This is a genomic window from Phycisphaerales bacterium (assembly GCA_035627955.1).
GTDB lineage: Bacteria > Planctomycetota > Phycisphaerae > Phycisphaerales > UBA1924 > JAEYTB01.
The window spans coordinates 230,687-288,357 of the sequence record DASPKU010000015.1; the positions used below are offsets into that span (position 1 = coordinate 230,687).

General features: G+C 67.9%; 52 protein-coding genes, 1 tRNA gene and 1 other RNA gene (2 of these 54 running past the window's edge). 28 read left to right on the plus strand and 26 right to left on the minus strand.

What is annotated here, in order from left to right; all coding sequences use genetic code 11:
• From VD997_13700 to xerD, 6 genes are all read left to right on the plus strand, one after another.
• Positions 1-329 carry the 3' end of a flagellin gene (locus tag VD997_13700; GenBank protein HYE63046.1) on the plus strand. It extends 1,720 nt beyond the left edge of the window, so the window shows 329 of its 2,049 coding nt (coding positions 1,721-2,049); its start codon lies beyond the left edge, outside the window; it ends in the stop codon at positions 327-329.
• 76 nt (positions 330-405) lie between these two features.
• Complete coding sequence (locus VD997_13705; protein HYE63047.1) at positions 406-858, plus strand: flagellar assembly protein FliW; 453 nt, start codon at positions 406-408, stop codon at positions 856-858.
• Between the two features lie 162 nt (positions 859-1,020).
• Positions 1,021-1,365 carry a carbon storage regulator CsrA gene (gene csrA, locus VD997_13710; protein HYE63048.1) on the plus strand — a complete coding sequence of 115 codons (345 nt, stop codon included), beginning with the start codon at positions 1,021-1,023 and terminating at the stop codon, positions 1,363-1,365.
• Between the two features lie 105 nt (positions 1,366-1,470).
• Positions 1,471-3,030, plus strand: coding sequence for a flagellin (locus VD997_13715; GenBank protein ID HYE63049.1), 1,560 nt, complete (start codon positions 1,471-1,473; stop codon positions 3,028-3,030).
• 348 nt (positions 3,031-3,378) lie between these two features.
• The gene (locus VD997_13720; protein ID HYE63050.1) at positions 3,379-4,899 is read left to right on the plus strand and encodes a flagellin; all 1,521 of its coding nucleotides are present in this window, start codon (positions 3,379-3,381) and stop codon (positions 4,897-4,899) included.
• A 154-nt stretch (positions 4,900-5,053) separates the two neighbouring features.
• On the plus strand, positions 5,054-6,052 hold the full coding sequence (gene xerD / locus VD997_13725; protein HYE63051.1) for a site-specific tyrosine recombinase XerD: 999 nt from the start codon (positions 5,054-5,056) through the stop codon (positions 6,050-6,052).
• 2 nt (positions 6,053-6,054) lie between these two features.
• Here xerD and VD997_13730 read toward each other — a convergent pair whose 3' ends face one another.
• Entirely contained in the window at positions 6,055-6,678 is a 624-nt protein-coding gene (locus VD997_13730; GenBank protein HYE63052.1) for a hypothetical protein, read from the minus strand.
• Positions 6,679-6,867: 189 nt separating this feature from the next.
• Here VD997_13730 and VD997_13735 point away from each other — a divergent pair, with 189 nt between their 5' ends.
• Positions 6,868-7,998, plus strand: coding sequence for a citrate/2-methylcitrate synthase (locus tag VD997_13735; GenBank protein ID HYE63053.1), 1,131 nt, complete (start codon positions 6,868-6,870; stop codon positions 7,996-7,998).
• 133 nt (positions 7,999-8,131) lie between these two features.
• Here VD997_13735 and VD997_13740 read toward each other — a convergent pair whose 3' ends face one another.
• Positions 8,132-9,082 carry a M48 family metallopeptidase gene (locus VD997_13740; GenBank protein ID HYE63054.1) on the minus strand — a complete coding sequence of 317 codons (951 nt, stop codon included), beginning with the start codon at positions 9,080-9,082 and terminating at the stop codon, positions 8,132-8,134.
• Positions 9,083-9,155: 73 nt separating this feature from the next.
• On the opposite strand from VD997_13740, the gene ubiE reads away from it, so the two are divergent.
• The 3 genes from ubiE (at position 9,156) to VD997_13755 (ending at position 12,211) form a co-directional block, all read left to right on the plus strand.
• The gene (gene ubiE, locus VD997_13745) at positions 9,156-9,950 is read left to right on the plus strand and encodes a bifunctional demethylmenaquinone methyltransferase/2-methoxy-6-polyprenyl-1,4-benzoquinol methylase UbiE (protein HYE63055.1); all 795 of its coding nucleotides are present in this window, start codon (positions 9,156-9,158) and stop codon (positions 9,948-9,950) included.
• 212 nt (positions 9,951-10,162) lie between these two features.
• Positions 10,163-10,870 (plus strand): cobalamin-dependent protein, encoded by a 708-nt coding sequence (locus VD997_13750; protein ID HYE63056.1) that lies wholly within the window; start codon positions 10,163-10,165, stop codon positions 10,868-10,870.
• 183 nt (positions 10,871-11,053) lie between these two features.
• Positions 11,054-12,211 carry a DVUA0089 family protein gene (locus tag VD997_13755; protein ID HYE63057.1) on the plus strand — a complete coding sequence of 386 codons (1,158 nt, stop codon included), beginning with the start codon at positions 11,054-11,056 and terminating at the stop codon, positions 12,209-12,211.
• Positions 12,212-12,281: 70 nt separating this feature from the next.
• Here VD997_13755 and VD997_13760 read toward each other — a convergent pair.
• Positions 12,282-12,362, minus strand: a tRNA-Cys gene (locus VD997_13760).
• Positions 12,363-12,522: 160 nt separating this feature from the next.
• Here VD997_13760 and VD997_13765 point away from each other — a divergent pair.
• The gene (locus VD997_13765) at positions 12,523-13,500 is read left to right on the plus strand and encodes a hypothetical protein (GenBank protein ID HYE63058.1); all 978 of its coding nucleotides are present in this window, start codon (positions 12,523-12,525) and stop codon (positions 13,498-13,500) included.
• A 69-nt stretch (positions 13,501-13,569) separates the two neighbouring features.
• On the opposite strand, the gene VD997_13770 is transcribed toward VD997_13765, so the two are convergent.
• From VD997_13770 to VD997_13845, 16 genes are all read right to left on the minus strand, one after another.
• Positions 13,570-14,901 carry a complex I subunit 1 family protein gene (locus tag VD997_13770; protein HYE63059.1) on the minus strand — a complete coding sequence of 444 codons (1,332 nt, stop codon included), beginning with the start codon at positions 14,899-14,901 and terminating at the stop codon, positions 13,570-13,572.
• A gap of 160 nt (positions 14,902-15,061) precedes the next feature.
• The gene (locus VD997_13775) at positions 15,062-17,122 is read right to left on the minus strand and encodes a glycosyltransferase family 4 protein (GenBank protein HYE63060.1); all 2,061 of its coding nucleotides are present in this window, start codon (positions 17,120-17,122) and stop codon (positions 15,062-15,064) included.
• Between the two features lies 1 nt (position 17,123).
• Entirely contained in the window at positions 17,124-18,644 is a 1,521-nt protein-coding gene (locus VD997_13780) for a hypothetical protein (GenBank protein ID HYE63061.1), read from the minus strand.
• Between the two features lie 48 nt (positions 18,645-18,692).
• Positions 18,693-19,916: a hypothetical protein gene (locus VD997_13785; protein ID HYE63062.1), complete on the minus strand. Its 1,224-nt coding sequence runs from the start codon at positions 19,914-19,916 to the stop codon at positions 18,693-18,695.
• A gap of 9 nt (positions 19,917-19,925) precedes the next feature.
• On the minus strand, positions 19,926-21,071 hold the full coding sequence (locus VD997_13790; GenBank protein ID HYE63063.1) for a methyltransferase domain-containing protein: 1,146 nt from the start codon (positions 21,069-21,071) through the stop codon (positions 19,926-19,928).
• Positions 21,072-22,457 (minus strand): ABC transporter ATP-binding protein, encoded by a 1,386-nt coding sequence (locus VD997_13795; protein ID HYE63064.1) that lies wholly within the window; start codon positions 22,455-22,457, stop codon positions 21,072-21,074.
• Positions 22,447-23,328, minus strand: coding sequence for an ABC transporter permease (locus VD997_13800; protein ID HYE63065.1), 882 nt, complete (start codon positions 23,326-23,328; stop codon positions 22,447-22,449). Before VD997_13800 ends, VD997_13795 begins: the two co-directional genes overlap by 11 nt.
• 89 nt (positions 23,329-23,417) lie before the next feature.
• A complete protein-coding gene (locus VD997_13805; GenBank protein ID HYE63066.1) occupies positions 23,418-24,191 on the minus strand; it encodes an NRDE family protein in 774 nt (257 codons plus the stop codon).
• Between the two features lie 43 nt (positions 24,192-24,234).
• On the minus strand, positions 24,235-24,807 hold the full coding sequence (locus VD997_13810) for a hypothetical protein (GenBank protein ID HYE63067.1): 573 nt from the start codon (positions 24,805-24,807) through the stop codon (positions 24,235-24,237).
• A 523-nt stretch (positions 24,808-25,330) separates the two neighbouring features.
• On the minus strand, positions 25,331-25,582 hold the full coding sequence (locus VD997_13815; protein HYE63068.1) for an antitoxin family protein: 252 nt from the start codon (positions 25,580-25,582) through the stop codon (positions 25,331-25,333).
• A 35-nt stretch (positions 25,583-25,617) separates the two neighbouring features.
• Entirely contained in the window at positions 25,618-27,234 is a 1,617-nt protein-coding gene (locus tag VD997_13820; GenBank protein HYE63069.1) for a GH3 auxin-responsive promoter family protein, read from the minus strand.
• A 15-nt stretch (positions 27,235-27,249) separates the two neighbouring features.
• On the minus strand, positions 27,250-28,071 hold the full coding sequence (locus VD997_13825) for an alpha/beta hydrolase (GenBank protein HYE63070.1): 822 nt from the start codon (positions 28,069-28,071) through the stop codon (positions 27,250-27,252).
• A gap of 134 nt (positions 28,072-28,205) precedes the next feature.
• On the minus strand, positions 28,206-28,958 hold the full coding sequence (locus VD997_13830) for an ABC transporter ATP-binding protein (protein HYE63071.1): 753 nt from the start codon (positions 28,956-28,958) through the stop codon (positions 28,206-28,208).
• A gap of 20 nt (positions 28,959-28,978) precedes the next feature.
• Positions 28,979-30,514: an FtsX-like permease family protein gene (locus VD997_13835; protein HYE63072.1), complete on the minus strand. Its 1,536-nt coding sequence runs from the start codon at positions 30,512-30,514 to the stop codon at positions 28,979-28,981.
• Between the two features lie 75 nt (positions 30,515-30,589).
• Positions 30,590-31,645: a membrane dipeptidase gene (locus VD997_13840; protein ID HYE63073.1), complete on the minus strand. Its 1,056-nt coding sequence runs from the start codon at positions 31,643-31,645 to the stop codon at positions 30,590-30,592.
• Complete coding sequence (locus VD997_13845; GenBank protein HYE63074.1) at positions 31,642-32,685, minus strand: putative sulfate exporter family transporter; 1,044 nt, start codon at positions 32,683-32,685, stop codon at positions 31,642-31,644. The genes VD997_13840 and VD997_13845 overlap by 4 nt, the downstream gene beginning before the upstream one ends.
• Before the next feature lie 19 nt (positions 32,686-32,704).
• Here VD997_13845 and VD997_13850 point away from each other — a divergent pair, with 19 nt between their 5' ends.
• Positions 32,705-33,970 (plus strand): aminotransferase class V-fold PLP-dependent enzyme, encoded by a 1,266-nt coding sequence (locus VD997_13850; GenBank protein HYE63075.1) that lies wholly within the window; start codon positions 32,705-32,707, stop codon positions 33,968-33,970.
• Between the two features lie 81 nt (positions 33,971-34,051).
• Here the strand turns inward: VD997_13850 and VD997_13855 are convergent, their stop codons facing one another.
• On the minus strand, positions 34,052-35,203 hold the full coding sequence (locus tag VD997_13855; GenBank protein ID HYE63076.1) for a hypothetical protein: 1,152 nt from the start codon (positions 35,201-35,203) through the stop codon (positions 34,052-34,054).
• 113 nt (positions 35,204-35,316) lie between these two features.
• On the opposite strand from VD997_13855, the gene VD997_13860 reads away from it, so the two are divergent.
• Positions 35,317-35,895, plus strand: coding sequence for a cysteine dioxygenase family protein (locus VD997_13860; protein HYE63077.1), 579 nt, complete (start codon positions 35,317-35,319; stop codon positions 35,893-35,895).
• A 60-nt stretch (positions 35,896-35,955) separates the two neighbouring features.
• Here the strand turns inward: VD997_13860 and VD997_13865 are convergent, their stop codons facing one another.
• Positions 35,956-36,759 carry a hypothetical protein gene (locus tag VD997_13865; GenBank protein HYE63078.1) on the minus strand — a complete coding sequence of 268 codons (804 nt, stop codon included), beginning with the start codon at positions 36,757-36,759 and terminating at the stop codon, positions 35,956-35,958.
• 171 nt (positions 36,760-36,930) lie between these two features.
• Entirely contained in the window at positions 36,931-37,914 is a 984-nt protein-coding gene (locus VD997_13870) for a ChaN family lipoprotein (protein ID HYE63079.1), read from the minus strand.
• A gap of 357 nt (positions 37,915-38,271) precedes the next feature.
• On the opposite strand from VD997_13870, the gene VD997_13875 reads away from it, so the two are divergent.
• The 4 genes from VD997_13875 (at position 38,272) to VD997_13890 (ending at position 44,300) form a co-directional block, all read left to right on the plus strand.
• A complete protein-coding gene (locus VD997_13875; GenBank protein HYE63080.1) occupies positions 38,272-39,573 on the plus strand; it encodes an aminotransferase class V-fold PLP-dependent enzyme in 1,302 nt (433 codons plus the stop codon).
• Between the two features lie 632 nt (positions 39,574-40,205).
• Positions 40,206-42,107 carry a hypothetical protein gene (locus VD997_13880; protein ID HYE63081.1) on the plus strand — a complete coding sequence of 634 codons (1,902 nt, stop codon included), beginning with the start codon at positions 40,206-40,208 and terminating at the stop codon, positions 42,105-42,107.
• Entirely contained in the window at positions 42,107-42,610 is a 504-nt protein-coding gene (locus tag VD997_13885) for an NfeD family protein (protein ID HYE63082.1), read from the plus strand. The genes VD997_13880 and VD997_13885 overlap by 1 nt, the downstream gene beginning before the upstream one ends.
• A 160-nt stretch (positions 42,611-42,770) precedes the next feature.
• Positions 42,771-44,300 (plus strand): hypothetical protein, encoded by a 1,530-nt coding sequence (locus VD997_13890; GenBank protein ID HYE63083.1) that lies wholly within the window; start codon positions 42,771-42,773, stop codon positions 44,298-44,300.
• Positions 44,301-44,394: 94 nt separating this feature from the next.
• Here the strand turns inward: VD997_13890 and VD997_13895 are convergent, their stop codons facing one another.
• Positions 44,395-45,321 carry a DUF3800 domain-containing protein gene (locus VD997_13895; protein ID HYE63084.1) on the minus strand — a complete coding sequence of 309 codons (927 nt, stop codon included), beginning with the start codon at positions 45,319-45,321 and terminating at the stop codon, positions 44,395-44,397.
• Between the two features lie 33 nt (positions 45,322-45,354).
• On the opposite strand from VD997_13895, the gene VD997_13900 reads away from it, so the two are divergent.
• Complete coding sequence (locus tag VD997_13900) at positions 45,355-47,223, plus strand: AbgT family transporter (protein HYE63085.1); 1,869 nt, start codon at positions 45,355-45,357, stop codon at positions 47,221-47,223.
• A gap of 193 nt (positions 47,224-47,416) precedes the next feature.
• Entirely contained in the window at positions 47,417-47,620 is a 204-nt protein-coding gene (locus VD997_13905; GenBank protein HYE63086.1) for a hypothetical protein, read from the plus strand.
• A 98-nt stretch (positions 47,621-47,718) separates the two neighbouring features.
• Here VD997_13905 and ssrA read toward each other — a convergent pair.
• Positions 47,719-48,070, minus strand: a transfer-messenger RNA (tmRNA) gene (ssrA, locus tag VD997_13910).
• Positions 48,071-48,353: 283 nt separating this feature from the next.
• On the opposite strand from ssrA, the gene VD997_13915 reads away from it, so the two are divergent.
• The 6 genes from VD997_13915 to VD997_13940 all read left to right on the plus strand — a co-directional run bounded on the left by VD997_13915 (position 48,354) and on the right by VD997_13940 (position 54,481).
• On the plus strand, positions 48,354-49,718 hold the full coding sequence (locus tag VD997_13915) for a hypothetical protein (protein HYE63087.1): 1,365 nt from the start codon (positions 48,354-48,356) through the stop codon (positions 49,716-49,718).
• A 181-nt stretch (positions 49,719-49,899) separates the two neighbouring features.
• Entirely contained in the window at positions 49,900-50,472 is a 573-nt protein-coding gene (secG, locus tag VD997_13920) for a preprotein translocase subunit SecG (protein HYE63088.1), read from the plus strand.
• Between the two features lie 39 nt (positions 50,473-50,511).
• A complete protein-coding gene (locus VD997_13925; protein ID HYE63089.1) occupies positions 50,512-51,390 on the plus strand; it encodes a YicC/YloC family endoribonuclease in 879 nt (292 codons plus the stop codon).
• Positions 51,391-51,481: 91 nt separating this feature from the next.
• The gene (locus tag VD997_13930) at positions 51,482-52,651 is read left to right on the plus strand and encodes a PDZ domain-containing protein (GenBank protein HYE63090.1); all 1,170 of its coding nucleotides are present in this window, start codon (positions 51,482-51,484) and stop codon (positions 52,649-52,651) included.
• An 86-nt stretch (positions 52,652-52,737) separates the two neighbouring features.
• Positions 52,738-53,733 (plus strand): hypothetical protein, encoded by a 996-nt coding sequence (locus VD997_13935; GenBank protein HYE63091.1) that lies wholly within the window; start codon positions 52,738-52,740, stop codon positions 53,731-53,733.
• Positions 53,734-54,064: 331 nt separating this feature from the next.
• The gene (locus VD997_13940; GenBank protein HYE63092.1) at positions 54,065-54,481 is read left to right on the plus strand and encodes a hypothetical protein; all 417 of its coding nucleotides are present in this window, start codon (positions 54,065-54,067) and stop codon (positions 54,479-54,481) included.
• 12 nt (positions 54,482-54,493) lie between these two features.
• Here VD997_13940 and VD997_13945 read toward each other — a convergent pair whose 3' ends face one another.
• The gene (locus tag VD997_13945; protein HYE63093.1) at positions 54,494-55,048 is read right to left on the minus strand and encodes a four helix bundle suffix domain-containing protein; all 555 of its coding nucleotides are present in this window, start codon (positions 55,046-55,048) and stop codon (positions 54,494-54,496) included.
• Positions 55,049-55,143: 95 nt separating this feature from the next.
• Complete coding sequence (apaG, locus tag VD997_13950; protein ID HYE63094.1) at positions 55,144-55,587, minus strand: Co2+/Mg2+ efflux protein ApaG; 444 nt, start codon at positions 55,585-55,587, stop codon at positions 55,144-55,146.
• A gap of 138 nt (positions 55,588-55,725) precedes the next feature.
• Here apaG and VD997_13955 point away from each other — a divergent pair, with 138 nt between their 5' ends.
• From VD997_13955 to VD997_13965, 3 genes are all read left to right on the plus strand, one after another.
• Entirely contained in the window at positions 55,726-56,784 is a 1,059-nt protein-coding gene (locus VD997_13955; GenBank protein ID HYE63095.1) for a DUF2891 domain-containing protein, read from the plus strand.
• Positions 56,785-56,828: 44 nt separating this feature from the next.
• Complete coding sequence (locus VD997_13960; GenBank protein ID HYE63096.1) at positions 56,829-57,263, plus strand: group III truncated hemoglobin; 435 nt, start codon at positions 56,829-56,831, stop codon at positions 57,261-57,263.
• Positions 57,264-57,346: 83 nt separating this feature from the next.
• Positions 57,347-57,671, plus strand: partial view of a hypothetical protein gene (locus VD997_13965; protein HYE63097.1) — the 5' portion only. It continues 386 nt past the right edge of the window; the window shows 325 of its 711 coding nt (coding positions 1-325); the start codon lies at positions 57,347-57,349; its stop codon lies beyond the right edge, outside the window.

Here is a 57,671-nt window from a genome sequence, read left to right on the forward strand (position 1 = left end):
ACCTGTTCACGCGCCTGATCGACCTGCGTGATGCGCTGCGGGCCAACGACACTTCTGGCATCACCCTTGCTGGAGAGGGACTCGACGCCACCATCGCGTCCCTGGTCGAGACCCGGGGCACGGTGGGCGGCTACGCCCGACGAGTGGACGACGCGGAGATGCGCGAGGTGGAACGAGCCACGACGGACACCAAGGCCCGTAGCGACCTGCGGGACGTGGACTTCACCGAGGCGTCCTCGCGGTTTGCCCTCCTCCAGACGCAGCTGGAAGCGGGACTGAGGATCACGGCTTTGACGCAGTCGAGGAGCCTGCTGGACTTCCTTGGCTGATTCAGATGTGTTGATCGGAGATCGATACCTGTGCCGCCGGGGAGATCGGCGGAGAACCATGGACGGAGCTGACGCAATGGAAGTGCGTACGACACGATTCGGAGTGGTGAGCATCGCGGAGGACCGCGTGATCCACTTCCCCAAGGGCCTGCTGGGCTTCACCAACCAGACCCGCTTCTGCCTGCTGGAGCCGGGCGAGGACGCCTGCTTCTTCTGGCTGCAGTCCATCGACGAGCCGAGCCTGGCGTTCGTGATTACCGACCCCAGCCTGTTCGTCCCCGAGTACTCCGTCCCGATCCGCCCCGAGCAGATGACCGAGCTCAAGCTCAACAAGCTCGAGGACGCCCAGGTCTTCGTGATCGTCAACAAGGTGGACACCACCCTCACCGGCAACCTCCAGGGGCCGCTGGTGATCAACACCCTCACCCGCACCGGCGAGCAGATGGTCCTGGCGGAGCGCCGCTGGACCACCCGCCACCCGCTGGTGAAGGTGGCCACGCAGCAGGTCGCGGCCGCGCTGTCGGCCTGAGCCAGAACCACCCGCAGAGAGCAATGGGGAACCAAAGGTTCCAACCCCCGCACGAATCACCACCGGACAGCCGGCAGGCCGCGCCGCGCCCATCTGTATGGCGCGAGGAGAGAAGGCGGCCCACCCCCGGGCATGGAGGCCCGGGGAGTAAGGAGCGAACTGATGCTGGTGCTATCCCGGCAGCGCGACGAGACGATCATGATCGGGGACGAGATCGAGATCACCGTGGTGGACATCCGCGGCGACAAGGTCCGTCTGGGGATCACGGCTCCGACACGCATCGCCGTTCATCGCAAAGAGGTCTACGAAGCCATCAGGCAGGAGAACGAGCAGGCGGCACGGATCAGCGGCAGCGAGCTGAACGGGCTGTCGGGCGAGATCCTGCCGGGGCCCGCACGGTCCAAGGTCCGGGCGCGGACCAGCGGCCTGGCCAGCCAGGCGCCGCAGACGCCGTACATCAACGGCACCCGGGTTTCGCGGCCCGGCGAGCAGCGCAGGGCCCTGTAAGCAGTATCGATAACGCCCCGCAGCGGGGCTTTTCCTACGCGGGCCGACGCCCGCAGCGTCGGTCTGGTTTCTCGGAGCACTTAGCCTCAATCACGGAGGATTGCAATGGCTAGGATCAACACGAACGTCGCCAGCATGATCGCGCAGGCGAACCTCGGCCGCACTTCCAACGAGATGAACCTTCGTCTGGAGCGGCTGTCCACAGGCCTGAAGATCAACCGCGGCAAGGACGACCCGGCCGGCCTGATCATCTCCGAGCGCATCCGCTCGGACATCCAGGGCGTCAACCAGGGCATCAGCAACGCCCAGCGCGCCAGCAGCGTGATCTCCACGGCCGAGGCCTCCCTCACCGAGATCAACGACCTGCTCAACAGCATCCGCGGGCTCATCGTGCAGTCCTCCAACTCGGGGGCCACCTCCGACGCCGAGCGCGACGCGAACCAGCTGCAGATCGACTCGGCCATCGACTCCATCACGCGCATCAGCAACACCGCCAGCTTCGGCGGCCTCAAGCTGCTGGACGGCTCGCTGGACTACACCCTCTCGGGCGTCCGCTCCAGCGCGATCACCAACGCCCGCATCAACGGCGCGACCTTCAATGGCAGCAGCTCGGTGCAGGTCGACATCGACGTTGTCGCCTCGGCCCAGACCGGAGCCCTGTATTACAGCGGCGGGACCACGCCCCCGGGCGTGCTGCTCTCGGCAATGACCCTCGAGGTCAAGGGCCCCAAGGGCGTGCAGGTCTTCGAGTTCGCCAGCGGCCAGTCGCTGACGCAGGTGATGAACGCCATCAACCGCTCCACCGCCCTCACCGGCGTGCAGGTCGCGGCCATCAACAACGACGTGAACTCGGGGCTGGTCTTCCAGTCCACCACCTTCGGCTCCGACTCATTCGTCAGCGTCAAGCGGCAGAACCCGCCCAGCGAGTCCGCCGACAGCTTCGTCACCTACAAGTTCGCTAACAACGCACCGGTCCCGGGCGCGGCGCCCTTCGACTGGGCCACCTACGTCGGTGCCGGCACGCTCACTCGCTCGGGCGATGACAACGGCCAGGACGTGCAGGCCCTGGTCAACGGCAACCTCATCCGCGGGCGCGGCCTCGAGCTGGTCACCAATATCCCCTCGCTCGCGGCGAGCATCACGCTCGGCAGCGACTTCGCCACCCGGCCCGCGACGGCGACCTCCACCTTCCACATCACCGGCGGCGGCGCCCTCTTCCAGCTTGGCCCGAACGTCACCGCGTTGCAGCAGTCCAACGTGGGCATCCCCTCGGTGGCCGCGTCCCGCCTGGGCGGCGTCATTACCAGCAACGGCGTCGAGTTCCTCAACTCGCTCAAGGAAGGCCAGTACAACAGCGTGCGGCAGTCCTTCCAGCGCCGCGACTTCTCGGGCGCACAGGAAGTGCTCAACGCGGCAATCGACCAGATCACGTCGCTCCGCGGGCGGCTGGGCGCCTTCGAGCGCAACGTGCTGGACACCAACGTCACGTCGCTGCAATCGCAGTTCGAGAACCTCACCGCGAGCGTGTCGCAGATCCGCGACGCGGACTTCGCGATGGAGACGAGCCAGCTGACGAGGGCCCAGATCCTCTCCAGCGCGGGCACTTCGACCCTTCAGCTCGCCAATCAGCAGAGCCAGTCGGTGCTCCAGCTGCTCGGCCGCTAAGCCACCGCCCCCTCACAACCCGTACAGACCGCATCCAGAACCCCTTCAGGGCCCTCCTGAGGGGGCTTTTCTTGCGCGTTTCCGGTAATCCCGCGCGGGCTGCGCGGGATTTTGCGTTTTTTTGGACACACGCCGCTCAACCACCCCCCCGAAGTTCCCGATCCCAACGGTGTTCCTCACCCTGTTGGGTGCGGAATGCGTGGAAGCGGGACGGATCCCGAGTTCACGCGAGTCACGGGCCTGTCGGCGCCGGGCTCAGCGGTGGGACGCGTCAAGCCCACCGCCGACAGTCACCACCGCGGTCGTCCAGCCGCGGAGCTCGTACTCACTGCACGGAGGGTCCTCAGTATGTCTCGCATCAACACGAACGTTCAGTCTCTCGTCGCCCAGCGTGTTCTCTCGCAGAACAACATGGGCCTGTCCACCAGCCTCGAGCGCCTCAGCACGGGCCTCAAGGTCAACCGCGGCAAGGACGATCCGGCCGGCCTCATCGCCAGCCAGAACCTTGAGGCCGGTCAGAAGGGCCTCAACGCCGCCATCACCAACGCCCAGCGCACCGACCAGGTCGCCAACATCGCCGAGGGCGGCCTCCAGGAAGTCTCCGGTCTGCTGACCGAGCTCCAGGGCCTGCTCACCGCGTCGGCCAGCAAGGCCGGCCTCTCCGCCGAGGAGAAGGCCGCGAACCAGCTGCAGATCGACTCGATCCTTCAGACGATCGACCGCGTCTCCAGCGCCACCAACTTCCAGGGCATCAAGCTGCTCAACGGCAACTTCGACTTCAAGACCTCGGGCGTCGCCACCGGCGTGTCCGACTTCAAGGTCAACGGCGCGAAGTTCTCCGGCGCCAGCCTCCAGGTCGACGTGTCGGTGACCGCCTCCGCCCAGCAGGCCGGCCTGTTCCTCTCCGCCGGCGCCACCACCCTCAGCGTGGCCGCGACCAGCTCCTTCGTGATCGAGGTGTCGGGCAGCAAGGGCAGCCGCGAGCTGACCTTCTCCGACGGCACCTCGCTCGACACCATCAAGCAGACCATCAACAGCTTCAGCGACGTGACCGGCGTCCAGGCGACCACCTCGGGCACGGGCATCAAGCTCAACAGCTCCGACTTCGGCTCCAGCGAGTTCGTGTCGGTGAAGGTGCTGCACAACGGCGGCAACAGCGGCCAGACCGGCGTCTACAGCCTCGAGTCTGACGACTTCAACACCGCCGACACCTCGGGCGGCACCCTCTTCACCTCCTCGGCCGCCGCCAACGGCGTGACCGACAAGGGCCAGAACATCGCCGCGACCATCAACGGCATCAACGCCACCACCACGGGCAAGACCGCCCGCATCAACACCGACTTCCTCGACGTGCAGCTGACCCTCGACACCGACACCAGCCAGACCCTGGGCGTGGTGGGCGGCTCCAGCGGCGCCTTCACCATCACCGGCGGCGGCGCCGACTTCCAGCTCGCCGGCAACGTCGACATCGCCGGCAAGGTGTCCCTGGGCATCCAGGACGTCGCCGCCCGCAAGCTCGGCAACAGCACCATCGGCCACCTCGATTCGCTCTCCTCGGGCAAGGCCAACAACATCGTCGACGGCGATGTCGAGGACGCGCAGAAGATCGTCTCCGAGGCGATCAAGCAGGTTTCCGCTCTCCGCGGCCGCCTGGGCGCGTTCCAGAAGAACACCGTCGGCGCCACCATCCGCAGCCTCAACGTTCAGAGCGAGAACACGGCCGCGGCCCAGTCGGTGATCCGTGACGCGGACTTCGCCGCCGAGACCGCGTCCCTCACCCGCAGCCAGATCCTGGTGCAGGCCTCGACCAACATCCTGTCGATGGCCAACAGCCAGCCCCAGTCGGTCCTCTCCCTCCTCCGCGGCTAAACCCCGCGTAGGCGAGAACCCCTGAGTTTCCCCAAGCCCCGGCTCCTCGCGAGCCGGGGCTTTTCATTGACCCTCATTTGATGCCTTGGTGCCTCATGCCTTGATGCCTCTCTTCCAATCGACCCGTTCGACCCGATCTGCCGATGATGCGGCTGTGAGCGCACCCGCCCCACTGCCCCCCTCCGCCCGGCGCCGCAAGGGCGAGCCGCGCCCCGCCCTGCCTGACCACTTTGCGAAGCTCGTCGCCCACTTCATGGGGTTCCTCCGGGTGGAGTGCGGCCTCTCACAGAACACCCTCGACGCCTACGGGCGCGACCTCTACGACCTCCTGATGGACATGCACGAGAAGGGCGTCGGCGAGCTGCCCGCTATCTCCTCGCGCCACGTCTCCACCCACATCGCCGAGCTCAAAAGCAAGCGGCTGATGGAGGGCAGCTCGGTCATCCGCCACCTCGCGGCCATCAAGGTCTTCTTCCGCTGGGCCCTCTCCACCGGCCTCATCACAAAGGACCCCACCGAAGTCCTCGACCGCCCCACGCGCTGGAAGAAGCTGCCCGATGTGCTCTCGCCAAAGCAGGTCGCGGCATTGCTCGCCGCCCCCAAGCCGGAGTCACGCCCGAAGATGCCCGGCCAGGAGGATGTGCCCCTCTGGCTGCGCGACAAGGCGCTTCTGGAGCTGCTCTACGCCAGCGGCCTGCGCGCCTCCGAGGTCGCCGGCCTCACGCTCAACGAGCTGCACACCACCCTCGGCGTCGTCCGCGTCACCGGCAAAGGCAACAAGCAGCGGCTGGTGCCGATGGGCGCCCCCGCACGCGAGGCCGTGGAGCGCTACCTCGACGAGTGCCGCCCCAGGCTCGACCGCGCCGACGGGCGCGACAAGGGTCGCGTGCTGCTCTCACGCACCGGCCGTCCGCTCGAGCGCGTGGCCGTGTGGCAGATCGTCAAACGCTGCGCCCTTGAGGCCGGCCTCCGCGACGTGCACCCCCACACGCTCCGCCACAGCTTCGCCACCCACCTGCTCATCGGCGGCGCCGACCTCCGCGTCGTGCAGGAGATGCTCGGGCATGCGGATATTGCGACGACGCAGATCTACACCCACGTCGACCGCTCACGCCTCAAGCAGGTGCACGCGAAGCACCACCCCAGGGCGTGACCTCACTCTCTGTCCGCCCCCTGCACCGCTAGACAAAAATCCTCGATCATCTGCACGTCCTTCACCCCCGGCGCGTGCTCCACGCCCGCGCACGCCTCCACCGCCCACGGCCGCACCGCCAGGATCGCCTCCCCCACGTTCTGCGGCGTCAGCCCGCCGGTCAGGATGATCGGCTTGCGGATATTTTCGATGTGCGGCGTCAGCCGTGCCCAGTCGAACGCCCCCGGCCCGGGCGCCTGCACCATCACCGCGCAGACCTCCTCCACCTCATCCCACCGCGCCAGGTCCCGCGCGAACGTCGCCTCGTCATACCGAACCAGCTTGATGACGTCCGGCCCGCACGTCCGCACAAGCTGCACGTCCTCATCACCCGCGAACTTCGTGTAGATCGTCGGGCACGCCTCCTCCGCATCCACGAACTGGTCCACCGTCGGGTCGCAGAACTCCCCCACCGACGCCAGCAGCGGCGGCATCACGCTCATGATGTCGTACGCCGCGGCGGGGTCGATCGCCCGCGGGCTCATGGGCGTGAACACGAAGCCGATGGCGTCCGCCCCCGCGTCCGCGGCGATGAACGCCTGCTCCTCCTCGGTGATGCCGCAGACGGTGATGCGTGTGCGGGCCATGGCTCGCCTCCAAAGGCGGATCCTAGCCGCGCCCGGTAATTTGCACGGTTCACAGAGCCTTCACTGTCGCGGCGACGGGCGGGAAAGACACCCGGGGGAACCCACTCTATAGTCTGCCCCCCGGCGGCCCCCCATGGCGGGACCGACCCGCCGGTCCACACCGATCCAGCACCACAAGGGTGATACCAGATGGCAGCGTTTTCCAAGGGCCTCGAGGGCGTCGTTGCAGCCGAAACCCGGATGTCGTTCATCGATGGCGAGAAGGGCGTGCTCGAGTACGTCGGCATCCCCATCGGCGAGCTCGCCAGCAACTCCACCTTCGAGGAGACCGTCTTCCTCCTCTGGAACACCCGCCTCCCCAAGCGCGAGGAGCTGACCGCCTTCAACAGCGCGATCCGCGGTCGCTACGAGATGCCCGCCAAGATCGAGTCGCTTCTCACCGCCATGCCCATGGACGCCCAGCCCATGCACGTCATGCGCACGCTGGTCTCCGCCATGGGCCTGATCGACCCCGAGCCCAACGCCACCGACCTCGCCAAGGTCCGTGACAAGGCCCTCACCATGCTCGCGGTCACCCCCACCATCCTCGCGGCCTTCCACCGCCACCGCCAAGGCAAGCCGATCGTGCGGCCCGACAAGGGCCTGTCCATCGCCGAGAACTTCCTCTACATGCTTAACGGCGCCAAGCCCACGCCCGCGATGGCCAAGGCCCTGGACGTGTGCCTTGTCCTGCACACCGACCACGGCTTCAACAACTCGACCTTCGCCGCCCGCGTCGTCATCTCCACAATGAGCGACCTCTACTCGGCCCTCACCGCGGCCGTGGGCTCCCTCCGCGGCCCGCTGCACGGCGGCGCCAACGAAGAGGTCATGGTCATGCTCAACCAGATTCCCAACGTCGACGCGGCGGAGAAGTTCGTGCTCGACAAGCTCTCCAAGAAGGAGAAGATCCCGGGCTTCGGGCACCGCGTGTACAAGGCGTACGACCCGCGCGCCAGCCACCTCAAGGGCCTCGCCAAGCAGCTCGCGCAGGACACCGGCAACATGGACCTGTTCGACAAGTCCACCCGCATCGAGAAGACGATGGAGGGCGCCGTCGCCGCCAAGGGCATCTACCCCAACGTCGACTTCTACTCCGCCACCACGTACCACTGCATCGGCCTGCCCCTGGACCTCTTCACGCCCATGTTTGTCGTCGGGCGCGTCGGCGGCTGGTCGGCCCACGTCCTCGAGCAGCTCGCCGACAACCGCCTCTTCCGCCCCGCCGCGGCCTACGTCGGCCCGCACGACGTGCGCTACACGCCGATGGACAAGCGGTAAAGCGCTCTCGTGCCATCGAGATGTCCTCATCTCGATGCTCTCCTGCCACAACAACTGATTCACGAAAAAGGCCCTGCACGTCGCAGGGCCTTTTGCATGCCTCAACTCTTCACCCGCTTACCTCTTCGCCACTTCAGTCCTTCGCCTGCGCGTGCTCCGCATCCTCGCGGCAGTGCGCACACCACAGCACCGGATCACCCAGGTCCCCGAAGCTCGCCTTGCTCGCACCCGCGTCGCTCCGCCGCACGCCCTTCAGCTTCGACAGCATCCGCCGCTGGTACGCATCCGCGCCAAGCTCCAGCTTCGTCAGGCTGCTGCTGTAGTTGCTGCTCAGCTGCTCCTTGATGTTCGCCACACGCGTGTCCGGGTACGGGTGGGTGGAGAAGAACTCGACACCCCGGTTTCCCTCCATCGCCGCCGCCAGCACATCCATCACCCCCAGCAGCGCCTCGGGGTCGTACCCGGCCTTGGCCATGTACCGCATGCCCAGCGAGTCCGCCTCCAGCTCCTGCTTGCGGCTGAACCGCAGCAGCACGCTCTGCTGCCCCAGCTGGATCAGCGTGGGCGTCAGCTGCCCACCGATGCCCGCCTTGCTCTCCAGCAGCGAGCCCGCGAGCTCTCCGCCCACCGACGCCACCTGCTCGCGCACCACCTGATCGTTGATGTGCCGCGCGGTCACGTGCCCGATCTCGTGCCCCAGCACGCCTGCGAACTGCGCCTCGTTCTTCAGCTGCGCCGCCAGCCCCCGCGAGAAGAACACCTTGCCCCCCGGCAGCGCAAACGCGTTGATGATGTCCGAGTCCAGCATCGTGAACTCCCACGGCAGCTTCGGGTTGTCCCCCTCCGTGCCGCGGGCGAGCTTCTGGCCGATCTCGGTCGTGTACGCCTGCACCGACGCGTCGCCGTACTTCCCGCCGTACTGCTGCACCACCTGCGGCGTGGACTGCACGCCCAGCGCGATCTCCTGCTCGGGGCTGATGGCGTTGAACTGGCTGCGGCCGGTGGCCGGGTTGGTGCTGCACGACGCGAGGGGGAGCACGCTCAGAGCAACCAGAGCCGCCGCGGGGGTCTTCTTCAGTCGCATACGCAAGTCTCCATAAGGCGACACCCGCGTGGGCGGGGCCGAGAGAACCATACCACTCACCTACCATGACTTCATGAGTGCGGAGTTCAGGAACGGCTCAGGACAGCGGAACGGCGAGGCTGTGGCCTGGACCGACCCCGAACTCACCAACCCGCACCAGTCGGCCGAGAAGGCCGCCAAGGTCCGTGGGATGTTCGGTGCCATCGCCGGCAGCTACGACCTCAACAACCGCGTCCACTCCCTCTGGCAGGACCAGCGCTGGCGCCGCGCCGGCGTCCGCGCCGCCTCCGTCAAACCCGGCGACGAGGTGCTCGACGTCGCCTGCGGCACCGGCGACCTCACGCAGCTCTTCGCCCGCACCCACGCCAAGCGCGTCATCGGCCTGGACTTCACCCCCGCGATGCTCGAGGTCGCCCGCGAGAAACTACCCGGCGAACGCGCCGAAGTGGCCAGCAAGGTGCAGTACATGGAGGGCGACGCCATGGCGCTGCCCTTCGACAACGCCACCTTCGACGTCGTCTCTATCGGGTTCGGCATCCGCAACGTGAGCGAGCCGCCGAAGGCCATCGCCGAGTTTGCCCGCGTGCTCCGCCCCGGCGGGCGTCTCGTCATTCTGGAGTTCGCCCAGCCCCGCAATCCGCTCATGCGGTGGTTCAACGGCCTGTATTGCGCCCGCATCATGCCCCGCACCGCCACCGTCATCAGCGGCGACAAGACCGGGGCCTACAAGTACCTGCCCGCCTCCGTGGGCACCTTCTGGACGCCCCGCCAGATGCAGGAAGCCCTTGAGCACGCGGGCTTTAGGGACGTCACCGCCCGCCCCATGACGATGGGCATCTGCGTGTGTTACCGGGCCCTCAGGCCCTGATCGGCCCCTCTGCCCGACGCGCAGATAACGCCGAACGTTTCCGGACCTGAAATCGAACCTGCGCAAATGGGGGTCACTTTCCCGCGTGCAGCCGAGGCGCGGCCGATAGCAGGACCGCACCTGCGGCACGTTGGCCGCACCGGCAAGGATGCCGGGACTCACGCAAGGCGACCGGTGGAACCGGCTTCTCACGCATCCATCGGGAGTGACACATGAGCCAGGAAGTGCTTGTCGAGCGTCTGTTCGAAACCCTCATCGCCGGTGACCGTCAGGCCGCCCGGGCCCTCGTGCAGGAGACCATCAGCCAGGGCGTCTCCGCCGAGACCATCCTCGCCGACCTCTTCTGGCCGGCCCACGAAACCATCGAGAAGCTCCACAAGTCCGACCAGATGACCGCCGTCACCTACCAGATGGCCACCCGCCTCCTTCGGATGCTGGTTGACCAGCAGGCCGCCCGCCTCAAGGTGCCCACGATCCGCGAGCGGACCGTCTTCGCGGCCTGCGGCCCCAGCCAGGGGGAGGAGCTCGCCGGCCAGATGGCCGTGGACATGCTCGAGGCGAACGGCTTCGACGTGACCTTTACCGGCGGGGGCATCCCCGCCGACGAGATCATGGCCGAGGTGCAGGCCCGCCGCCCGGACATCCTGCTGCTGTTCGCCTCCGCGGCGAGCGACCTGCCCGGCATCCGCCGCATCATCAACAACCTCCGCGAGAACGGGGCGTGCGCCAACACCCGCATCCTGGTGGGCGGCGGCGTCTTCAACCGCGCCGACGGCCTCGCCGAGGAGATGGGCGCCGACCTCTGGGCCTACAGCCCCTCGGACGTGGTGGACCTGCTCATCAACGACCCCGTCGGGCGCGGCGAGGAGCTGCGCGAGGTTGCCTCCCCCGCCCGCAAGCGGAAGACCCGCGCCGCCTGAACGTCCGATACCTGTGCCGCGATCCAAGGCCCCACGGGGCCTTTTTCGTTGCGCACACACCGTTTTTGTTGAAACCGGCACGGGTCCGGAGTGCAATGTACGGAGAGCCGCGGGTGTTCTCCCGCGGATCTGTCTGTCCATGTAGAGGGGTGATTTCGCCCTGGAGAGGGTCGGAGGATGTCCATGCGTTTGAAGGTTGCAACGGCGTTCGTGTTGTGTGCGGCAGCGGTGGCCCAGGCCTCCCCCCGTGAGAGCCTGACTTTTACCAACGTGATCAGCGATGGCCTGGAGAATGCCGCCACCAACTCGGTGATCACCCAGACCCTGGTGGGCGGCTACACGGTCAGCAAGGTCCGCGTGGTTGGCACGCTCACCTCCGTCAACCTCGCCACTTACGAGAGCGAGGCGATCTTCAAGATCACCCCTCCCGGCGGCGAACCCGTGTACGTGCAGATGTCCGGCGCCGATGACGAGTTCACGACGATCAACTTCGACGCGACGCTGTACCTGCCCGCGCCGATCGCCAACTCCACGGGCGCGTGGGAGGTCCGGTTCTTCGAGACCTACGACGACGCCGGCCAGGACGCCCGCTGGGACAATCTGACCGTCACTCTCGACGACGAGCCCGTCGGCCACATCGAGCAAGGCGACTCCGGTGACCTGCCCGCGACCGCGCAGGTGCCCGCCGGCAGCGGCACGCTGTACACCATCTTCGGCAGCATCGGCCCCGGCATCGAAGACCTGTACAAGATCCAGATCTGCGACCCCGCCAACTTCGTGGTCACCACGGTCGGCGGCACGGGCCTGGACACCCGCCTGTTCATCTTCGACACCGCCGGCAACGGCGTGCTCTATAACGACGACTACGAGGCCAGCGCCACCGAGTACTACTACCAGTCCCGCATCCACAACACCGGCGTGCTCACCGCGGGCGAGTACTACGTGGGCGTCAGCGTGTTCCAGCGCATGGCCCGCAACAGCACCGGTCAGGACATGTGGCTCAACCTCCCGTACGAGGCCGTGCGGGCGCCCGACGGCCCCGGCGCCGCCAGCCCCCTCGCGGCCTGGGGCGGCACCGCCTTTGAGACCACCGGCGAGTACGTGCTCAGCCTGACCGGCGCCTGCTTCATCCCCACCGGCCCGGTGTGCGGCCCGCAGGACTTCAACGGCGACGGCGACAGCGGCACCGACCAGGACATCGAGGCCTTCTTCGCCTGCCTCGGCGGCTCCTGCTGCGACACCTGCTACGCCGGCGGCGCCGACTTCAATGGTGACGGCGACACCGGCACCGACCAGGACATCGAGTCCTTCTTCCGCGTGCTCGGCGGCAACCCCTGCTGAGTTGACCTGACAGCCAGCTCCAAAAACCACAGAACCCAGGGACCGCGGTCCCTGGGTTCTTTCTTTTCAAAGGCCGGGGTGGGATTCGAACCCACGAAGCTTGCGCAACGGATTTGCAATCCGTCCCATTTGACCACTCTGGCACCCGGCCGGGCGGCGGGCCCGACCGGCCCGCAGGGCGAAGAATAGGGGTGCAGGCGCTGGTTGGCGAGTTTCGCCGCCCGCCGAACCCGGGTACGGTGTGCGGGTGCGGGGTCTTGGTCGCTCATGCGACCCCTGAACGGAGTGGCTCGATGCGGGCAGGATGCGTGATGGCGGCGGCAGGACTCCTCGTCATTCTCTCCGCGCCAGTGCTCGCGCAGGCCACCGGCGAGCCGGCGGCGCGCGAGCCGCTGCCCATCATCGAACGGGGCAACGAGCCCGTTGAGCCGATCAAGCCCGTCCCCGCACAGCGCAGCGTGCCGACGGTCCGCACGCCGGACGCAAAGGACCTCCCCAACGGCGCCGCCGCGCTCCCCGCCGGAGCAAAGCTCGCCGAGGGCACCTTCCTCCCCTCCCGCCGCGGCCGCCTCCTCAGAGCCCGCACCGGCGATGTGATCTTTGTGCCCGCCAAAGGCGAGCAGGAACGCGACCTCCCCGCCCTGGTGCTGATGCCCAGCGAAAGGCTCACGCAAATCGAGAGCGCCATGGCCACCGAGGGCTTCAAGGGTGACGCCAACGTCGGCGGGCAGGTCTTCGTTTACCGTGGGCGCGAGTATCTGCTGCCCTCGACCTTCGCCATCGCCGCGTCCGAGGAACCAAAGCCGACCGCTCCGCCCGAGGCCAAGAAGACCGCGCCCGCACCCGCGCCCGTTGACGACACCGACCCCCGCGCCGAGGACCTCATCCGCGAGCTCGAATCACAGCGCTCCAGCTCCCGCGCCCTCGAGCCCAACCCCACGCCGCAGCCGACCACCGAAGCTGCCCCGCAGCAGGCCGCGCCTGAAACCAGGCCCGTCCTCGCCGAGGGCACCGTCATGACCTTCCGGCGCGGCCGCCTCATCCGCCTGCCCGGCGCCGGCGGCCGCATCGCCTTCGCGCTCGACAACGACCCCAACAGCCCCGCTCCCGCGCCCATGGTCATCCAGGCGTGCAGCCAGCTCGAGCGCATGGAGTCGCTGGTGGCCGCGCATGCCGACTCCCTCGCCGTCAAGGTCAGCGGGCGGGTGCTGACGCACGCGGGCAAGAACTACCTGCTACCGACGATGGTGCAGGCCACCCGCGGCGGCGAAGTCATACCGATGCAGTGAGCCGGGGTTCTGCGAAGACGAAACACGACCGTCAGAGCACGGTCGTGGCAGGTTCGAATCATCAACAACTCAGCCCGCGTGCTCCTGCAGCGCGGCCGGCTCCGTCGGGGCCGTGCTCACGCGCTCACCGGGCATGGGGCTGAACCGTGAGCCGTACAGCGGGATCTTGCGGTTCGCCGGCCCCCGCGAGAACAGCGGCGCCGCCGCCAGCACCAGGACGATGATCCCAACGTTCGCCAGCAGCATCGCCACCGTGCTCGTGTAGCCCAGGTAGACCAGCACGCTGATCGCCACCACCAGCGCCAGCGCGGTGGGGATCACCAGCTGCCACGCCATCGTCATGATCTGGTCGTACCGCAGGCGGGGGATCGTCCAGCGGATCAGCATCATGAACGCGATCAGCAGGATCACCTTCCCGAAGAACACCAGGAACTTGACCAGCGCCGGCCCGAAGCCCACCACCGCGTCCGGGCTCGTCCACCCGCCGTCCCACAGCCCGCCCCACGGCGAAAGCTGGTACCCGCCCAGGAACAGCATCGCGAAGAACGCCGAGCTCGTCACCATGTGCGAGTACTCGGCCAGGAAGAACAGCGCAAACCGCATCGCGCTGTACTCGGTGTGGTAGCCGCCGACGAGCTCCTGCTCCGCCTCGGCGTTGTCGAAGGGCGCCCGGTTCGCTTCCGCCAGGATCGCGATGAAGAACAGCAGCGCTCCGAGCGGCTGGCTGAAGATCAGCCAACCATGCGTCGCCTGGTGCCGCAGGATCGTCTCGGGGTACACCGAGCCCACCAGCAGCAGCGTCGCGAGCAGGGCCAGCCCGAGCGGGATCTCGTAGGAGATCATCTGGGCCGTGGCACGCAGGCCGCCCAGGAACGAGTACTTGTTGTTGCTCGCCCACCCGCCAAGCGCCACGCCGTACACCCCCAGCGACGCGACCGCGAGCAGGTACACGATGCCGATGTTGATGTTCGCGCCCGACACCTGCACCAGCCCGCCGGGGATCGTCATGTTGATCAGCGGAATCGTGAAGTCCCCCACCATCCACGACCCGCCCCACGGGATGATGATGAACCCGATCAGCGCCGGCACGATGATGATGCCCGGGGCCAGCGTGAACATCACCTTGTCCACGCGGTTGGGCGTGTAGTCCTCCTTAAGGATGAACTTGAGCCCGTCCGCCAGCGACTGCCCCAGCCCCAGCGCCCCCTTCAGCTTCCCCAGCTGCGGGATGCCGAAGTCGAACCCCACGCGGTTGGGCCCGATGCGGTCCTGGATGTAGGCGGAGATCTTCCGCTCGAGGTAGATGAGGTAGGCGCAGGTCACCAGGATCACGTGGACCACGATGATGTTGGTGACAACGGAAACGATGAGCTGCGCCGTGAGCCAGCTGGGGGCTTGCATAGGGCGGAACTGTATCGGGGCGGGGGGGTTCTGTCACCCTTGGGAAACCCCACCGCGGAGCAACGCGGAGGGGGCCGAGTTCCGCGGCATGCGACGTGGGGAAAGCAGGCCTGAACCCGAAGGGCGCGAAGGGGAGCGAGGGTGCGAAGAGAGAGACGGGTCAGGACTTCCTGGCGTTTGGCCGCGCCCGCTTGGCCAGCTTCTTGATCGCCATCTTGGCGAGCAGGCTGCCGCCGAGCTCATCCGCCATCTGAATCTTCTGGTGCGTCGTGGGCGGGTGGGCCTGCGGAGCCGCCGCCGCCCTCGCGTGCATCAGCCCCGCGAGGTGCGCCAGACGCTCGCCGAAGGGCTCCCCGAACCGCATGATGAGGGCCTGGAGTTCCGCCGGGTTCGCCGGCGCCGCCTGCTCCTGAACTTGCAGCAGCGCCTCCGGCAGCAGCGTGCCGTGCCCATGCCGCCCAACCGCCGACCACACCAGCCCCGTGTGCCCCAGCGCCCCAAGGCTCGAGTCCAGCAGCTCGCCCAGCAGCACCCCCGGCTCGGTCCGCACAAGCACCCGCGCCACCGACTCCCCATGCTCGAAGGGGTGGAGCTCGGGCGCGGTGTCCGTCGTCAGCGGCCTCACCGCGCCGCCGCTGCTCAGCCACGTGCCGGCGAACGCCGCGCCCGAGCGCGACAGCGCCCGCACGCACCGCTCCAGCCACTCGGGCGCCGGCTCATCGCCCGCCTGCAGCACCGCCAGCGCCGACGCCGTCACCGCATCCGACGGATCAACCGCCTCACCCGCCGCGTCCGTGATCGTCCACGCCCGCCCCAGCCACCGCACAACCCCCACCGCGCCGACCGCATCAGCCTCCGCCGGCGAGAAGCACAGCACCCGCCCCGGCTGCGCCGTCTGCGCCCTCAGCGCCGGCAGCACGGGCCACGCCCCCCGCGCCGAGCCATCCCCCAGCACCACCACCAGCGGCTCGACCTCACACCGACGCGTCCCCAACGGCCGCAGCGCCCGCGGCGAGTCATAAAACCCGCCGATCCCCTCCTCCGCCACCGCGTACGGCCTGCACAGCCCCTCCCGCAGCACCCCATCATCGATCAGCCGCGCCATCGCCTCCACCAGCCCCCGCGTCGTGCCGTCGTACACCAGCGCGTTCTTCCCGTGCGTGAAGAAGTCCCCGAACGCCGGCAGGTCGTTGATGACCACCGGCACACCCGCGTCGTACACCTCGTGCAGCGCGTAGCAGAACGATTCGACACGATTCGGAAACACCGCGAACAGCGCATCATTCAGCCGCTCGGCAATCTCCGCATGCGGCAGCTGCCCCAGAAAGTTGAACCGCCCCCGCAGCCCCGCCGGTATCAGCGTCCGCAGGTACGCCGTGTAGCTCCCGGGCACGCTCTGGCCGACGCTGTCGTACCCGATCAGATCAACCGTGAACTGGAGGCCCGGCCGCTGCTTCATCAGCATCACGCACGCGTTCACCAGCTGGTCCACACCCTTGAGGTGGAACATCCGCCCGATGAACGCGATCGAGAACGCCCCGTCCCCCCCACTCACGCTCGGCCTCCGCGTCACCCGCGGGAAAGCCTGCTTCGGCGGGCTGCTCACGACCACCCGCTCTGGTTCGATGCCGTAGTGCTCCCGGTAATACCGCTCGTAGTACGTGCGGCTGGGCGCCAGCACCGCCTCCGCCAGCGCCAGCCCCCGCCGCTCCAGGCCGTGCATCAGGTACCGGTCGCGGTCGCGCACCGCCCCCTGCCCGTCCCGATCCAGCACCTCCAGCGAACCGTGCAGACGAGCCCCCAGCACCGGCCCAGGCCCGCCCGCCTCCGGCGCGTACAACCGGTTCACCAGCGCGTAGTACCCGGCCCCGCAGTACTCAAACAGCTCGACGAAGTCGACCCGCTCCCGCTCCAGCAGCCGCGCGATCGCCCAGGCGAACTGGTAGCTCTTCCACTGGAACACGCACTCGAACGCGCCCTGCCTGAGCGGGATCTCCGCGCACAGCTCCTCCACGCGGTACGCCCGCACGCGCTCCGGGTGCGGGAACCGCCCCACGTGCTCGCTCAGCAGCCGCGCGAACGCGTCCGCCGGAACGTCAAGCAGGAACACGACCTCGTGATCGGCCCGCAGCAGCGCCTCCGCCGCGTGGTGGATGAGCACGCCAGCCCCGCCGATGGTCGTGGGGTGCAGCTCGTAGGAAACGAAGCACGTGGTCGGCACGCTACGCGGGTTCCCCACGCAGGAAACGCCGCACAAGCTCCTGCGCGTGGGCATTGTACTGCGGCGCATGCCGCGCCCACTCTGCAATGATCGCCTCCCGCTCCTCGATCGCGCGCACCGCGTACCGCGCGATCACCTCGGGCCGGTCCGGGTACGGCACCACCAGCCGCTCGTGCAGGAACGCGTTGTCCTCGAACAGGTGGCAGCAGGGCCCGATCAGGCACGGCACCCCCAGCTGCATCGACTCCAGCGGCAGCATCGGGCTGCACTCCGCGCTCGTCACGTACAGGCTCACGTGCGTCTGGCGGATCCGCTGCTCCAGCTCCGCCTTGGGGATCGTTGTCTCGCTGCAGAACCCGCGGCTCAGCCGCAGCTGCTTCGCCAGCTCGTCGCACTGCTTGCCCAGCCCCGCGCTGTGCAGCACCGCCCCGGGGATAACCGCCGCCGCGGCCAGAATCGGGTTCGCGCTCTTGTTCGTCACCCCCGAGAACCACACGCCCACGTGCCGGCCATCACCCTCAACACGCGGCGGCGGCAGCACCTCCCCAGGCACATAGTTCACCAGGTGCCGCGACGGGATGCCCGCCGCCCGCAGCACCTCCTCCGCCCCCTTCTTCACCGTCACGAACTCGCGGATCAGCCCCTCCCTCGCGGCGTCCGCCCACATCGTGAAGATCGAGTACGTGTACCGGTCGCTCAGCTGCGTGAAGTTGCCGTGGAACACCAGGTCAAACCGCAGCGACTCATCCCGCCGCCGCAGCGCCTGCATGAGACGGAAGTGCGCCTCGTCGCCACCCGAGAAGATCACGTGCCGCGCCCCCGCCTCCAGCAGCGTCTCCGCGTGCCGCTCCAGGTCCTCATCCCTCAGATCGCTGGGCCACTCATCCGGCGTGTTGGGCACCGGGTAGCACCGCTCGAACAGCGTGCGCGTCGAGTGCGAAACCCCCAGCCACCGCGGCGTGTGCACCGCCACCACCGTCTGCTTCAGCCGGCGCGTCTCCTCCATGAACGCCTTCTGGAACTCCGTCGCCGGCGGGATCGGCCTCGTCCGCGCGCCCTCGTGCATCGGCGTCCGCGCCGGCAGGATGGTGCACACCCCCTCGCCGGGCGGCAGGTCGATCATCTCCTCGCGCCCGTTCAGGCTCACCCGCAGACGCGCCGGGTTGCAGTTGTGCCGGATGATCACCGCGGGCTCGCCCGACACCTGCGCCCTGAGCGTCGCCCCCGCGGGCAGCCGCAGCACCTTCCCGTACGCCCCGCCGTGGCAGTCGTGCAGCCGCCCCTCGGGCGCATCGATCACCAGCCACGGCAGCGAGGGCTCGTGCGGGCGCGAGTGGATCGACTGGATCGTGACCTCGCCCTGCGCCCCCTCCACCCGCAGCGTCAGGCGGTTCTTCGACCCGTGCTTTAGCCAGCTCGCCAGCGACAGCAGCCCCGTGCGGCGCGCGAGCATGCCCAGCCTGAACTCCGATGAGCGGCCCAGCGTTTCCAGCCCGAACTTTGATTCTGCAAGGCGGTCCAAACAGTCACCCCAGTTCGCACGCGGCCACGTCCTGCGCCGCGCTAGACCTTACGCCGCGCCCACGGGCTCGGGTGCGGCCACTTTCGCCTGCGCGGTGGTCGCGGTCGTTTTCGCGGACGCTGGCCGCGGCACCATCGGCGTGCGCCCGGGGTACACGATCAGGTCCACCGGCTCCTGGTTCCGCAGGTTGATGATCTCGCTGCGCCCGTTGAACGTGACCTGCACCCGCGTGCTGCCCACGTGCGTCATGAACCGCACCGCCGGGTCGCTGGTGGTGCGCACCCTCAGCTCGCCGGGCGCGCCGCCCTCGTCCTGACGGCTGTGCATGTAGCACGTCCCGTGCGCGGAGAACTTCGACTCCACCGCCTTGAACCCGCTGGTCCGCACGTACTCCCACGGCAGCGCCGGCTCCGACGCGTGCGCATGCACACTCAGCACCCACGCCTCCGCGCTCCTGCCGCCGTCCAGCGGCAGCGGCCTGATCGTCAGCAGGTTGCGGTCCCCCAGCTTCCACTCCACCAGCCGCCGCACCAGCGGGTGCTCCCGCACGCGCCTGGCGAAGCGGTAGCTCCCGCTCTTCTTGAGGAACTCGAGCTCAAACCGCTGCTCCTCGATCCGGCGTGCGATCACGCTGAGCTCGAGGTCGTCGGCGCCGCTCGTCTGGCTCGCGTACGTCGCGGCCTGCGAAAACAGCGATTCCCGCAGGTTCCTGGGATCGTTCTTCGACAGGATGAAGCTGCCGTAGTCCCGCCCGATGTAGTCCTTGAACAGCGCGTGCCGGCACAGGCCAAAGGGCACGAAGTCCGCGGGGTCCCAGCTGCTCAGGTGCCGCTCGAACTCGTTGCCGTACGCGTCCCCCTGCGGGTGCTCCTCGCCGATGGGGATGTTCACCAGCACGTAGTCCGAGTGCTCAAGGCTGTAGCTCAGCAGCTCGTGCGCCTTCTCCTTGGTGAAGTGCTCCAGCACGTCGCCGTAGATCGTCACGCTCCACGGCCCCGGCAGCGTCGGAATGAGCTTGGCCGCGTCGCCCAGGTGGATCTGGTTGTAGAACTGGTGGTGGTAATCGGTGATGCTCTTGGGGAACGCCTCCACGCCCTCCACGTGCACCTGCCACTGGTCGCGGAACACGCGGCTGAACCACACATCGCAGAACTCGCGGACGATCATCCCCCACCGCCCGAAGCCCACGCCGATATCCAGCACGCGCCGCGGCTCGATCTTCATCAGCGCGTCGATGCAGAAGGGAATCTGCTGCCAGTTGCTCGTGCCCAAACGACCTCCTCAAACGCCCTGGTCACGCGGCGTGCCCGCCCCTTCCAGGGTTCGTGAAACCTGCTCGATGAACCGCCGCCGCTGGTCTAGCAGCTGCATGACGTGCGCCCGGTCTGCCTCCCAGCCCGCCTGCACGCGGGCGAGAAGGTTCTGCAGCGCGGAAACCTCGGCCAGGGCCGCGTCGCGCGCCGCGGACATCTCCGCGTACTGCCCTCGCAGGGCCTGGTTCTCGCCCTCGAGGTACCGCTTCCGCCCCTGCTCGGTCTCCAGCGATGACTTCGTGAGGGCAAGCTCGCTGCTTGTAGCTGCCAGCTTCCTCGTGGTCTCTGCCAGCTGCACCGTTTGCGCCGCGATCGTCGCGTCCTTGGTCGCCGCGCTGCCGTCGAGTGCGGTAAACCCCGCGTCGATGTCGCGCTCCAGCCGCCGGTACATCGCGATCATCTGCTCGGGCCACGTCCACACCGGCGGCTGCCCCACGACAACGCGGAACGGCGTGTGGCACTCGTACCCCCGTGCCAGCACCTCGCACTCGCGCCCCAGCCTCCGGTACGACGCCGGCAGGTCGTGCCGCCAGCAGCCGCTGTGCTCCCCGCTCACCAGCGGGAAGTCGGGGCTCGTCTCCAGGTGCAGCACCTGCCCGCGGCTGACCCGCAGCATCTCCGACAGAATCCCCTCGAGGTGCTCGGGCCGCACGTGCACCAGCACCTCCGCCGAGTACACGATGTCGAACGCGCCATCCTCGAACGGCAGCCGGCCCGTGGGCAGGCCGATGTGGATGTGCTCATCGAACCATCCGCGCTCGGCCCAGCGCAGGGCTCCCTCCGCCATCGAGCGGCTCTGGTCGTAGCCGTGGATGTCGGTGTTGGGCAGCTTGGAAAGGTTCCGCAGGTGCCGACCCACGCCGCACCCGAACTCCAGCACGCGCAGCGGGCGCGCCTCCCTCGCCGCCATCGCGCTCGCGTGGTGCTCGATGTACGACGTGAGCATCAGCTCCTGGATGTGGTACAGCACCATCCGCGTCTTGCGAAGGTCGTAGTGCTCCACCCACTCGTGGCCGTGGTCGCGCCAGTACTGGTAGTTGGGGTCCACGCGCGGGCGCTCGCCGGCGCCTTGGCCGCTGCTGCTCTGCCCGGGCTGGATCGCGGCCTCCCCCACTTACGCGTCCCCCGCGGCCGGCCCCACGCCCTTCCACTCCACGCTCACCGGCTGGTGGAACTTGTAGTGCACCGGCCGCTCGGGGTTGGGCACCACCACGAACCCTGCGCAGCCGTCGACCTGATCAAAGAGCACCACGTCCGAATAGTCCTTGCGCGAAACCCGTGTTACCGCCAGGCAGATGCCGTAGTTCCCCGCCCGCAGGCGGTTCTCGAAGGTGAATCGTACCACAAGCCGCCCGTCGGGCCGAACCGCGGGCGCCGAGACCTTCTCATCGAACGTCGTCGTGCCCATCACGTCCACGCCCGTCATGTCCCGCACCAGGAAACTCACCGACAGGTCCTTCGCCTCGATCTGGCTGTGAAGCACCGCCTCGATCGTGACCGCGTCCCCCAGCTCGAACGCGCGGCAGGGCTCGCCCGCCGCCGAGAGCACCTCGACCTTCTCGATCTGCACGTGCCCCGTGCCGTACCGCAGCTGCCCCTTCACCTGCGAAGCGACGCGGACCGGTCCACCCAGGCCAGCCTCGGTCTTCAGCGCCTCCTGGTTGGTGCTCTCGCGGATGTGGCTGAGGTAGAGGTCCGTCGCCCGCTCCGCCGGGCCGTAGTACACCGTCTGCCCGTGGTTGAGGAACAGCCCCTTCTGGCAGATGCTCCGCACCGCATCGGGCGAGTGGCTCACGAACAACATCGTCAGCCCGTTGTCGCGCAGCTGCCGCAGGCGTGCCACGCACTTCTGCTGGAACCCGATGTCCCCCACCGCCAGGATCTCGTCCACAATCATCAGGTCAGGGTCGACGCTGAACGCCACCGCGAACGCCAGCCGCGCCGCCATGCCGCTGCTGTACGTCTTGATCGGCTGCTCGAGGAACTCGCCGATGTCCGCGAACGCGGCGATGTTGTCAAACCGCGCATCCATCTCCGCTCGGGTGATGCCGAGGATCGCTCCGCCCAGGTACACGTTCTCGCGCCCGGTGAACTCGGGGTTGAACCCCGCGCCCAGCTCCAGCATGGCCGCGACGCGCCCGCGCACCGCCACCTCGCCGATGGTCGGCGACATCGTCCCCGCGATGATCTGCAGCAGCGTGCTCTTGCCCGCGCCGTTGCGGCCCAGAATGCCCACCGCCTCCCCCCGCAGCACCTCGAACGACACGCCCTTGAGGGCCCAGAAGTCGCGGTAGTACTTCTTCCGCCGCCAGCGCAGCAGCGCCTGCTTCAGCCGATCCTGCGGCCGGTCGTACACGTGGTACAGCTTCCCCACATCCCGCACCGCGATGACCGGCTGCTCCTGCTCGCTGCGCCCCAGCATCGGCGCGTGCACGGCCTGCGGCTTCGCCTCCACCTGCGAAGTCTGCACCGCGGGCTCGGCCAGCGTCTCAGAGGACATCCGCAAACCCCCGCTTGCTCTTCATGAACCACGCGTAGCCCAGCTGCATCACGCACAGCCCCAGCGCCATCGCCAGCCCCAGCCCCCGCCAATCGGGCGCCTGCCCGTACAGCACCACCTGCCGCGCCGCGTTCACAACCACGCCGATTGGGTTGAGGTCCGCCAGCCACGCCCACTTCCCCAGGTCCGCGGGCCTGTAGAAGATCGGCGTCAGGAAGAACAGCAGCTGCCCCACCACGATCGCCACGATGTTCCCCACATCGCGCACGAACACCGCGAGCGACGCGATGAACCACGCCAGCCCAAGCCCCAGCGCCAGCAGCGGCAGCACCACCACAGGCAGCAGCAGAACCGTCCAGTACACCTTCGGGTAGAACACCAGCGTCCCCACCAGCGTCAACGTCAGCCCGAACGCGCTGAACATCAGCGCGCTCAGCAGCGCCGACACCGGCAGCACCTCCAGCGGGAACACCACCTTCTTCACGTAGTTGGGGTTGTCCAGCACCAGCCCCGCCGAGCGCACCACGCTCTCACTGAACACCCCGTACACCGTCAGCCCCAGGAACAGCATCACCGCGTACTGGCTGCGCGTCTCGGTCACCAGCCCGCCCAGCCCATCGGGCACCTGGTGCAGCGTCCGCCCGCTGAACACGAAGTTGAAGATGAACGTGTACACCGCCAGCAGGACCAGCGGGAACAGCAGCGCCCAGAACAGGCCCAGGTACGTCCCCCGGTGCCGCGCCAGGAAGTACCGCACCGCGAACTGGCGGATCAGGTCACGCCGGCCCCACAGGTTGGCCCACATCGAAACCGGATTCAGCAGCGCGGGGATCGAGGCCGGCCGGGCTGTCCGCAGGACCAGTTCGGTCATGCCTCGCTCACTCCACAGGCACGCCCGGCGGAGCGAGGCCCATAGCCTGACACCCACCAAACGCGCCGAGACTCCCCAGTGAGCAGAGTTTAGCGCTCGTGCGCGATGACCGCCAGCGGCGTCCCGTGCGAGCGCTTCTGCACCGACGCGTCAGCGATCGGCCTGTAGATCATGCGGATGCTCGGCTCCTCCACCGGCCCGCCCACCTCCACCGTCGTGATCGACACCGTCCGCGCTTCCTTGCGCGACATCATCACGCTGACATCCTCATGCCCCGGCCAGGTGTGCAGATGGAACCGGTCCTGCACCGCGGGCGTCGGCAGCACCGCCAGCAGCCGCTTGAACATCTCCAGCCGAGGGCCCACCACTTTGTCCCCCAGCCCCGAACTCACGAAGCACACCGGGAACCGCGGGTGCCGGTGCGTGGTCAGGTGCTGCCGGTCCCACCGGCACTCCCACAGCCCCTCCTCGTGCTCGGTCGGGCGCGGCGCCACAATGAGCCGGAACGGCGCGAACAGCGACAGGTCCGTCCGCCGCAAAGACTCCAGCAGGTGCGCCGTCGTCGGCGCCTCCACCAACCGCGGGATCAGCTGCCCGCGCGAGATCAAGCCCTCCGGCAAACGCGGCGGCGGCTCCAGGTTCAGGTTCAGCACGCACAGCACCAGCCCCGTGCTGCTGGCCGCGATCCACGTGCCGCCGCCCACCGGGTCCGTCGGCCAGATCGCCCGCGTGCCCCCGCTCAACTCTCTCCACCGCGGCGCCAGCGCCTCAGGCCGCGTCCGCAGCTCGTCGCGGTTCATGACCACGCGCAGCCCCGGCGGGTTGCCCGCGCTCTCGGTCGTGATGAAGGTCAGCGTGCACATGCCAGTGTCTTCGCTCGCTGAAGGTGATTGGTGTCAGTTGGCCTCAGGCCGCCCGCCCGCGCTCCGCGTGCACTGTCGACGGCGCTTTGCCGAACGCGTCGTCCGCCTCCACGCCAAACTCCTGCGCGATCGCCTTCATCATCGCCATGTGGTGCACGGCGTGGTGCGTCGCGAACGCCAGCTCCCGCCCCAGCGTGCTGGCCAGCTCCACCTCCGCCCCATCCCCGTCGATCATCACCCGCACCCGCACCGGCCGGCACAGCCCCTCGCTGGCCGCGCCCGCGAGCCGGATCCGCAGCTCGTCGATCGCGTCCAGCGCCAGGTGCTTGTCGTTCTCGATCGGCGTGTTCCGCCGCCGGTGGTCGTAGTCGATCACGTCCTCGCTGTCGGGGTCGGGCCCGATCATCCCCACCACGGCGAGAGCCGCGTGGAAGTGGTCGAGCGTGTGGCGGAGGTGCTTGCCGAAGGTGCCGCCGCGGATCGCCCGCGACTCGGCCCCGAACACCCCCTCGGGCATCGCGCGGATCAACCCCTCGCACTGGTCCAGCACGCCCCCCGCGCTCGACACCAGCTGCTCACACACACCCTCTTCGAAGCCGTCGCGGCTGCCGTGCATACAGAGTTTCCCCGCCGCGCGTCGCCGACGCGCGTCCCTCCACGCACGGAGATGATGAGCGGCGTGGGCGAGGGGGCGGGTGAGTACGGCCTGAATCGCGACCGATCGTGCGGTCGCAGGCGTCTATGGGCCGAACGGGTTGATGATCTTCACGCCCTCGATGACTGGAGCGCTCTGAATATCTTCAGAGTAAAGAACCTTCACACCGGCGTCGCTGCACGCGGCGATCAACGCGGCATCCCAGTAAGAAACCTGATACCGAAGGTGTATCTCAAGTGCCCTGGCCAGTACGGCAGGTCGAGGGATCGTCAGGGGAAACTGTCCGTGAACAGACCTGACGGCATCCTCAAGCTTGCCCCGCAGCCTTCCCTGCCGAGCATACTTGATTGCTGTAGCCGTGAACTCTGACGCCACTTACCACAGCAGCAAGGTTTGGGTTGGGTCCAAGGACTCGATGAGCGCCGTCGCCTCCGCTCGGCGTGCCGGATCATCGGTGCTGATCGAGTAAACAAAGATGTTTGTGTCAACCGCGTTCATGCATCTCGTCACGGGTCAGCGGACGTCCCCCGAGGTCGAGGATTCCCTTCTCGGCGAAGGACTTCCACAACTCGCGCGCTCTCCGAGCCTCTTCAGGGTCGGGGTAGACGATGGTGGGTCCACCACCTTCCTCATGCACAGTCAGCCGCACCCGCGCCCGATTAGGCAGCGACACCGGCTCCTCGGGCCGGAACACGCCACCGTCGTACGTCGCCTCAATATCAAACTCGCGGTCCATCCGGTCATCCTATCAGCTCGATACCGGCACCGGAACTACACCCCCGCCACTATCCGCACCTGCTCGATCAGCTCCCGCGAGTTCGCGCACCGCGGGCACTTGTGCTGCCCGCCCAGCTTGCCGCGGCTCTCCAGCCACCGATGAAAGGTCCCTGCCGCCACCGGCGTGATCGTCGGCTCCACCATTCCCAGGCCATCCGTCCGCTTGGTCGTGTAGTCCACGTTCTGCCGCTTAAGACTTTCGTCGAACGCTGTGCCGAACGCGCCCACGGCCGCCGCGGGCAGCCCCTCCACCAGCAGCTCCAGCCCCGCCCGCCGACCCTCGCCCGGGTACACCGGCGCCGCCGTGAACTCCCCCACCACCACCCCCGCCGCCCGCGCGGCCTCCGCCACCGCGTTCTCGATGTGCTCCACGATCAGGTTCTCGCCGAACGCGTTGATGAAGTGCCGGTGCCGCCCCACGATCCGCATCCTGCACGGCCCATCACCGCCCCCCCCGCCCGCGCTCGGCAGCCGGTCGGGAACCGTGTCGAACTCCACCACATCCCCCAGCACGTACCGCCACAGCCCCGCGCACGTGCTCATCACCACCACGTACCGCTGCCCCTTCTCCACCGCCTCGCACGTGAAGGCCGGCGGGTCGGGCTCATTGATCGCCTCCAGCGGCACGAACTCGAAGAAGTTGAACTGGTCCGCGTTCAACCGCAGCCCAGGGTCGCCGCGCGTGTCCTGGATCGCGACAAACCCCTCGCTCGCCGGGTAGAGCTCCAGCCGGTACGGGATGTCCGCCCCATCGGGCGCGCCCGAGTAGATCTGCCGCATGCGCGGATCGAACGGCGCGTACTTCACCCCGCCGTGCACGAACACGCTGAAGTTGGGCCACACATCGCGGATGGTCGACACCTTCCGCCCCTGCTCGCGGGCCATCTGCATCACCCGCTCCATCAGCACCAGCCCCCACGAGCACATGCCGCTGACCATCCGCACGTCCTCAGAGAGGCACCGCTTGGCCATCGCCTCGATCTTGCTGGGCCAGTGGCTCATCAGCGCGATCTGCGGCCCCGGCAGGTAGATCTCGCTCAGCGGCCACTTGATCAGCGGCGTCACGATCCCCGAGAGGTCGCCCGTGCGCACGCCCTTCTCGTTCGTGGACAGGTCCGTCGACCCGCCCAGGAACAGGCTCTTGCCCGCCAGCATCGACGGCATCGACACCCCGAACCGCATCAGGTTGGCGAAGATGTCCAGCGACGCGAGGAAGTTGCTCCTCAGCATCTTCTCGCTCACAGGGATGAACTTGTCCCCCGCGGTCGTCCCGCTGGTCTGCGCGAAGTCTCTCACCAGCCCCGGCCACAAGACGTCCGGCTCCCCGCCCTCGCGCATCCGCGCGATGTGCTCGCGGAACGCGTACCAGTCCTGCACCGGCACTTCCTTGCGGTACGCCGCCACCAGCTCCGGCGTGTCCAGCTCCAGCAGCTTGCCGAAGCCGTGCAGTCTGCCGAACACCGTGTTCTTCGCCTCGCGCAGCAGGTTCCGCAGCTGCGCCACCTGGATGCCGGCGGAGTTGCGCTGCCAGTGGCGGGTGTTGCTCAGCAGCTTGGCGCGCCGCCGCAGCCCCACGCTCAGGCCGGCCCCGACGATGGACGTCCATGCCATCTTCTGATGTCCCTGTTAGACGCTCGCTCGCCGATCAAGCTCGGCCACGAAGCTGCGGAGCGCCTCGCTGAAGTCCACCGGGCACTCGAGCATCGGCGCGTGCCCGCACTTGTCGAACCACACCACGCGGGTGTCGCGGATCTTGGCCGCGAACTCGTGGCACGCTTCCGGCGGCGTCACCACGTCCTGCTTGCCCCAGATGATCAGCGTCGGGGCCTTGATCGTGTGGATCTGGTCCCCCAGGTGGTTGTGGCGCGCCGACTTCGAAAGCTTCACCATCGCCCGCGCGTGCCCACGCTGCGTCAGCTCGGTGTACGCCCGGTCCACGTCGCCCGGGTCCATCTTGGAGCGGTCGTAGAACAGCTCGCCGATCTTCTCCTGCAGCCACTCGCGGCTGGGCCGCACCGGCGCCCCCTTCACCATCGTCTTTTCGATCAGCCCGCTGGCCCCCGCCAGCACCAGGCCGCGCACCAGGTCCGGCCGCTCGATGGCGATCCGCAGGGCCACGTGCCCGCCGAAGGAGTTGCCCACCAGCGTCGCCGGCTCGCGCACGTGCTGTTCGAGGAACTTGATCGTCAGCGCCACCGCGCCGTGGATCGAGCAGTCGTCGCCCGTCAGCCCCAGCAGCGGCAGCTCCAGCAGGATGCACCGCGCACCGCCCTTCAGGCGCTCGACGACGTCCTCCCAGTGATCATTCAGCCCCACCAGCCCGTGCAGGAACACGATCGGGTGACCCGTCCCGGTATCCCCCACCTCCACGGGCACGGGCACACCGGCCAGACCGGTCAGGGTGATGGCGCTGGGGATGCTCATGGGCTTGGTCGCGGCGGTGGTCACGGGTGAGCTCAAACTCCGGAGGGGATGGTACCAAAACCGCGCCCGCGGGTCCCACCTGAGGAGGGCCCCCGATCAGGGCCAGTGCGGACAAGGGGTTAGCGTGGCGGTTAGCAACTGCATCCCCCGCCAAGGTTTTATCCCTGCACCACCCGCCCGTCCATGAGGCGGATGACCCTGTCGGCCCGCTTGGCCGTCTCTTCGTCGTGCGTCACCACCACCATCGTCTGGTGCCGCTGCCGCCGGATCTCCATCAGCATGTCCAGGATCTTGCCGCCCGTGACATGATCCAGGTTGCCCGTCGGCTCGTCCGCCAGCAGCAGGCGCGGCTTGTTGATCAACGCCCGCGCGATCGCCACCCGCTGCCGCTCGCCCCCCGAAAGCTCCGCCGGCCGGTGCCGCAGCCGATGGCCCAGACCCACGGTGTTCAGCAGCTCCTCCGCGTCTTTCCGCAGGGAGCCCGCCCGCGCCATGTACCCCAGCCGCCCGTAGCGGATCATCGGCCCCAGCAGCACGTTCTCCACCACCGTCAGCTCGGGCAGCAGGTGGTAGAACTGGAACACGAAGCCGACATCCTGATTGCGGTACTTGTCCAACTCTCCCGACGACATCTCGTGCAGCGCCCGCCCGTCGTACTCGATGGTCCCCTGCAGCGGCCGGTCGGGGCGGTCAAGCCCGCCCAGCAGGTGCAGCAGCGTCGACTTGCCCGAGCCCGAGGCCCCCAGGATCGCCACGAACTCGCCCGTGTGGATCGCCAGGGACACGCCGCGCAGCACCGGCACGTCGATCCGCCCGAGGTGGTAGGTCTTGACCAGATTCTCCACTCGCATCAGCGGCGCGCCGCCCCGCAGTGGGCTTGAAGAGTCGGTCATGGTCGCGGTCGTCGTCACTCGCTCATCCTTGCTCGAAGCTACTCAAACCGCAGCGCCCGCACCGGGTGCAGCAGCGCGGCCCTCGTTGCCGGCACCACCGCCCCCACGCCGCTCGCCAGGATGAACCCGATCACCACAATGGCCGCGTGCGTGGGGTCGATCTTGTTGGGGATCGTCGTGAAGTAGTACACGCGTGGGTCCCAGATCTGGATGTCAAGGGCCCGCCCCATCCACTCGTGGATGGGGTTGATGTTGTGCACGATAAGGAACGCCGTGAGCCCGCCGAGCAGCCCGCCCACGACGCCGATCACCAGCCCGTATCGGATCCACACCCACGCCACGCCCAACTTCGACGCGCCCATTGCCCGCAGGATGCCGATGTCCTTGGTCTTCTCCGCCACCATCGACCAGAAGATCGCCAGGATCAGCACCACCGCCACCGCCGAGATCATGCAGAACAGGAACATCACCAGCGCGGTCTCCTTCTCTACCGCGCCGATGAACATAGCGTTCTGCTCGCGCCAGGTGCGGATCTCCGGGTCGGGCGGCACCTGCCCGCGGTGCGTCGCCTCAAACTCCGCGTAGACCTGCTGCACCCTCTTCTTCAGTTCGCTCGCATCGCTCTCCGCGCCCTTGCCCTTGACCAGCACGTGCGTGACACGCCCCGGCACCTGCAGAGCCTCTGCCTGCTCGCCCGTCGCGAACGTCTCTTCACCACTCAGGGGTGGCGGCTCCGCTGACGTGTACGGCTGCATCCGAAGCATCCGCTGCAGCACGTCCAGACGCACGAAAACGGTCTTGTTGTCGGCCTCGTACAGGCCCGACTGGAACTCGTTCGCGACCGGCAGCACCGCCGTCGCGGTCTCCACGCCCTTGCCCGTTGGGTCGGTTGGAAGCACGTTGATCGTCACCCGCCCGTTTGCGGGCATGAAGATCATCTCGTTGCGGATCTTTCCGTCCGGCGTGCGGATCAGCGGCTTGTAGGGCGTATAGAAGCCCCCGATCTCACGCTTATTGAACTTGGTCACCTCGATCCCAAGCACGGCCGCCGCTTCGTCAACACCTGTCTCTGGGTTCGGCCGCTTCAAGTGCAGGCCGTTCTCGAAGACATCCTCCCACCCCTTACCGAGCATGGTCGTGTGCAGCCGCTCGTCCAGCTTCAGCTTGTCCTTGGGCAGCGGTTTGTCGAGCGGCTTCCACCACAGGATGTCAGCGTACTCCGTCACCCGCGCGAAGCTCGGACCATCAATGCCGCGCACCATGATCCACTCGGTCCGCCCCCCGGGCAGGTTGATCATGCCCGGCGTCTCGATCATCGGCGCCGCGGCCGCCACCAGCGGGTCGGCCTCCAGCCGCTTGATCAGGTCCTCGTAATGCCGGAACCCGGTCGTCGGCCACATCACCGTCACGTCGCCCGTGAGCGTGCGGCCGGTCCCGATGAGCATGTTCAGGAACCCGCCCATCACCGACCAGGTGACCAGCACCATCGTGGTGCACAGCATCACCGCCACCGCCGCGAGCAGCGGCATGATCTTGCTGAACAGATACCGGCGTGTCAGGAGAGCTTGGTACATCTCGGGCGTTCAGTCCTTTGTCCGACCGGGTGACTCTACGGCCTCATCCTTAAGAGAAGTTCGGACCCGAAGCGTTCACGGGATTCCCCAGAACCGCGCCCAGTTGCCCCAGGCAAACGCCTGAATGTCGGCGTCGGACCAGCCGCGCCGGGCCAGCTCCTCGGCGAGCCTGACGAGGTCGCGCGGTAAGTCGATGCCCTCGGGCAACTTGGCGGCGCTGAACCCCCCGTCCATGTCGCTGCCCAGCCCGACGTTGGACCGGCCCCCGGCCATCATGCACACGTGCTCCACATGGTCGACGGCTTCGGAGATGGTCGCCCGCCGGTCGCGCCGCCCGCCGCGGATCAGGAAGGGTGAATAAAGGTTCAGGCCGATCATGCCGCCGCGCTGCACCACGGCCCTGATCTGGGCGTCGGTGAGGTGCCGCTGCGTCGGCCCCTGTCCATCCTCATCGATCAACGCGCGGCAGTTGCTGTGGCTCGCCATCACCGACCCGCGGGCGAGGTCCATCAACTCGGCGAACGCGCGGTCCGACAGGTGCGACACGTCGTGCGTCACGTCGAGGCGGTCCATCTCCGCGATCAGGGCCCGCCCGATATCGGTGAGCCCCTCCTGCTGCGTGTTGCCCCCCGCGTACCGCGAGCCCTTCGCCCACGCGAGCCCCACCGCGACCACGCCCTGCTCCACCCACCACGACAGCTCGTCCGGATCGCTGATCGGGTCCGCGCCCTCGACGAGGATGCCGATGTCAGGCGACTTGATCGCACTGGGTACCCCGCCGCTCCGCGGCGGTCTTTGTGAACCGCCCGACAACAGCAGCTCCACCTGCCCACCCTGCTCCCAAGCCTGATACACCTCGATCTGCCGGAGCCCCGCGCGGTGCGCGCACTCCGCGTCCTTGTACCCCGCCGCGTGCTCCGCCCCGAGCTCGGTGAACACCGTCCCCAGGCACGCAGTGACTCCCCCATCGCGCAGCGACGGCAGCGTCACGCACCCCGGCAGGTCCGGCCCACCCGCGCTCGCCGGATCTGCGAGCATGTCACGCCCGAGCACGGCGAGGTACGCGAGGTCGAGGTGCGCATCAAACCACTTGGGTACCCCGCCGCTCCGCGGCGGCTCTTGCTTGCTCATTGCGTCGCCCTCACCGCCCACAGGCTTACCGCCGACACGATCACCCACAGCGCCGCGGCCTGCACAAGGGCCCGCCACCCCACCGTCTTCAGCGCCTTCACGCTCAGCCCCGCTCCGATGAGGAACAGCGCGAGCTGGAAGCCGTGCCCCGCCACCACGCCGATCGTCTTCTCGTGATCGGCGACCTCTGGCACGAAGGTCCGCACCGCGCTCGCCGCCAGGAACCCGATGATGAACCACGGGAAGGGCGCCTTCGTCCCGGGAACGCCCGCCGCGGCCTGCGACCGCGCGATCAACGCCCGCGCCCCCAGCGCAATGGGCGTAATCCAAATCACCCGCGTCAGCTTGACAATCATGGCGGTGTCCGCCGCGGCCCCGCCGCCGTCGCTGCCCACGTACGCCTTGCCGGCGCCGGCGACCGACGCGATGTCGTGCAGCGAGATGCCCGCCCACGCGCCGAACTGCTGATCGGTCAGGCCGAAGTGGTGCCCCACCGCGGGCAGCACGAACAGCCCCACCGCGTTGAGCACGAAGATGGCCGCGGTCGACACCGCCATCGCTGAGCTGCTCGCGCCGATCGACGACCCCACGGCCGCGATGGCCGAGCCGCCGCAGATGGCGGTGCCAGAGGACACCAGCAGCGACACCTCGCGCCCGGTGCTCAGGAGCCGCCCCAGCAGCAGGCCGACCGCGAGCGTGCCAAACACGGTGGCGATGGCCAGCAGCCCTCCGTGCGTCAGCTCCGCCCACATGTCGCGCAGGTCCAGCCGCAGGCCGAGCAGCACGACGCAGACCTGGATGAGCACGCGCGACAGCTTTTTGCTCTGGCCCTCGAAGGCCGTGAGCCCCGCGAGGGCGAGCACGATGCCGGCGATCAGCGCCGCCTGCGGCGACATGACCTCGCCCACGCGCGAGAGCGGCTCGGGCAGCAGCCGCCAGGGCGTGACAACCGCCGCGGCGGCGCCGATGAACAGCACCTTCCGCCAGAGCGGAACGGGCAGCGGTGCGGGCTTCGCGGGCTGTGTCGGGGCAATGCTCACGGGCCGCTACTCTAAGCGTGTGAGCACCACCAGCACGCCCACCACCACGCCCATCCGTTCGCTCCCCCGCCCATCTGCGTTCGCCGAGCATTGGGCCCACGACCCGTCGATCGTGTTCCTCAACCACGGCAGCTTCGGCGGCACGCCGCGGGCGGTGATGGCGGCGCAGACCGCGTACCGCGAGCGGCTGGAGCGGGAGCCGGTGGACTTTTTCGTCAACCAGCATTGGGGGCTGATGGACGACTCGCGCCGGGCGCTGGGCGGGTTCGTGCACGCCCGCTGGGACTGCATCGCGCCCGTGTACAACGCCACGATCGGCGTCGCGACGGCCCTCCACAACCTCCACCTGATGCCGGGCGACGAGGTGCTCACCAACACGCACGAGTACCCCGCGTGCCAGAACAACCTGCGGGCCATCGCCGCGAAGGCCGGGGCGAAGGTTGTTGTCGCCGAGATCCCGTTCCCGATCTCCAGCCCGGGGCAGGCGCTGGACGCGATCCTGTCGCGCGTGACGGACAAGACCAAGGCGGTGCTGGTGTCGCACGTGACCAGCCCGACGGGGCTGGTGCTGCCGGTGGAGCCGCTCGTCGAGGAGCTCAACCGGCGCGGCATCGCGTCGATCGTCGACGGGGCGCACGCGCCGGGCATGGTGGCGGCCCTCAACCTCCAGCGCATGAACCCAACGTGCTACACGGCGAATCTGCACAAGTGGGTGTGCTCGCCCAAGGGCTCGGCGTTCCTGTACGTGCGGCCCGAGCTGCGCGACGACGTGCGGCCGGTGATCCTGAGCAACAACGCCGAGAAGCCGCGGCCGGGGCGGGCGCAGTTCCTGACCGAGTTCGACTACGTGGGCACCAGCGATTACACGATGTTCTACGCGGTCAAGGACGCGATTGGCCTCATGTCCTCCCTTCTGCCGGGCGGGTTCGCGGAGGTGATGCGGCGGAACCGGGAGCTGGTGCTCAAGGGGCGCGAGGTCCTGTGCCGCGCGGTGGGGATGGAGCCGCCGGCGCCGGACTCGATGATCGGGTCGATCTGCACGCTGGTGCTGCCGTTGTTCGACGCCGCCCGCATGGAGCGGCTGAGGCAGCGGCCGAGCAGGTACCACGACGCGCTGCAGGATGCGCTGCTGGAGAAGCACCGCATCCAGGTGCCGGTGTGGGGGCTGGCGGGCAAGCCCGAGCGGTTCATCAGGATCTCGGCGCAGCTGTACAACTCGGTGGAGCAGTACGAGTACCTCGCGGCGGCGCTGAAGGAAGAGCTTGCGCTTGAGGCACGGATCTGAAGGGAGCAGTTCTTAACGCGAAGATCGCGAAGAGATGCACGAAGGCGCGAAGGGGGAGTTTGATGGGGCTTTGAGCCACAACTACTTCCGCTGGTACTCGACTTTGCCGGGGATCGTGCGTGCGAGGGTGTCGTTGTTGAGGGTTTTGAGTGACTCTGCATCGTCGCGCAGGTGGGCGTTGAGGAAGGTGAGCACGGCGGCGTTGGTGGCGGCGCCCACGTCTGATGCGGGGGTGGGCTTGTCGTCGGCCTTGTTGAGGCGGTCGCCGGCGCCGGGCTTGCCCTGGTAGGCGCCGTGGGTCGCGCCCTCGATGTAGAGGAGGTACGCCGGTGGGCCGCCGTTGGTGGTGCCGCGTGACTTCTCGAAGGGGTGGCGGCGGGTGGCGGGGGTTTCGTTGCCCATGCCTTCGGGCGAGCCGTCGAGCGAGCCGCTGAAGACGAGCAGCGGGACTTTGACCGCGTCCCAGGAGGACTCGGCGAGCGCGAGGGAGGCGGTGCCCTGGCCGGAGATGATCACCGCGGCCTTGAAACGGTCATCGCCGATGCTGATGAGGCCTTGGCCGGTTTTGCCGACGGACACGCCACGGACTTTGACCCCGGCGCAGAGCTGGGCGGTGAACGCGCCGGCGGAGTGGCCAGCGACGGCGACCTTCTGCATGTCAACCGTGAAGGGGGTGCCACCGGCTTTCTCGACGAGGGCGGAGATGTCCGCGGCCTTGTCGAGGATGAGCGTGCAGTCGGCGACGCGCTCGCTCAGCTTGACGCTGTTGCGCAGCTTGCGGCGGCCCTCGGTGGTGGCGAGCTCGCGGGCGGTGGGGCCGTCGGCGGCCCGCTTCTGGCGGGCGAGGGCAAGGGAGTCGGAGTGAGTTGGGGAGATGCAGATGTAACCGTGGGAGGTGAGGAGGTCCTGGAGGTCGCCGAAGGCGTCGCGCGAGCCGCCGGCGCCGTGGCTGAAGACCAGGAGGGGCCAGCCGGATTGCGGCGGCTTCTCGCCTTCGTTCAGCTTGGGTGTGCGGACTCGGAGCTGGAGGTCCTTGGCGCGGGCCTCGACGCGAAGGGTGACGTCGGTGGTAGTGACCTTGAAGGCGCCCCTGGAGACGGCGAAGCGTTCCTGCTGAGGACCCGGCCTTTCCGAGATGGGCGCGGATGCTTCGCGCGATTGCGCGAGAGCGGGAATGCTGACGCTCGCGCCAGCGATGATGAACATTCCGAATAGCCGAGCACGGGTCACCATTGGATCCTCCAGTCCGGGTCTAACGGGCGATCGGGATAGGGGATTGCACTCCCGTCTCGGAGAGACGGGATACCCCAAGGGGCGTGATACACTTTGGGGTAGAGGAGGCCGCGATGTCCGCCACATCCCCCACTGCTCCCAGCAAGGATGCGTGTAAAGCCACGTCGGTGTGCGAGAAGCTGCGGCCCATCATCGCGTACCTCGATTCGCTGAGCGGGCGGGCGGACCTGAAGGTGCTGGAGGGGATGCTCCAGAAGCTGGATATCACGATCGAGGACATTCGGTCCAACTGCATCTTCGGCGAGCGGGGCTACAAGCGGAACACGATCTCGCGGTCGGAGTGGTATGAGCTGCTGGCGCTGTGCTGGCACAGCGGGGACCGCACGCCGATCCATGACCATCAGGGCGTGAGCTGCGCGTTCAAGGTGGTGCACGGGACAGGGACGGAGATCCGGTTCCGGCCGACGCCGAGCGGGCTGATCTGTCCGGCGGCGACGATCGAGATGCGGCCGGGGTACATCTGCTCGGCGGATGACGCGGACATCCATGAAGTGGCGAACTTCCAGGGGCCGGGGCAGGACCTGGTGACGCTGCACATCTACTCGCCGCCGATCAAGAAGATGAACGTGTACAGCTTCACGTGCCCGGCGCCGCAGGAGTGTGCGGATGCTTATAAGGACACGCCGTGCTGATGAGCGCGGGTGTTTGGGGTTGAAGAGAGGCATCGGGGCACGGGCATCCAGGCATCGAGTTCAGGGAGGGGCGTGGGGTGGGTGTGCGCGCGGAGCGCCGGCGGTGGTGATGAGGGTGTGGGCGGGGCGGGGGGAGCGGTAGGTCGGATAGGTCAGCGAGGTCGGATTGGTCGGCGAGGTCGGATTGGTCGGCGTGGGGATGGGGTGGGGCGTGTGCGCGTGATTGAGTGGAACCTGCACCGCTTCGGGGTGCGTGGTGATCTCGGGCCGCTGCCCGTGGGCGACGCTCCTCGGGGACTCGTCGCTTTGCACGCGGCTATCGGCTGGGCGGTCTGCGGGTTGGGGCGGCGCAGTTAGACCGCTCGCGCGATCGGCTCTTTCCAGGTCCTGCACCCCTTCTGAGTGCGGCGTGCTTTCTGCCCATGATCCGTGGGCGGCGCTCCTCGAAGACTCGTCGCCTCGCGCGCGGCTTGTGGCCAGGCGCTCTGCGGGTTGGGGTCGCGGAGTTCGATCGCTCGCGCGATCGGCTCTTTTTTGGCGTAGAGGAACCAGCAGCGTGGTGGCGGCGCGGCGGCGGTTGGTGGGGTTGGGGTCGGTGGTGCAGACGTGCTCGAGGGTTTCGACGGCGGTGAAGCGGGCGCGGGCGTGGCGGAGGGAGTGGGCGAGGGCGTGGGCGCGGCGGAGCTGGTCGAAGGCGTCGCGGATGTGGGGCTGCTCGATCCAGGCGAGGACGTCGAGGGTGGAGAGGTGCGGGTCGTTGATGGCGTGGGCGAGGGCGTCGCGGGAGAGGCCGTGGGAGAGGAAGGCGTCGAAGAGTGCGGCTTCTTCGGAGGGGGAGAAAGGGGATGGGGCCGCCTGGATCATGGCGGGAATGTACGGGATTTGGGAGGGTGTGTCGAGGGGATTTGTTGGGATTTGTTTGGGTTTGCTGGAAGAGGTTGGGGGGGCGGGGGTTGCGCGCGGGGGAGGGTGCGAGTAGGTCTCATAGGTCCTCTAGGTCAGATAGGTCGGATAGGGGGAGTGGTGGCGCGCTGACTACTTGGGTGACATGGCCGAGCCGACGTAGACGACGAAGGTGGCGCGGTGGCGGTCGGACTGGAGGAGTTGGTCGGCGTGGTCGTCGATGGTGGTGATGATGACGATTTTGGCGTCGGGCTTGAGGTGCGCGAGGGCCTGGACGAGGCCGCCGTGGTGGTCGACGTGGAAGCGGCCGACGACGAGGGCGACGGGGCGGTGGCCTTCGTCAAGGGCGCGGGCGACAGAGTCGGCCATGGTCCAGTCCCAGACCGATTGGGAGAGGAACATGGACTCCGCGCGGGCGAGGGCCTCGGCGTCTGGCGGGGTGGGTTCCGTGGCGGGGTCAGTAGCGGGGTCGGTCGCGGCGTCTGGTCCGAGCGGCTGGCCGGTCATGAGCTTGATGAAGTCGTCGCGGTAGCGGCCGTCGGGGAGCGAGTCGGGAATGCGGACCAGGGGCGCGAGCGAGGGCGGGAGTGAGCGGAGGCGGTCGAGGCCCTGGAGGCGGGCGAGGCGGACGAGGGGGCGGGGGGCGTTGGCGGCGATGACGGGGCGGCCGGCGTCCTTGGTGGCCTCGAGCATGGCGCGGTGCTCGGGCGGGTAGTTGCTCGCGGTGCGCTGGGTGCGTTTGCGGAAGGTGGGCTCGTCGACGAGGCCGAGGAGGTACTCGTCGACGCGGGGCTGCTCGTCGCGCTCGAAGAACTCGAACGCGAGCGCGGCCTTGGGGGAGTCGGCGAGGGTGTCGGTCCAGAGGGCGGCGGCGAAGGGGAGGCCGATGGGGTGGCCGTGGTTCTCGCCGAGGAGGATGAAGTCGGCGTCGCGGCAGGCGGTGACGAGGTCGGACCAGGAGGCGGGGTCGCCGGTGGAGGCGTTGAAGATGGGGAGGGACCTGGGGTCGGTGATTGGGTGCGCGGGTTGGGAGAGAGGTCGGCGGGCGGGCTTGCTGCTGGCACAAGCGGCGAGGAGGGTGGACACCACAAGGAGCAGGCTGGTCAACAGGCGCATCGCGCGAGTCTACCGATGGTGCGAGGGGGCGACTTAGGGGGGCGCTGAGCAAGGGCACTGATTGCTGCGGGTTGGGTTCGGGCGGGAGGTGAGGTCTGTTTGCGCGGTAATCAGTGGCACCCGATGCCACCCTGTTGGAAAGCCGCCGCGGAGCGGCGGGGTACCCAAGGCGAAGAGCCGCCGCGGAGCGGCGGGGTATCCAAGGCGTCGGGGACAGGCTGTCGGGTGGGCCGTCGGGCGGGTGGGGATGGGTAGGCTCGGGCGGTGTTGGTTGGTGCGTGCGAACTTGCGGGGCGGGTGCCTTGCAGGGGGGTCCAAACTGCGCCGAAGCTGGCCTGAGTGCCGATAGGTTTGCCGATGTCCACCGCTGTCGAAGCCGCCCCCACTACCCAGGTCCGAACCATGCCGATCACCGAAGCGGGCACCGTCCCGGCCGCGATTCCGTTTCCTGCGGGTCACTCGAAGGACCTGTGGTCGATCGACCCGTCGCTGACGTTCCTGAACCACGGGAGCTATGGGGCGGTGCCGAAGGCCGCGGCGAAGGCGCAGGCGGCGCTGCGGGAGCGGGTAGAGCGCGACCCGGTGCGGTTCTACAAGAGCGACCTCGAGGGGCTGCTGGACGAGATGCGGCAGAAGCTGGGGGCGTTCCTCAACTGCCGCGCGGCGGACATCGCCCCCTGCGCGAACGCGACGTACGCCCTGTGCCACATCCTGTACGCGACGCCGCTGAAGGCGGGCGACGAGGTGCTGATCACGGACCATGAGTACTCGTCGCTGACGAACGAGCTGGAGCGGATCTGCGCGAAGACGGGGGCGAAGGTCGTGAAGGCCGCGGTTCCGTTCCCGATCCAGAGCCCCGAGCAAGTGGCGGAGGCGTTCCTGTCGTGCGTGACGAACCGCACGCGGATCGCGTTCATCAGCCATATCACGAGCGGGTCGTCGCTGGTGTTCCCGGTGGCCCCGATTGTCAAGGAGTTCAACGCCCGCGGGATCGACATCGTGGTGGATGGGGCGCACTCGCCGGGGCACATCCCGGTGGACATCGCGGCCCTCAAGCCCACGTACTTCGTGACCAGCGGGCACAAGTGGCTGTGCGGGCCGAAGGGGACGGGGTTTGTGTACGTGCGGCCGGACAAGCAGGCGACGTTCCGGCCGGTGTGCCTGTCGAGCCGTGCGAACAAGGTGCGGCCGGAGCGGGCGCTGTTCCTGCGGGACTTTGATTACCAGGGGACGGACGACTACTCGTGCAACCTGACGGTGCCGCACTCGATCGCGGCCGTGGGGTCGATGCTGCCGGGCGGGTGGCCGGCGGTGATGCGGCACAACCACGAGCTGGTGATGGCGGGGCGGAAGGTGGTGTGCGACCTGCTGGGGATGACCCCGCCGGCGCCCGAGAGCATGATCGGGAGCATGGCGACGCTGCTGATCCCCGAGCCGGCGGCGGAGCTGCTGACGCGTCCGACGTGCTACGACGATGCCCTGCAGGACGAGCTGTACAACAACCACCGGATTGTCGTGCCCATCTGGCGGCTGAACGACAACCGGCGGGTGGTGCGGATTTCGGCGCACTTGTACAACACGCTGGACCAGTACGAGAAGCTGGGGCACGCCCTGGCGGAGGAGCTGGCGCGGGAGCAGCGGTGGAAGGCGACGGGTTGAGGCACTTTACGAAACCGGTTCTCTCGACCGCCCGCGCGAGCGGGCGGTTCTGTTTCAGCAGCCGCCTTTGCGGAAGATCGACATCACGCAGGCCCCGCCCACCAACCCAGCCAGCGCGAGGACGAGCACTGAAGCGAGCAGGACCCCGAGCACCCGGCCTGCTCCCGTCCGTCGCGGGGCCGCACGGCGGGTGTTCCAAAGCAACGCTCCCACGGTCCCCAACACACTGGCCACAGCGACAGCCGTGGGCGTTCCGAGCATGAAGAGCCCGAGCTGCGCCCACCCGTCGCTCGCACGCGCCATTGAGACCCACAGGAGGGTCAGGAGCAGGCCTCCGAGCCCAAGCGGAAAGCCCAGTGCGGTCCAGAAAGCCCGCGCGCGTGACATCGAATGGCCAACAGGAAACGAGATGTGCCCGCATTCGGGGCACTCAACCCCGCCCGCACGGTCGAGCGGGAGTCCTTCGGCGCTGTAACTGCAGTGAGCGCAGTGCAGCCCGGCCCCGCACCTTGGCCCAGCTTGTGACACTTCTTGGGTCACGCACCCTCCCGCGTGGGCCGGTCCCACGACTAAACCCCGATTCAGCCCACGCCGCGCGAATCCGGGGCGGCCGTTGTCCAATATACTTGGTTGTGCACACACACCCGGGTTTCCAGCTTGTGCCGAACACCCGCCGCCCGCTGAACCGACTGGCGAGGGTTGTGGGCGGCCTGATTGCACTGATGCTCGCGATGCTGCCGGCGGCGGCGGGGTTCCCCCAGGGGGAGAAGGCTGCTCAGCCCGGGGCTGCGGGTGTCGGGCCTGGCGTGTCGGCGATCCGGCAGGCCAAGAACGTCGCCATCATCACGATCCACGGGGACATCGACCCGAGGCGTGTGATGGCGGTGAGCGTGCAGCGGCGGATCAAGCAGGCCGCGGACGCGGGGGCGGACGCGATCGTGTTCGACATCCACACGAACGGCGGCGAGGTGAGCTCGGTGCTGGAGATCTGCGAGGCGATCAAGGCGTCGCCGGTGCAGAACACGATCGGGTGGGTGAACACGCGGGCGATCTCGGGCGGGGCGCTGATCGCGCTGGCGTGCCGCGAGCTGGTGACGAATGACCCGGGCGTGATCGGCGACGCGATGCCGGTGATGATCGATCCATCGGGGAACTTCCGCGGGGGCGTGCAGGGGGATGCGCTGCGGAAGATCCTGCCGCCGCTGGTGGCATCGCTGATCGACTCGGCGAGGCGGTACAACCGCACGTTTGGCGGGTACATCCGCGATGAGTACCTGCTGCAGGCGATCGTGGCGAACGACGTCGAGCTGTGGTGGGTGAAGAACAAGGAGACCGGTCAGGAGATGGCGATCGACCGGGCGGAGTTCGCGATGCTGTTCCCGGACCAGGCGCCGTCGGGGCCGGCACGGCTGGCGGGCGGGGCGTCGCAGGGCATGACTCCGCGGACGCCGGGGTCGAGCCCCGGGAGCGCGACGGAGGGTGTGCCGCAAGGGTCGGAGCAGCTGGCGGAGGCGGCGAAGTCGACGTCGCACCAGATGGGTGCTTCGCCGGACCGGCCCAAGCTGAGCGCGGCGGATGCAGGGAAGTGGGAGAACTTGGGGCGGATCACGGACGGGACGGTCGCGGCGATCTTCAACCCCGATGACCTGCTGTACTTCAACCTGGCGGCCAATCCGACGACGAGCAAGGGCGGGCGCGAGGAGCTGGTGCCGATCCGGACCGAGGGGGACATCAAGAAGTTCCTGGGGGCCGACAACATCATCCGCTACGACATCACGTGGTCGGAGAAGATGGTCGAGTTCCTGAACAACCCGTGGGTGCGCGGCATCCTGATCGTGCTGTTCCTGGTGTCGCTGTTCATCGAGATGAGCCACCCGGGGGTGATCCTGCCGGGGATCGTGGCGCTGATGTCGCTGATTGCGCTGCTGGCGCCGCCGTTCATCATCGGGATGGCGCACTGGTGGGAGATCGCGGCGATTTTCGCGGGGCTGATCCTGCTGGGGATCGAGGCGTTCGTGGTGCCGGGGTTCGGCGTGACGGGGTTCCTGGGGATTGTGCTGCTATTTGGGGGGCTGGTGGCGACCTTCGTGCCGGGCGGCAACGTGTTCCCGGATACGCCCCAGGGCAAGAGCGACATGCTCAAGGGGCTGACGACGCTGGTGCTGGCGCTGTTTACGGCGGGCGCGGCGATCTGGGGGATTGCGCGCCACTTCGGGTCGTTGCCGATGCTGAACCGGCTGGTGCTGAAGAACACGCCGCCGGACGAGGGCGCGGACGAAATGATCGCGGCGATGGATATGGGCCTTGGGCATGACCTGCGGCCGGGCGACACGGGCGTAACGCTGACGCCGATGCGGCCGGCGGGGCGCGTGCAGGTGAAGGACCGCGTGGTGGACGCGGTGGCGGACCTGGGCTTCCTGGATGCGGGGATGCCGATCCGTGTCACGAGCGTTACGGGCATGCGGATTGGGATTGAGGCCGCGCCGCCGGGGCCTGCTTCACAAGCTACACGACCTGGGGGAGCGGAGGCGTAATGGAGTCTTTGCTGATCTGGGGCGTGGTGCTGATCGCGGCGGGGCTGCTGCTGATTTTCGCCGAGCTGTTCCTGCCGACGGGCGGGCTGCTGGGGGTGATCGCGGCGGGGTGCGCGCTGGCGGGCGTCGTGTGCATGTTCCAGGTGAGCACGATGTGGGGTGCGGTGTCGCTGCTGGTGGTGGCGGTGCTGGCGCCGATGACGATCGCGTTTGCGCTGAAGATCTGGCCGAGCACGCCGATGGGGCGGCGGATATTGGGCGTGCCTGACGAAGAGGAGCTCGAGCGGCAGCGGGCGGCGCAGGAGGAGCAGCGGAAGCTGCGCGAGGCGATCATCGGGACGGAGGGGAAGGTGCTGGTGGACCTGCGGCCGATCGGGGTGGTTGAGGTCGGGGGCAAGAAGTATGACGCGATGAGCGAGATCGCGTTCTGCCCGGCGGGCTCGCGGATCAAGGTGACGGGGATTGGGTCGGGGGATGAGCTGCGGGTGCGGCCGGTGGTGTGAGGGGTTCCCGCCGGCGGGGGGCCTGAACAGGGGCGGGAGAACGGGGTTTCCTATTGTTTGGCGGCCGTGTTTGGCTTCTGGTCCGTGCGGGGCATGGACCGGGGCCGCGTGCGCGGCGTACTGAGGTCACCGCGCTGGTGGCGCGTCCGGAGCCCTGTGCATGCGTGGTTTTCGTGTGGTGTTGCTGACGCTGGTGTGCGGCGCGATGGTGGGCGTTGGCGGGTGCGGTGCGCTGGGGCTGAGCGGGCGGAGCGAGCCGCGGGAGTTCCGCATGGGGCCGGCGAAGATGTCGCCGGCGGAGGTGCAGGCGGAGCTGATGGCGTACGTGGACACGTTCCAGGGGACGATGTCGCAGTCGTACAGCACGGCGGTGCAGGGCGTGCAGGACGCGGTCACTGCGGGGGGCGTGGGGAACTGGAAGCCGACGCAGGACGATGTAGCGCGGGCGCGACGGTCGTCGGTGGAGTCGCGGATTGCGATCATGTCGTCGCTGATGAATATCGCGGCGAGCCCGAACCCGTACGTGGGCGTGGCGGACCTGGTAACAGCGATCACGCTGACGCGGATGGTGATGGAGGAGCCGCAGGCGGCGCGGACGTGGGGAGCAGAGGGGCAGAAGCGGCTGATCGAGGCGCTGAAGCAGCATGAAGAGCGGGCGTGGCGGATCGCGGCGAAGGTGTACACCGAGGAGCAGGTGCAGGAGCTGCGCACGCTGATCCACGAGTGGCGGAAGTCGAACCCTGAGGCGCGGTGGGTGGCGGGCGTGCGGCTGGAGGACTTCGCGAAGGACCGGCTGAACTCGATGACGAGCTCGAACAAGGGGACGAGCGTGCTGTCGCTGCTGGGGATCGACCCGCTGGCGGGGCTGGACCCGGCGGCGCGGGAGGTGGAGAAGTCGCGGATGCTGGCGGAGCGGATGTTCTACTACGCGAGCCGATCGCCCAACCTGATCAAGCTGCAGAGCGAGAGCCTGCTGAACAACGTGGTGCGGAACGCGGAGGTGAAGGACACGATCGATTCGATCGAGCGGATCAGCAAGGCGGCGGAGAACCTTTCGCTGGAGGCCGCGGCGTTGCCGGCGAACCTGGAGAAGGAGCGCGAGGAGACGCTGAAGCAGGCGTTCGAGCAGATACGGGCGGAGCGGCAGGCGACGATCGACCAGATCTTCGCAGGCCTCACCGAGCAGCGGCAGGCGGTGATCAGCGACCTGGACCAGCAGCAGGGCGGCTTGCAGACCACGGCCAAGGAGATCCGTACGACCATCGAGTCGGCGAAGGAGACAATCGACTCGGCCAAGGAGCTGACGGGGTCGGTGCAGGAGATCCTGCAGGAGGCGCGGTCGTTCTCGACGACGGTGGTGCCAACGCCCACGGGCGGCGTGCCGACGCTGAACGTGGCGGACAAGGCGGACCGCGACGTGCTGAAGGATTATGCGGTGGCGGTAGACAAGACGGGGGCGACGCTGGATCAGCTGGTGACCCTCACCGGTCGGCTGGAGAATCTGATCGCGTCGCCACAGATCGAGAAGCAGGTGGAGACGGTGCAGGAGGGCGTCGAGCGGGTGCAGGCGGGGACGAAGGACGTGATCGACCACGCGTTCTGGAAGCTGCTGATCCTGTCGGTGGTGGCGCCGGTGGTAGTTGGGGCGACGGTGGTCGTGGTGCGGCGTCTACAGCCCGTGAAGGCGTAACAAAGGTTGACTTGGAGTCATTCCGGGCCGATACTGGGTGTGGAGGTTCCGCCGAGGGGCTGCCATGGTGGCCCTGAGGGCATTACCTCCTTCTTCATTTTTGGTCGGAGCGCGATCCGTACGGATCAGGCACAAAGATGACACTCGCGGTCTCGTAGGTTTCGGTCCCACCTACTCCCGACCGATAACCAGTGCCTTTCCAGATCAACGGCTCCATCAGCCACACGAAGTCCCGTACTTCGGGCCTCACGGTGCCGTCCATTCGCTTCGTGCGATAACCCCAGTTAAGGCAGTAGATGCATAAGTCCGCGATCTGCACGCCATAGGCCATGTCAGATTCGACAAAAAGCGGGACCGGCACGACCCACTTCGTTCGCTGCTTACCAGTGACGGTCCCGCTGAAGTACAGGCCCATGCGACGCACGAACTCGCGGTCGGCCTGTTTATCGGTGCCGTCCATGACAATCAGCCCTGATTGACGCTGCTCCTCGAGGAAGTAGAAGTAGCGTTCGAGGAGGAAGACGAAGTCTTTTCTAGGCACATCGGTGCGGGCGTCTATCGGGCGCTTCATGCACGGGATCATGGATGCAAACAGCCGAACTTCGTGTCCGCGGAGGATGGCGATGAGGCCGTCAACCATGCGAATGCAGGCCTGCCCATACGCGGTGAACTCGTCGCGTCTGGGCGTTCGACCCTGGTTCTTTGAGTTCAGGAAGTTCAGCGCGTGCTTGCGACGCGCCGCGTCGTCAAGCATCGGCCCCTGTCGGCACCACTTGAACCGGTCCTTATCGAGCAGCTTGGCACCCTTGATCTCGGTGCCGTGCTCCTGGAGGTATGTACCGAAAACGGATTGCTCGAGCATCCGAACAGATTGGATGAGCGGCCACAGCTTGGATGCATGCACGGCAATTCCGCCCCGCACTTCGTAGGGCATGGTGCGGTGGTCGTGTCCACTCTCATCCAGGAACAGCCAGCTCAGTCCCGGTCTCCTGATTTGGCAGGCAACGGTCCACTCCGTCAAAACAGCAGAACGCGGTCAGAGTATCCTGCCGCCATGGCTGACATCAACGGCACCGGCAAGCGCGGGTTTCTGGATCGTGCGCTGACGACCATCGAGTGGCTTGGAAACAAGCTGCCCGATCCGATCTTTCTGTTCATCGGGGCGACGGTGCTGGTGATGGCGTTGTCAGCGCTGGGGTCCGCGATGGAGTGGACCGTGCAGCCGGTGAAGCCGCAGGTGGTGACGGAGACGGTTGACGGCGTCGCCCGGGCGGTCCGCAACGAGGACGGCAAGCCGATGCTCGAGCTGGTGCCCACGGGCACGCCGATCGGGCCGCGGAGCCTGCTGACTGGCGAGGGGGTGTACTGGCTGATCTCAAACATGGTGCGGAACTTCATCAACTTTGCGCCCCTTGGCGTGGTGCTGGTGTGCATGCTGGGGATCGGCGTTGCGGAGAAGGTGGGGATGTTCGTGGCGCTGATGCGCTACCTGGCGGGGATCGTGCCGAGCGCGGCGCTCACGCCGATGATGGTGTTCCTGGGGGTGATGAGCCACGTGGCGAGCGATGCGGGGTACATCATCCTGCCGCCGCTGGCCGGCGCGCTGTACGCGGCCGTGGGGCGGCCGCCGCTCGCGGGCATCGCCGCGGCCTTCGCGGGCGTCGCCGGCGGCTTCTCGGCGAACCTGCTGATCTCGTCGACCGATGCCCTGGTGGCGCCGCTGACGGAGCGCGGGGCGCGGATGCTGGACGCGAACTACTCGGTGCTGGTGACGTGCAACTGGTTCTTCCTGGCGGCCTCCGCGTTCCTGCTGACCTTGGCGGGGTGGGTGGTGACGGCGAAGCTCGTGGAGCCGCGGCTGAAGGCGCAGGCGGAGGCACGGGCCGCGGCGGTGGCATCGGCCGGGGCCGAGGCGGAAGTGGAGTCGCAGCAGCTGGGCGCGCCGGAGAAGCGGGGGCTGCGGGCCGCGGCGATCGCGGCGGTGGTGACGCTGGCGGGGCTGGCTTCGCTGATGTTCGCGCCGGGTGCGCCGCTGTCGGGGACGATGCCCGCGCCGGCGCCAGCGTTCGGACCAATCCCGGTGCGGCCCGCGGCGACCGAGGGGACCTTCACGAAGGCAGGCGATGCACCCGAGGGGCAGCGGTCGATCCCGGGTTCGTTCGCGGTGAAGCCGGGGACGACCCTCGAAGCGGAGGGCCCCGAGGGCCAGCGCGGCACGTTCAGGGTGAAGTCGGGTGATGAACTGACGGGCACCTTCGATCAGGGGCCGGCGGCGCAGCCACGGTGGTCGCAGGCGATCGTGCCGTTCATCCTGATCGCGTTCGTGGTGCCGGCGATCGCGTACGGGATCACCACGGGAGCCATCAAGAAGCACAGCGACATCACCAAGGGCTTCGTGCACGCGATGACGAGCATGGCGCCGGTGATCGCGATGGCGTTCTTCGCGGCCCAGTTCATCGAGTGCTTCCGGTACTCGCAGCTGGACGCGATGATCGCGAACGCGGGGGGCAAGGCGCTGGCCGCGGCGGCGCTGCCGGCGCCGGTAATGCTGGTAGCGTTGGTGCTGCTGATCGTGGTGGTGGACCTGCTGATCGCGTCGATGAGCGCGAAGTGGACGGCGCTGGCGCCCATTCTGGTCCCGATGATGATGATGGCGGGCATCAGCCCCGAGCTCACCCAGGCCGCGTACCGCGTAGGCGACTCGGTGGCGAACATCGTGACGCCGCTGAACAGCTACATCATCGTGATCCTGGCGGCCGTGCAGCGGTACCGCAAGGACGCGGGCATCGGCAACCTGATCGCGATCATGCTGCCGTACTCGGTGTCGTTCTTCGTGGTGTGGACGGGGTTCCTGCTGCTGTGGGTGGCGCTGGATATTCCGCTGGGGCCGGGCGCGCCGCTGTGGTACACGCCGGGGCAGTGAGGCCTCGGCAGTTCCCCCTGGGGCGTTTTCGTGGCAGAAACCGTGCAACAACGGCGCGGCTGCCGCGTTGAACTTAGTGACCACAAACCAAGCCCGCCTACGCGGGCGAAACAGGGACAGAGCGGCGTGACCTGAGTGCTCCGCGGCGTGTGCCGTAGGCGTCGGTGGCCGCGCGTCCCGAATGGAGCATGTCATGTCCAAGGCACGTTGGAGTCTGCTGGCGCTGGCGGGGATCGCGGTGAGCTCGCTGATGCTGGGCGGGTGCGTCTACCACAGCCATCATGGGCATGGTGGTGGGTACCGCGGGCACCGGTACCACGGGCACCATGGCCATCATCACCACGGGCACCACCACGGCGGGCATGGGCACCATGGTGGGCATGGGCATCACCGGTGATGACCCTTTGCGGCAAGACCACCGAGATGAGGACATCTCGGTGGCACGCAAAAACAGAACCACCGAGGTGAGGGCACCTCGGTGGTTTGCTTGGATCAAAGTGGAGCCGGGGGGAATCGAACCCCCGTCCCGAGGCAGTCAGCACGCTGCATCTACGCGTGTGTCTGGTGCATTATCCTCTTCCCGCGCGTCTGCCACCAGCAGTATCCGCGTGGGCGCAGCCCCAGGAGTTTTCTCACCGGTGCACCCTGAGGCGGCGCACACCGGCCAGCCCGATGTCTACGAACGACGCCGTATCGGGCGTCTGACGTCGTTCGTGCGGTCTGTATTAGGCCGCGAGAGCGTAATTGCGGTCAGCAATTAATGTGTTGCATGCTTTTATCGAGGCCGGCATGCTCCTCGACGCGCCACATCGTGCCTTCCCTGCTCGGTCGAATCCAGTTCGGCCCCATGTTTTCAAAGATCCTGCTCGGACACTGACGCGTGACTGTAGGTCCGCTGGTCTTGTTCGACCGTTTGGGGGTGGCGGATGTGGCCGGAGGGGTGGGTGGCCGTGAAAAACACTGGCGACGGCCGACGTGGGCGGTACCGTGGTGGGATGCAGACCCTCTGCCGCGCTGTCGCTGCGTCTGTTCTCTTGCTTCTCGCGGTTCACGCCGCGCCGGGCCAGGTCACCCGCTGGACCAACCCTGCGGGCGGCTCGTTCGGTGATCCGGCGAACTGGGACAACGGCGTGCCGGACACGACGAAGGAGGGGCGGTTCGAGCTGCCGGGGGCGTACACGGTAGTGCTGGATCAGGCGCGGACGGTTACCCAACTCACGAGCACAGGCGCGGACTTGACGTTGGATCTTGGCGGCTTTGCGCTGAGGTCGTCGGTCACTGTTATTGGTGGGCACCTCACGGCTCGCAATGGGCAGTTCGGCAAGAGACTGGACGCGGAGCAAGGGGCCGTGGTTGTCATCGAGAGCGACGGCATTTTCCGAATGGACGGTTACTCGGTCCCAAGAGGGTTCATCCTTCGGGATACCTCTCGGGTTGTTCTCCGCGGTCGACTGACCGACTGCGTCGCAGAACCGCACTCGAGCTGTGACGGCGGAATCTTCCTCGCGGAACCAGGATGCAGCGTTCGCGTGGAGGGGGGCGTGCTGTCGGCCATGTTCTCCTACAACCAGGCTCCGGTTGAAGTCATCGGTGGCAGCGTTCGTCACGAGGGCGCGTTCTTCCCGCGCGGGCTGCTCGTCGACGGCGGCGGGGCGGGGGGCGGTGCCAACACCATCCATGTAGAGGGTCCCTGCACTGTGCGTAACGGCGGGATCGGAGCCACGGACGGATCGTTTCTTGGAACCGGCGAGTTCCTCTTTGAAGGGCCGACGACGACCGTCGGGAACTTGCGGGAGGTGCGAGGACATGTCACCTTCCGCGGCGGTGCTACCGCGCTGCCGAACTCCTCATGGCCGAACGTGAACGTTCTGGAGGGCGGATCGATCGATCTTCAGCGGGGATCATCGATCCTCAAGCGGGTATGGGGCATGAACATCCGGCTTGAGCCGGAGACGGCGGTCACGCAGCTTGGTCTCGGGTGGACAGGCTCCACGGCGCCGCTCGACCGGTTCGTTACGTTTGTGCTCGACGGGGCCACCACACCTGCCCATCCACGGCACTCCGTTTCGTTCGATACTCGCAGGCTTGGAGGCACGCTGCGGATCGAAGCCTGGAACACGAACGTGTTTCGCGTGGGTGACGAGGTCACCATTCTCAAAACAGGCTATGGGTTCTTCGAGCAGCAGTTCGATCAGGTTGAACTTCCTGAGTTGGATGGCGGGCGACGGTTCGAAGTGGTGACGGTGAACAACACGCCGGAGGACAGCACCGTTCGCATTCGCGTTGTCGCGGGTGGGAGCAACCCGTGCTGGTCGAGCGACTTCAATGGCGACGGGGATTACGGCACCGACCAGGACATCGAGGCGTTCTTTGCGTGCATCGGGGGGACGTGCTGCGCGTTGTGCGGGTCGGCGGACTTCAACAGCGATGGGGACACAGGCACGGACCAGGACATCGAGGGGTTCTTCAGGGTGCTGGGGGGGCACCCGTGTTGAGGGGGGCGAGCGCCCATAGGACTCATAGGAGTCATGGGACTCATAGGACGCGTGGGGGCCGAGATGCGGCCTTGGCTCGCTGGTTGAGCGGTTGACGCTTGCGGGGTTGGCGGCACCTACACTTTCTCCCTTGCGCTCCCCGGGATTCCGGGGGGGTGGCAACGGTGTTGAAAGGGTTGTGATGCTTGTGCTTGGGCTTGCTCATTGGTTGACGGGCGTGCTGATCGTCGGGTTCCTGGCGGTCTGCGTGCTGATGGTGCTGACGGTGCTGATCCAGAAGCCGCAGGGCGGCGGGCTGGCGAGCGCGTTCGGCGGCGGCGGGGCGGGGTCGGGGCAGACGGCCTTCGGCACCAAGACTGGCGACGCCCTGACCATTTTTACGATCATCGTGTTCGCGCTGTACGTGGGGCTGGCGATCGTGCTGAACTACGTGGCGCGGCCCTCGGTCGCGGTGCAGCCGACCATTACGGCGCCGGCGGATGGGACGGGCGCGACGCCGCCGACCGATGCTGTTCCGGTGACGACGGGGGCTCCGGCCCCGGTGACGACGGGGGCGCCCGCGACGACGGGGACGACGCCCGCGCCGGTGACGCCTGCTCCGACGGACGGCGTCCCCGCCAATCCTGCTCCGGCGAACACCACGCCTGCGCCCGCGGCTGATCCGGCGGCGACCACCCCCACCCCCCCCACTCCTCCTCCGGCGAGCAACCCGCCGGCCCCCACGAACCCCACGACGCCGCCCGGCGGCCAGTAACTTCACACACCCGACGGAGCCGCACGCGTGGTCAGGAGCATGACGGGCTACGGGGACGCCTCGATCACCATCGACGGGGTGCACTACTTCGTCGAGGTGCGCGCCCTCAACAACAAGTACTTCAAGGCGACGATCCGTCTTGCGGAGGCCCTGCAGGGGCTGGAAGCTGAGATGGAAGCGCGGCTGCGGGAGAAGATCTCGCGCGGCACGGTGACGCTGACGGCGCGGAGCACCGACGCGTCGGCGTCGGCCGCGTACACCATCAACACGCAGGCGCTGGACCGCTATGTGCAGCAGCTGAGCGAGCTGCCGCAGGTCAAGGGCGGCGGGCTGAAGCTCGATCTGGGGCAGCTGCTGAATCTGCCGGGGGTGCTGCAGCCGCCGGCGGATGAGGAGGACCGGCTGGACAAGGCGCGGGGGATCTTCCTGCCGCTGCTGGACAAGGCGGTCACGAACCTGCTGGCGATGCGGCAGCGCGAGGGGCGGGTGCTCGTCGATGACCTCAAGAGCCACCAGACGTACATCGCCGAGCGGCTGAGCCTGGTTGCTCAGCGGGCGCCGGGGGTGGTGGCGGATTACCAGTCGCGCCTCAAGCAGCGGATCGAGACGATGTTCCGCGAGGCGGACGCGACGGTGGAGCCGGCGGACCTGATCCGGGAGATCGCGGTGTACGCCGAGCGGACGGACATCGCGGAGGAGATCAAGCGGCTGAGCGCCCACCTGGACCAGTTCGGGTCGCTGATCTCGGCGACGGACGGGAAGCCGATCGGGCGGACGCTGGACTTCCTGGCGCAGGAGATGCTGCGGGAAGCGAACACGATCGCCAGCAAGAGCCCCGACGCCGCGATCTCGCGGTCGACGGTCGAGATTAAGGGGGCTATCGACCGCATTAAGGAGCAGGCGGCAAACATCGAATAGACTAAAGACCCCAGGAGGCGCGGGTGTGGCCCGCGCGGGGGCGGCCGTGGCTGGCGACGACGCCAGCGTCCGGCGGCAGAGGAGCGTTCCCGTGGTTGTGCGAGGGCTCTGGCTCAAGGTCGGGGCGGCGTGCCGGCTGGCGGTGCTGAGCGGCCTGTCGTTGACGTTGGCCGCCGCGGGCGAGGCGGTCGGGCAGATCGCGCCGCAGCCGCAGGTGCCGCCGGGTCCTCAGGCCCCGGGTGTGGGGGCGTCGCCGTCCGACCTCTCAGATCTGTCATGGCTGGAGCCGCAGCTCAAGCTGCTGGACTCGGACGATCTCAAGACGCGCGAGCGGGCGACGGCGGAGCTCAAGGCCGATGGGCGGCTCTCGCTGGCGGCGCTGCAGGCGCGAATCGCGGACACGGCCAACCCGCTCACGGCGGAGCAGTCCCTGCGGCTGAGCGAGGTGGCGCTGAAGTTGTTCCGGGAGTCGCCGCGGGCGGCGATGGGGGTCTCGTTCACGCAGCGGCCGGTGCAGCGCGGGGTCGAGATCGGGGCGCCGGTGGAAGGTTTCGATTCGTGGCGGGTGATCAAGCCGGGCGACCTGATCCTGGAAATGGACGGGATGCCGGTGCTGAGCTATGACGATGCACGGGCGGCGATCATCTCGCACGACCCGGGCGAAGAGATGGCGGTCACGATCCTGCGCGGCGGCGAGGTGATCGAGGCGGCGGTGCGGCTGGGCGAGTACGCACGCCTGCAGAACCGGGCGGACCTCAACGACCCGATCCTGCGCGACGCGTGGCTGGTGCGGTGCGAGCGGCTGGTGTCGCGGGGGCAGGCGGGGAAGGCCAACCTGCCGATCGAGGCGGGGCTGAACGCGGAGCAGTGGGCCGCGGCGAACCTGGCCGAGCGGCGGGCGTCGCTCAAGCGGCAGCGCGAGGACCAGGCGACCCCGGTTGAGGCCCGCCCCGACGACGGCATGGGCCCGCCCGCGGTGGTGGGCGGGGGCTCGCTGCGGCGTCCGGAAGAGGCCTCGCTGATCGACTTCTCGGATTCGGACCAGCAGAAGCAGCCCGAGCGTGTGCGGCAGATCCAGGCGCAGATCGTGAACCTGCAGGCGCAGGTGCGGCTGTTCGAGCAGCAGCTGCAGAACGACCGCAACATGCCCGAGGCGCAGCGGGCCAACATCCAGCGGAACATCCGGCGGTACCGCGAGATGATCCAGCAGTACAAGGCGGAGCGCGCGCGGATGCTGCGGGGGAACCAGGTCGAGCCGTGAGCGTCCTGGGCCGGGCGCCCCGGCTTGACAGTTGAATGTCGCGGCGTTGTGATTGGCGCGTGACGCCGGTTCGCTCTGTTGCCATCTTGTTCCACGCCCGCCAGACCGACGCGGCGCGGATGCACTACCGAATCTGGCCGATCGCCGAGTGCTGGCGGCGGATGGGGATCAAGGTCGATGTGGTGTTCGGGATTGATGGTGAGAATGAGCGCACGCTGCTCAATGCGGACCTGCTGGTGCCGCACGTGGACTGCTCGGTGCGGCCGCCGGCGTACCAGGCGGTGATCGAGCGGCATCCGCGGGTGCTGAACCGGCGGCTCACGGACATCCGCAAGCGGACGGTGGCGCGGCTCATGGGTTCGCCACTGGTGGTGACGCGGGCGGACGTTGAGGCGGGGTACGACGGGCCGGTGATCGTCAAGACGGACGGCAACTGCGGGGGGCTGCCGGACTACCACTACTCGCGCGGCGGGGACCGGGGCCCAACGCTGCTGGACAAGGTGCGGCGGCGGGTGTGCAACCATGCTCTCGTGACGCGGCACGCGTGGCTGGAGCGTCGCAGCTACCGCTGGGCGCGGACGCTGACGCGGTATCCGATTTATGAGAGCGCCCGCGATGTGCCCGCGGGCGTGTGGGCGAACCCGAGTCTGGTGGTGGAGCGGTTCGTGCCCGAGCGCGTGGCGGTTGAGAGCGGGCTGCACTACGTGATGCGGATGTGGATCGTGATGGGTGAGAGCGGCACGGGGCGGACGCTCACGGCCGCGGACGCGTACGTGAAGGACCGGCATGCGCGGCTGGCGCACTTCTCTGCGCTGCCGGCGGAGGCGGCCTCGTGGCGCGAGCGCCTGGGCGTTGACTACGGCAAGCTGGACTATGTGGTGCCGCGGGAAACGGAGTGGGACGTGAGCGGGCTGAAAGCCCGTCCCCCCGGGTCTGGGTCTGCCGTGCTGCTGGATGTGAACCCCACGCCCACGGTGAGCGGGGACGCGTTCAGCGAGTTTTATGTGGAGCAGTGTGCGCCGCTGGCGCGGGGGGCGGTGGAGTGGGCGGAGGGGGCCTCGTTGGTTCCTCCGCCGGTTTGAGTCGCCAGGGCTTTCGGACGTGATGCTCTCTCAGTCAACGCAGCCTGCAGCGGATTCGGCATCGCGCATGGCAAGGCTCGCCGCCCTGCCCGACCCGCCCGGACGCAAGCGATACTGCAACCACCGCGGCTTCCGGCGTTCGCCGCCGCACCACGCCGCACCCTCATCACCACTGAGAACGGCCCGGGAGAGCCCGAGAGGCCCGGCCTGAGGGCCTCTCGGATGCGCGGCGCGGGACGAAGGTGTGGTGGGTTACGTGGGGAAAGGTGGAGGTCACGACCGACCTGCTGCGCTTGGAACAAGATTGTGGTTGGGCCACTAAAGTGAATGCATGCTGGCTGCCCACGGTGCTCTCTGCACGGCCACTCTGCTTGTCGTGATGCTCGCGTCGGTGGCGCCGATGCATGGGTGCGACGAGTCGGTCACGAGGGTTCGTTCCTCGGGCTCTGGTGTGACAGCCGCGGCGCTGGCGGGCAAGTGGGCGAGCAAGGACACCGTGGCGTGGGTGCAGCTGAAGGATGATGGAACGTTTGCGTCGGGCGGGCTCCTCGGACCGAGCGACACGAAGGGGACCTGGAGCCTGATCTCGCTGTCGGGAGTGGTGGCCGTTGACCTCGTCAGGGAGGGCACGGGCCGTGTTGCACACGAGACAGTGCTGGTGCTCCAGAAAGCGAGCGGCGAGCTCATCCTGGAGTACGCGGGGGGCGACCCGGATGACGGGGCGGTCCGGCTGCGACGGGTGGAGTAGAGGCGACGCGGGTCAGTGCCGGTTCTGGTCGCGGTGGTCGAGGCGGGCGCGGGTCATGCGTTCGCGGAGGCCGCCCTTCTCGACCAAGTCCTGCTCGAGGCGGGCGATCTGGTGGTCGACGAGGTAGCGGGCCTGGTGGATGAGGCAGATGGCGATGTTGGCCACGACTGATGCGTCGCGCGTAAGCACAAAGTCGCGGTAGGTCTCGAAGGTGTCGTTGCGGAGGTCACGGACGTAGCGCGCCTCCTTCGAGTTCTTGTCCCAGAGCGGCAGGTCGCGGACGCGGAGGTAATCGAGGTAGTCGTTGAGCAGCTCCTCGAGGCTGGCGCGGGCGACACCCAGGAGCTTGATTTCCATTTCCTTGGAGGTGCCCGAGGCGCTGACGCCCTCGACGATGTTCTGCTTGCCGCTGCGCGCTGCCTGGACCATCTGGTCGATGGTGCGGTCGCCCTTTTTGAGGAAGCGTTCGCAGAAGCGATGGGTGATGTCGTAGATGATCTCCGCCTTCTGGTAGGAGAGCAGCTCGCGGTAGTTGCCGTGCGGGGGGATGAAGGGGCGCTCGGGCATGGGCGATCAGGGGAATAGGTCTTCTAGGTCGTCGAGGTCGTCTAGAGGAGTGTACAAAGCCGTAGACGACCTCGAAGACCTATCCGACCTATGCCTTAGCCGCTCACCAGATAGAACCGCCCCACCGCCACTTGAAACTCCTCGCGGGTGCCGTTCTCGACGAAGGTGTAGGCGCCCTCCATGGTGCCCCACGGCGTGGGCAGGGGGCAGTAGCTGGCGTACTCGAAGGCCTGGCCGGGTTTAAGGGTGGGCTGGCGGCCGATGACGCCGTCGCCCTCGACGTCGTGGGTGTCGCCGTCGGCGTCGATGATGTGCCAGCGGCGGCGGAGCAGCTGCACGGTGCGCTCGCCCTGGTTGGTGATGGTGATGTGGTAGGCGAAGATGTAGCGCTTGCCCTTCCACTGGTCGCCGAGCGAGAGGTGGGGCGCGTCGGGGTCGAGGTCTTCGTCGGGGACGAACTGGGGTCGGACCTGCACGCGGACGTGGCGGGTGGTGGTGTCGGAGCCGTGGTGCTGGGGGTCCAGCGGGCGCGCGGGCATGGGGGATGGTAAGGGAGTGGAGGAGAAGAGGAATAGAGGAGTAGAGGAGAACAGAGTTCGTTTGTGACCGCTCCCCGACTCCTCGGCACCTCGACTCCTCCACTCCTCCACTCCTCCACTCCTCCACTACCATCCCGCATGCGTCACCGCGATCCTGCCGACGTGATCGACCACTTTGTCGCTCTGGTGCTGGGGCACATCGACCGCGAGTACCCGCACAAGCTTGATCATGTGATGAACGACGCCTCGGAGGTCAAGGGGCCGCGGGCGCTGCACCCGATTTTCTATGGGAGCTTCGACTGGCACTCGTCGGTGCACGGGCACTGGCTGCTGGTGCGGGCGCTGCTGCGGTTCCCCAAGCTGGCGCAGCAGGGTGAGGTGATCAGGGTGCTCGATGCGCGGTTCACGCCGGAGAATGTGAAGGTTGAGACGGAGTACCTGGGGCAGAAGCTGCGGGCGACGTTCGAGCGGACGTACGGGTGGGCGTGGTTCCTGAAGCTCGCAGCAGAGATCGTGCAGCCGCCGGGCGGGCGCGGACTCGGAGATCATGTCGGAGAGATGAAGCTTCCTGTTGTTCAAGCTTGTTCACGATGGGATGAGGTTCTGCAGCCCCTGACAGTCGCGTTCGTCGATCGTTACATCAAGTACCTGCCCAAGGCGACGTACCCGATCCGCGTGGGTGTGCACCAGAACGCGGCGTTCGGGCTGGCGCTGGCGTGGGACTATGCGCGGCTGGCGGGTCACTGGCAGCTCAGCGAGTTGATCGAGGGCAAGGCCCGCGCGTGGTACTTCAAGGACCAGAACTACCACGGGTGGGAGCCGGACGGCACGGACTTCCTCTCGCCGGGGCTGATGGAGGCGGAGCTGATGCGGCGGGTGCTGGCGCCGGATGACTTCCTGGCGTGGTTCGGGAAGTTCCTGCCGCGGCTGGCGGAGAAGCAGCCCGCGGCGATGTTCGAGCCCGCGTTCGTGAGCGACCGCACTGACGGGCAGATCACGCACCTGGACGGGCTGAACCTGTCGCGGGCGTGGTGCTTCCGATCGCTTGGGCGGGCGCTGCCCGAGGGCGACCCGCGGCGGGCGGTGTGCGAGGAGGCGTACACGAAGCACCTGGAGGCCGCGCTGCCGCACGTGTCGGGTGATTACATGGGCGAGCACTGGCTGGCGACGTTCGCGCTGCTGGCGATGACGGAGTGAGATATGGGATGCGAGAGGTGCGGCCCGTGCCCCTATGATTCTCCATGTCTGATTCGCCGCGGCTCATTCGTTTGCCGCTGACGGAGGTTTCGCCTGTGGGCGAGCCGCGTGCGACGGCCGTCACTCGTGAGACAATCGCTGCGATCGTGGATGATTTCTACTCGCGCTGCCGCGCCGACCCGCTGCTGGGGCCGGTGTTCAACCGTGTGGTGACGGACTGGCCGCCGCACCTGGCGAAGATCAGGGCATTCTGGGAGGCGGCGGTGCTGCGGCAGCCGGGGTACGCGGGGCGGCCGCTGGAGGCGCACCTGGAGCTGCCGGTGCCGCGCGAGCACTTTTCGGCGTGGCTGCGGCTGTGGAAGGCGACCGTCGAGTCGAACTGCACGCCGCAGGACGCGGCGGTGTTCATGACGCTCGCGGGGCGGATGGCGAACAAGATGATGGGGGCGGCGAAGTCAGGGGATGGGGCGGGGGCGTAACGGCGGGTCACTTTCGCTCGCGTTTTTCCGCGTTTCTGCTAGGCTCTCGGAGTTGCGGCTGACGCCGCGGGAGGAGAGAGACGATGCGGACCGCCCTGACGTGCGCCGTGGCCGTGGCTCTGGTTGCGCCGGTTGCGAACGCCTACACGCAGTACACCATGACGCAGGCGGGGTTCTCGCCCACGTGGGTGCAGTACACGCAGCACTTCGTGGGGACGGGCGGGTCAGGCATCAGCTATGGCCAGACGAGCGGCGGGAATCCGGGCGAGCACCGGGCGTTTGAGACGGCGGTGAACGCCGCGGCCCCGGGGCAGCACTCGGCGTACTACATCTCGCTGCTGTTCGCCAACTCGTATGACCCGGCAACGCAGGGGGCGATCCCGCAGCTGACGTACCGCGAGGACTTCC

What these genes read in the sequence shown, in the direction of transcription:
- VD997_13705 (HYE63047.1), top strand. Translation starts at nt 406, where the DNA reads ATGGAAGTGCGTACGACACGATTCGGAGTGGTGAGCATCGCGGAGGAC.
- csrA (HYE63048.1), top strand. Translation starts at nt 1,021, where the DNA reads ATGCTGGTGCTATCCCGGCAGCGCGACGAGACGATCATGATCGGGGAC.
- VD997_13715 (HYE63049.1), top strand. Translation starts at nt 1,471, where the DNA reads ATGGCTAGGATCAACACGAACGTCGCCAGCATGATCGCGCAGGCGAAC.
- VD997_13720 (HYE63050.1), top strand. Translation starts at nt 3,379, where the DNA reads ATGTCTCGCATCAACACGAACGTTCAGTCTCTCGTCGCCCAGCGTGTT.
- VD997_13730 (HYE63052.1), bottom strand. Translation starts at nt 6,678, where the DNA reads ATGGCCCGCACACGCATCACCGTCTGCGGCATCACCGAGGAGGAGCAG.
- VD997_13735 (HYE63053.1), top strand. Translation starts at nt 6,868, where the DNA reads ATGGCAGCGTTTTCCAAGGGCCTCGAGGGCGTCGTTGCAGCCGAAACC.
- VD997_13740 (HYE63054.1), bottom strand. Translation starts at nt 9,082, where the DNA reads ATGCGACTGAAGAAGACCCCCGCGGCGGCTCTGGTTGCTCTGAGCGTG.
- ubiE (HYE63055.1), top strand. Translation starts at nt 9,156, where the DNA reads ATGAGTGCGGAGTTCAGGAACGGCTCAGGACAGCGGAACGGCGAGGCT.
- VD997_13750 (HYE63056.1), top strand. Translation starts at nt 10,163, where the DNA reads ATGAGCCAGGAAGTGCTTGTCGAGCGTCTGTTCGAAACCCTCATCGCC.
- VD997_13755 (HYE63057.1), top strand. Translation starts at nt 11,054, where the DNA reads ATGCGTTTGAAGGTTGCAACGGCGTTCGTGTTGTGTGCGGCAGCGGTG.
- VD997_13765 (HYE63058.1), top strand. Translation starts at nt 12,523, where the DNA reads ATGGCGGCGGCAGGACTCCTCGTCATTCTCTCCGCGCCAGTGCTCGCG.
- VD997_13770 (HYE63059.1), bottom strand. Translation starts at nt 14,901, where the DNA reads ATGCAAGCCCCCAGCTGGCTCACGGCGCAGCTCATCGTTTCCGTTGTC.
- VD997_13795 (HYE63064.1), bottom strand. Translation starts at nt 22,457, where the DNA reads ATGTCCTCTGAGACGCTGGCCGAGCCCGCGGTGCAGACTTCGCAGGTG.
- VD997_13800 (HYE63065.1), bottom strand. Translation starts at nt 23,328, where the DNA reads ATGACCGAACTGGTCCTGCGGACAGCCCGGCCGGCCTCGATCCCCGCG.
- VD997_13805 (HYE63066.1), bottom strand. Translation starts at nt 24,191, where the DNA reads ATGTGCACGCTGACCTTCATCACGACCGAGAGCGCGGGCAACCCGCCG.
- VD997_13810 (HYE63067.1), bottom strand. Translation starts at nt 24,807, where the DNA reads ATGCACGGCAGCCGCGACGGCTTCGAAGAGGGTGTGTGTGAGCAGCTG.
- VD997_13815 (HYE63068.1), bottom strand. Translation starts at nt 25,582, where the DNA reads ATGGACCGCGAGTTTGATATTGAGGCGACGTACGACGGTGGCGTGTTC.
- VD997_13820 (HYE63069.1), bottom strand. Translation starts at nt 27,234, where the DNA reads ATGGCATGGACGTCCATCGTCGGGGCCGGCCTGAGCGTGGGGCTGCGG.
- VD997_13835 (HYE63072.1), bottom strand. Translation starts at nt 30,514, where the DNA reads ATGTACCAAGCTCTCCTGACACGCCGGTATCTGTTCAGCAAGATCATG.
- VD997_13840 (HYE63073.1), bottom strand. Translation starts at nt 31,645, where the DNA reads ATGAGCAAGCAAGAGCCGCCGCGGAGCGGCGGGGTACCCAAGTGGTTT.
- VD997_13855 (HYE63076.1), bottom strand. Translation starts at nt 35,203, where the DNA reads ATGGTGACCCGTGCTCGGCTATTCGGAATGTTCATCATCGCTGGCGCG.
- VD997_13860 (HYE63077.1), top strand. Translation starts at nt 35,317, where the DNA reads ATGTCCGCCACATCCCCCACTGCTCCCAGCAAGGATGCGTGTAAAGCC.
- VD997_13865 (HYE63078.1), bottom strand. Translation starts at nt 36,759, where the DNA reads ATGATCCAGGCGGCCCCATCCCCTTTCTCCCCCTCCGAAGAAGCCGCA.
- VD997_13870 (HYE63079.1), bottom strand. Translation starts at nt 37,914, where the DNA reads ATGCGCCTGTTGACCAGCCTGCTCCTTGTGGTGTCCACCCTCCTCGCC.
- VD997_13875 (HYE63080.1), top strand. Translation starts at nt 38,272, where the DNA reads ATGTCCACCGCTGTCGAAGCCGCCCCCACTACCCAGGTCCGAACCATG.
- VD997_13885 (HYE63082.1), top strand. Translation starts at nt 42,107, where the DNA reads ATGGAGTCTTTGCTGATCTGGGGCGTGGTGCTGATCGCGGCGGGGCTG.
- VD997_13890 (HYE63083.1), top strand. Translation starts at nt 42,771, where the DNA reads ATGCGTGGTTTTCGTGTGGTGTTGCTGACGCTGGTGTGCGGCGCGATG.
- VD997_13900 (HYE63085.1), top strand. Translation starts at nt 45,355, where the DNA reads ATGGCTGACATCAACGGCACCGGCAAGCGCGGGTTTCTGGATCGTGCG.
- VD997_13905 (HYE63086.1), top strand. Translation starts at nt 47,417, where the DNA reads ATGTCCAAGGCACGTTGGAGTCTGCTGGCGCTGGCGGGGATCGCGGTG.
- secG (HYE63088.1), top strand. Translation starts at nt 49,900, where the DNA reads ATGCTTGTGCTTGGGCTTGCTCATTGGTTGACGGGCGTGCTGATCGTC.
- VD997_13925 (HYE63089.1), top strand. Translation starts at nt 50,512, where the DNA reads ATGACGGGCTACGGGGACGCCTCGATCACCATCGACGGGGTGCACTAC.
- VD997_13940 (HYE63092.1), top strand. Translation starts at nt 54,065, where the DNA reads ATGCTGGCTGCCCACGGTGCTCTCTGCACGGCCACTCTGCTTGTCGTG.
- VD997_13945 (HYE63093.1), bottom strand. Translation starts at nt 55,048, where the DNA reads ATGCCCGAGCGCCCCTTCATCCCCCCGCACGGCAACTACCGCGAGCTG.
- apaG (HYE63094.1), bottom strand. Translation starts at nt 55,587, where the DNA reads ATGCCCGCGCGCCCGCTGGACCCCCAGCACCACGGCTCCGACACCACC.
- VD997_13955 (HYE63095.1), top strand. Translation starts at nt 55,726, where the DNA reads ATGCGTCACCGCGATCCTGCCGACGTGATCGACCACTTTGTCGCTCTG.
- VD997_13960 (HYE63096.1), top strand. Translation starts at nt 56,829, where the DNA reads ATGTCTGATTCGCCGCGGCTCATTCGTTTGCCGCTGACGGAGGTTTCG.